Source organism: Stenotrophomonas sp. PS02297 (assembly GCF_029959705.1).
Classification (GTDB): domain Bacteria; phylum Pseudomonadota; class Gammaproteobacteria; order Xanthomonadales; family Xanthomonadaceae; genus Stenotrophomonas; species Stenotrophomonas nitritireducens.
On sequence record NZ_JASCOS010000001.1, the window covers coordinates 1 to 55,049 of the forward strand.

Consider the following 55,049-nt stretch of genomic DNA (forward strand, 5'->3'; position numbering starts at 1 on the left):
GGCTTCAGCCGCGATGGGGCCTTGCACGTTGGATTTCCGGGGCGAAGGGACGGATATGCGGGCAATGCGGGAAAGCCCCATCGCGGCTGAAGCCGCTCCTACGCGGGGTCGCGCTTCTGCTCGTGGCGCTGCAGCGCCCATGCCACGTGCTCGCGCACCAGTGCGGAGGGATGCCCGAGACGGCTTTCCAGCGCCTGCCGCGCGGCGGGCGAGGGCGCGGCGTTGCCGAGCGCCACGGCGATGTTGCGCAGCCAGCGTTCGTGGCCGCTGCGGCGGATGGGGCTTCCCTCCGTGCGGCGCAGGAATTCGTCTTCCTCCCACGCGAACAGCTGCGGCAGCGTGGCCGTGTCCAGGTCGTTGCGCGCGCGGAAATCCGGTTCGTCGGTGCGCCGCGCGAACTTGTTCCAGGGGCACACCAGCTGGCAGTCGTCGCAGCCGTAGATGCGGTTGCCCATCAATGGGCGCATCTCCAGCGGGATGGCGCCGTCGTGCTCGATGGTCAGGTAGGAAATGCAGCGGCGCGCATCGAGCCGGTGCGGGGCGATGATCGCCGCGGTCGGGCAGACGTCGATGCAGCGCGTGCAGGTGCCGCAGTGCGCGCTGGCCGGTGCGTCCACCGGCAACGGCAGGTCCACGTAGATCTCGCCGAGGAAGAACCACGAGCCGCCGTCCCTGTCGATCAGGCAGGTGTGCTTGCCGATCCAGCCCAGCCCGGCGTTGCGGGCCAGGGCGCGTTCGAGCACCGGCGCCGAATCGACGAACACGCGGTGCCCGAACGGACCGATCTCGGCGGCGACGCGTTCGGCCAGCTTCTGCAGGCGGTTGCGCATCAGCTTGTGGTAGTCGCGGCCCAGCGCGTAGCGCGCGACGTAGGCGCGTTCGGCGTCGTTCAAGGTGGCCCAGGCCGCGGCGTCGTCCTTGTGGCCATAGTCCAGCCCCACCGAGATCACCCGCACCGTGCCCGGCAGGAGCTCATGCGGCCGCGCGCGCATCGCGCCGTGCCGCGCCATCCATTCCATCGTCCCGTACAGGCCCTTGCCCAGCCAGTCGGCCAGGTGCGCCTCGTCCTCGCGCAGCTCGATGCCGCTGATGCCGCAGCGCTGGAAGCCGGCCTCGCGCGCGAGCTGGCGGATGCGCAGCGACAACTGCGCCATGTCGGCGGTGGGAGAGGTTCCGGGCATGGCGCAAGTATAGAATCGCGGGCATGAACCAGCCTGCCGGACTGTTCGATACCGCAGCTGCGCGCCGCATCGACGCGCAGGCCACCGCCGCGCTGGGAGGCGACGGCTACGTGCTGATGCAGCGCGCCGGGCAGGCCGCCTGGCAGTGCGTGCTGCAGTACTGGCCGCAGGCGCGCTGCATCGTCGTGGTCTGCGGGCCGGGCAACAACGGGGGCGATGGCTATGTGCTGGCGCGGCTGGCGCGCCAGTCCGGGCGCCGGGTGTGCGTACTGCACCTGCCCGGGCACGCGCCGCGCACGCCGCTGGCGCAGCGCGCCTGCACCGACTACCTGGCCATCGGCGGGCAGGTCGAGCTTTCGCGCGAGTGCCTGCGCGAGGCCGACCTGGTCGTCGATGCGCTGTTCGGCATCGGCCTGGACCGCGCGCCGGATGCCGCGGCGGCGGAGCTGATCGCAGCGGTCGCCGCCACCGATGTGCCGGTGCTGGCGCTGGACGTGCCCAGCGGCGTCGATGCCGCGAGCGGTGCGGTGCCGGGAGCGGCGATCCATGCCGCGCGCGTGCTGCAGTTCATCGTGCAGCACCGGGGCCTGCATACCGGCGATGCGCTCGAATGCGCGGGGCAGCGCCTGCTGGCCGGGCTGGATGTTCCGCGGGAAGCATTCGACGGCATCGAGCCGGCCGCATCCCGCTGGAGCGAGGCGCTGTTGCCGGCCCTGCTGCCGCCGCGGCGGATCAATACGCACAAGGGCGAATCCGGGCATGTGCTGTGCGTGGGCGGCAACCATGGCAGCGGCGGCGCGCTGATGCTGTGCGCCGAAGCGGCGTTGCGCAGCGGTGCGGGATTGGCCAGCGTGGCCACGCGCGCGGCGCATGTGGCGCCGCTGCTGGCGCGTTGTCCCGAAGCGATGGCGCACGCGGTCGAGGATGTCTCCGGGCTGGCGCCGCTGCTGGCGCGCGCCGGCGTCGTCGCGCTGGGGCCGGGGCTCGGCCAGGACGACTGGGCGCAGCGGCTGTGGGGGGCGGCGCTGGACGGTGGCAGGCCGCTGGTGGTCGATGCCGATGCGCTGAACCTGCTGGCGCGGCAGCCGCGTCCGCTCGCCCGGGCGGTACTCACGCCGCACCCGGGCGAAGCGGCGCGCCTGCTCGGCGTCGATGCCGCTTCCGTCCAGCGCGACCGGTTCGCCGCCGCGCAGGCCATGGCGGAACGTTTCTCCGCGGTGGTCGCGCTCAAGGGGGCGGGCACGGTAGTGGCCGCGCCGGGACAGCGGCCGCGGGTGATCGCGGCGGGCAATCCGGGCATGGCGGTGGGCGGCATGGGCGACCTGCTGACCGGGGTGATCGCCGCGCTGCTGGCGCAGGGGCTGGCGCCGTTCGACGCGGCCAGCACCGGCGCGCTGCTGCATGGCCTGGCGGGCGATGCCGCGGTCGCGGACGGACAGCGCGGGATGCTGCCGCGCGACCTGCTGCCGCACCTGCGCGCGCTGGCCAATCCATAATGGCGGCCATGATCGAACTGTTCCTTCCCGATGCCGCCGCCACCGACCAGCTGGGCGCGGCCCTGGCCGCGACGCGGCCGAAACCGGCGGTGGTCCACCTGCAGGGCGACCTTGGCGCCGGCAAGTCCACCCTGGCGCGGGCGCTGCTGCGCGCGCTCGGCGTGCAGGGTGCGATCCGCAGCCCTACCTACACCCTGGTCGAGCGCTATCCGCTGCCGGCCGGCGAGGCCTGGCATCTGGATCTGTACCGGATCGGCGATGCCGGGGAGCTGGATTTCCTCGGCCTGGACGAGGCGGAGGCCGATCTGTGGCTGGTCGAATGGCCCGAGCGCGGCAGCGGCGCCTTGCCGCCGCTGGACCTGCGCGTGGCGCTGGACATGCAGGGCCAGGGCCGGCGCGCCCGCCTGCAGGCCTGTTCGCCGGCCGGGCAGGCCTGGCTGGAACACCTGGACAAATCGGGTCACTTGCAGGGGCTTCCTGCTGCCTGATGGAAAGAAGGTGTGGCAGGTTGCGGATTATTAAGGGAAAAGATGTTGCAATTGCGCGATTCCAGTGATTGAATCCGCCCCATGCCCAAGGTAAGCCGCCTGATCGCCTTGTCTGCCTGCGTCGCCGGACTCTGTCTGGCCGGCGCTTCGGCGTGGGCCGGCGAAATCCGCAGCGTCGCCGTGCAGGCCGGAACCACCGGCACCCGCGCCGAGATCCAGCTGGCCGGCGGGGGCAGCTACAAGACCCTGTCGCTGGCCGGTCCCAACCGCCTGGTCGTGGATTTTCCGGATTCGACCGCCGTGCGTGGGCTCAGGTTGCCCGCTGCCGCCGGCGTCGTCACCGCGGTGCGCACCGGCATGCCGGCGCCCGGTACTTTCCGCGTGGTGTTCGATCTGGCCGAATCGGTGGTGGCGTTCAAGCCGCAGCTGCAGGGGCAGGGCGCCGAGTCGCGCCTGCTGATCGAATGGCCCGGCGAAGCACAGGTGGCCACCGCACAGCCCGCGCCGGCATCCGTGCCGGCGAGCCCGGCGCAGGCCAGCAGCGCCGAAGCGCGGCAGGAAGCCGCCCGCGCCACCGCGGCATTGACCGCGGCCGTGGTCCAGCAGGCCGCCGCTGCGCCTTCTTCCATTCCCGCTGCCGCCGCGCCGACAGCGTCGGCAGCTGCCGCCGGCAACACGCCTTCGCCGGCCGCGATCCTCAACGGGCAGGCGTCCGCGCCGGCCGTTTCCGGCAATGCGCCGGCAACAACCACGCCTGCGGCGGCTGTCGTTGCCTCTGCCGTTTCGCCTGCGCCGCAGGTAGCGGCCGCCGGACAGCCGGCGCCGCGTCCGGTCATGCCCAGCGATGCCTCGCGCATCCGCATGCAGCCGGGCATGCGCACCCTGGTGGTGGCGATCGACCCCGGCCATGGCGGCCAGGACCCGGGCGCCATCGGCCCGACCGGCAAGCGCGAGAAGGACGTCACCCTGGCGGTGGCGCGCGAACTGGCGCGGCAGGTCAACGCCACGCCGGGCCTGCGCGCCTACCTGACCCGCGATTCCGATGTGTTCATCCCGCTGCCGATGCGTGCCCAGCGCGCGCGCGCGGCCAAGGCCGACATCTTCGTCTCGATCCATGCCGACGCGGCCGAGAACCGTGCGGCCACCGGCTCGTCGGTATACGTGCTTTCGACCAAGGGCGCGTCCTCGCAGCGCGCGCGCTGGCTGGCGGACAAGGAAAACGCGGCCGACCTGATCGGTGGCGTCAGCCTGCAGCAGACCGAGGGCACCCTGGCCAACGTGCTGCTGGACCTGGCCCAGAGCGGCAACATGAAGGCCTCCGAAGACGCGGCCGGCCACGTGCTGGGCGGCTTGAAGCGGATCGGCAACAACCACAAGCCGAACCTGGAGCGGGCCAATTTCGCGGTGCTGCGCACCTCGGACATGCCGGCGATGCTGGTGGAAACCGCCTTCATCTCCAATCCAGACGAAGAGCGGCGCCTGACCGACCCCGCCTACCAGCGCCGCGTCGCCGGCGCCGTGCTCGACGGCGTGCATACCTATTTCAGCCGGCAGCCGCCGCCGGGCACGCTGTTCGCCGCCCGCGCGCAGGCCGAGATGGATGCCGCCGCGGGTACCGTGGCCGGCGGCAGCAAGTAAGCCACGGGCAATGCCGGCCGCTGGCCGGCGATTCCTTGCCGCTCCAGGTCCCTGTGGTTGCCGGCCAGCGGCGGGTACGACGGTGGCGTCGCGAGGGGGCCGCGGGTCGGGAAGCAGCCGCGAAGCGGTATCGGCAGCGTAAAACGCGGAGCGATGGCGCGGATGCGGTGACGCCGCCACGGCCGGCGGCCGGTACTAGCGGCTATCATCTGCCGATGCATGATTTCCCCCCGATTCCAGCGCTTCTCTCCCTTTGTCCCACGCGCGGTGCGGCATGAGCACCATCCGTCCGCTGCCCGAGATACTGATCAACCAGATCGCCGCCGGCGAGGTGGTCGAACGCCCGGCGTCGGTGGTCAAGGAGCTGGTCGAGAATGCGCTCGACGCCGGCGCCACCCGCGTCGACATCGATCTTGAAGAAGGCGGCGCGCGCCTGATCCGCATCCGCGACAACGGCGGCGGGATCGCCGCCGGGCAGTTGCCGCTGGCGGTGTCGCGGCATGCCACCAGCAAGATCGCCTCGCTCGACGACCTGGAATCGGTCGCCACGCTTGGCTTCCGTGGCGAGGCGCTGCCGTCCATCGCTTCGGTCAGCCGTTTCACCCTGGCCTCGCGCCAGCCGCAGGACGAACACGGCGCCGCGCTGCAGATCGACGGCGGCAAGATCGGCGAAGTGGCGCCGCGCGCGCATGCGCCGGGCACCACCGTGGAAGTGCGCGAGCTGTTCTACAACGTGCCGGCGCGGCGCAAGTTCCTGCGCGCCGAGCGCACCGAGCTGGGCCACATCGAGGAATGGCTGCGTTCGCTGGCGCTGGCGCGCCCGGACGTGGAGCTGCGCGTGTCGCACAACGGCAAGCCTTCGCGCCGCTACAAGCCCGGCGACCTGTATTCGGACGCCCGCCTGGGCGAGACGCTCGGCGAGGATTTCGCGCGGCAGTCGCTGCGCGTGGACCACAGCGCGGCCGGCCTGCGCCTGCATGGCTGGATCGCGCAGCCGCAGTACTCGCGCGCCAGCGCCGACCAGCAGTACCTGTACGTCAACGGCCGTTCGGTGCGCGACCGCAGCGTGGCGCATGCGGTGAAGATGGCCTATGGCGACGTGCTCTACCACGGCCGCCAGCCGGCCTACGTGTTGTTCCTGGAACTGGACCCGGCGCGGGTGGACGTCAACGTGCACCCGGCCAAGCACGAGGTGCGCTTCCGCGACGCGCGGCTGATACACGATTTCGTCTACCGCACGCTCAAGGACGCGCTGGCCGAGACCCGCGCCGGCATGGAGCCGACCGGCGGCTTGCCCGCCCAGGTCGCCGATGCGATGCCGCCGCTGTCCGGCGGCGGCCAGGCCGGCGCCTACCTGCTGTCGCGGTCGCCGGGCAGCGCCGGTGGCGGCTGGCAGCCGCGGCAGTCGCCGCTGGGCCTGCAGGTGGCCGAGGCGCCGTCGGCCTATGCCGCCCTGTACGCGACGCCCGCCGACGCCGCGATGCCCGCGCCGGTTGCCGGCAGCGGACTGCCGCCGACTGCCGCCGACAACGGCGTGCCGCCGCTGGGCTATGCCATCGCGCAGCTGCACGGCATCTACATCCTGGCCGAGAACGCCGACGGCCTGATCGTGGTGGACATGCATGCCGCGCACGAACGCATCGGCTACGAGCGCCTGAAGACCGCGCACGATGGGATCGGCCTGCATGCGCAGCCGTTGCTGGTGCCGATCACCCTGGCGGTGGGCGAGCGCGACGCCGACACCGCCGAGCGCGAAGCGGCGACGCTGGCCGAACTGGGCTTCGAGGTGACCCGCTCCGGCCCCGGCTCGCTGCATGTGCGCAGCATTCCCGCGCTGCTGGCCAACGCCGAGCCGGAAGGCCTGCTGCGCGAGGTGCTCACCGACCTGCGCGAGCACGGCCAGAGCCGGCGCGTGGCCAGCGCGCGCGATGAACTGCTCTCGACCATGGCCTGCCACGGCGCGGTGCGCGCCAACAGGCGCCTGACGGTTCCGGAAATGAACGGTCTGCTGCGCGACATGGAGGCCACCGAGCGCTCCGGGCAATGCAACCACGGCCGCCCGACCTGGGCGCGCTTTTCGCTGGCGGAAATCGACCGCTGGTTCCTGCGGGGACGTTGACGATGAAACGATGGGCGGGCGCGGCGGTGTTGCTGGCGGCGGTGGCGATGGCCGGTTGTGGCGGCGGGGATCGGCCGGCGGCGAACGCGGACGCGCCGCGTTTCGACCCCAGGTTCCTGATGGACAACGACATCTGGCGCGAACAGCGGCAGGCCGAACTGCTGGCGCCCGATGGCTGGACCAGCCTGGTCGGCCTGCACTGGCTGGAACTGAAGGCGCACTACATCGGCAGCGGCAGCACCAGCGGCATCCGCCTGGCGATGGGGCCGCCGCGGCTGGGCATGGTGGTGCGCGACGGCGGGCGTTACTGGTTCACGCCCGAACCGGGCGTGGCGGTACAGGTCGATGGGCAGGCGGTGAAGGGCCGCATCCCGTTCCATGCCGACGACGAAGCCGATCCGACCGTGATCGCCTTCGACGACGGCAAGGGCGCATTGAGCCTGATCCACCGCGGGCAGCGGCATGCCCTGCGGGTGAAGCATGCCGATGCGCCGGCGCGCATCCATTTCGGCCACCTGGACTACTGGCCCGCCGATCCGTCCTGGCGCATCACCGCGCGCTTCGTGCCGCACGATGCCGGCAAGACGATGCCGGTGGTGGACATCACCGGCCTGACCACCGAACAGGCCAATGCCGGTGCCATCGAGTTCGAGCGCGATGGCCGCACCTGGCGGCTGGAAGCGCTGGGCGAACCGGGCCGGTCGCTGTTCGTGATCTTCGCCGACCGCACCAGCGGCCGCGGCAGCTATGCCGCCGGCCGCTACATCGATCTGGACGCCCCGGACGGCAGGAGCCAGGTGGTGATCGACTTCAACCGCGCCTACAACCCGCCGTGCGCGTTCACGCCGTTCGCGACCTGTCCGTTGCCGCCGCCGGAGAACCGCCTGGACCTGCCGGTGGAAGCGGGCGAAAAAGCCTACGTGAAGCCCGAACAGGGAGATGCGGCATGAAATGGATGGCGCGGGCAGCAGCCCTGCTGCTGGGATCGGCGCTGCTGCTGGGCGCGCCGGCGCCGCTGCTGGCGCGACAGGCCGAGCCGGCCGTCAAGCCGGCCCTGGCGCCGCCAGTGCCGCTGCTGTGGAAGGCGACCGGCCCCAAGGGTGCGGAACTCTACCTGCTGGGTTCGTTCCACCTGCTCAGGGCCGACGACTATCCGTTGTCGGGGGACGTGGACAAGGCCTTCGATGCCTCGAACCGGCTGCTGTTCGAACTGGCGCCGGAGGAAATGAACTCGCCCGCGCTGGCCGCGCAGATGGCGCAGGCCGCGCTGCGCCGCGATGGCCGCCTGCTCAAGGACGAACTGGATGCGGACACCTGGCGGCGGCTGCAGGAATACGCGGCCGCCAACGGGCTGCCGATCGACCGCCTGGCCGGGCTCAAGCCCTGGTTCGTCGGGCTGACCATCAGCCTGGGACAGATGGCGCGGCAGGGGCTGGACGCGCAGGCCGGGCTGGACCGGCACATGATGGCGCGCGCGGCCACCGCCGGCAAGCCGACGCAGGGGCTGGAGAGCGCGGCCGCGCAGATCGCCATGCTCGACGGCATGAACGCCGACGAGCAGCGGCAACTGCTGCGCGAGGCGCTGGACCAGGTGGACAAGGGCGACGAGCAGGGCCGGCGCCTGCACGACGCCTGGCGTCGCGGCGACGACGTGACGCTCTGGCGCGACATGGCCGCGCAGATGAAACGCGACTACCCGGCGCTGTACAGGCGCATCAACACCGAGCGCAACGACGCGTGGCTGGCGCCGCTGCAGGAGCGCCTGCAGGCCGGGCCGGGTGCGACGCTGGTGGTGGTCGGCGCGCTGCACCTGCTCGGCAGCGACGGCGTGGTCGAGAAGCTGCGTGCGCGCGGTTACAAGATCGAGCGGATCTGCTCGGCGTGCGCGCCGGCGGCGAAGGGGCGCGGCGGAAAGCCATAGGCCTGCCCATGCGACCGGTCGCGGGGTCTCCCGCGGGAAACGATCACGGCGCTCGCATCCTCAAGGTCGATCACGCCGGCGAACATGGCGCGGTCAACCTGTACAGCGGCCAGATATCCATGGCGCGGTTCACTGCGCCCGGCATGGTGGACGAGCTGAAGGAATTCCGCGCGCATGAGCAACGGCACCGGGCCCTCTTCGGCGCGGAACTGGCCCGCCGGGGGCGAGCGCGTTGCCGGAGCTGTCGGCTGTGCGGCATCGGCGGCCGCGCTCTGGGGCTCGTTACCGGGCTGCTGGGCGCGGGCGCCATTTCAGCGACGACGGTCGCGGTCGAAAGCGTGGTTCTTCGGCACCTGGAAAACCAGCTCCCGGCATTGCAGGGCAACGATCCCGCCGCCGTTGCCGCTATCTCCGCCATCGTCGCGGAGGAGCGGCAGCACCACGATCGCTCGGCAAGGCATATCCAGGGCGATACGTTCTGGTCCCGGCTGCTGTCGCCGGTGGTGTCCGGCTTCACGGAGGCCGTCATCTGGCTGGGCATGCGGCTGTGAGCTGCCGGGAAGTGCGCCGCCCCTGCAAATGAAGAAGGCCGACGCATGCGTCGGCCTTCCTGCATTCCGGCGGCTGCGCTCAGCGGCTGCCGCGGCGCTTGTCGCCCGGCGACGACGGCGGCGGTTCCGGCGGCTTGGTGCCGCCCGGCTGCGGCCGGCCGAAACCGGCGCCCATGCTGCGCTGGAATTCCTGCCACAGCTCCAGGTTGCGCTCGGTGAGCTGGTTCATCATCGCCCACGGGGTCTGCCCGAGCAGGTTGCCCATCTGCTGGCGGAACTGCTGCTGCTGGTCGAGGAACACCTGCATGCTGCGCTCCAGGTAGTTGCCCATGAAGCCCTGCAGCGAATCGCCGTAGAAGCGGATCAACTGGCTCAACAACTGCGTGGACAGCATCGGTTCGCCGTCCTGCTCCTTGTCGGCGATGATCTGCAGCAGTACCGAGCGGGTCAGGTCGTCGCCGCTTTTGGCGTCGCGGACCTCGAAGTCCTCGCCGTCCAGGATCAGCTGGCGGACATCCTCGATGGTGATGTAGCTGGAGATCTCGGTGTCGTAGAGCCGCCGGTTGGGATACTTCTTGATGATGCGGGTCGCAGCCATTAAGCAGTCACTCTTCCTTCACGGTAGGCGCGCAGCATGGCGCAGTGCAGCAGGCCTTGCAACCGCCATAAGTACAGGGGGCGGGCCTCCGTGGCGGCTCCCGCGGCGCCGTGCAGCATGGAGACCATGGTGCGCAGCATGATCCCGTCGCGGCCGGCTGGCATGGGGCAGGAGGCGGCCGCGCCGGGCGCTCACCAGCCCATGTGGTGGCCGCCGTTGATGTCCAGGTTGGAGCCGGTGATCCACGACGCCTCCTCGGCGACCAGGAAGGCCACCGCGTAGGCGATTTCCTCCGGCTTGCCGAGCCTGCCGGTGGGGATGTCGGCGATGATCTTGGCGCGTACTTCCTCCGGTACCGCCATCACCATGTCGGTGGCCACGTAGCCCGGCGAGATGGTGTTGACGGTGATGCCGAAGCCGGCGTTCTCGCGCGCCAGGGAGATGGTGAAACCGTGCATGCCGGCCTTGGCCGCGGCGTAGTTGGCCTGGCCGTACTGGCCCTTCAGGCCGTTGATCGAACTGATCTGGATCACCCGGCCCCAGCCGCGCCGGCGCATGCCCTCGATGACCGGGCGGGTGACGTTGAACACCGAATTGAGATTGGTGTTGATCACCTCGTGCCACTGCTCCGGGCTCATGCGGTGGAAGGTGGTGTCGCGGGTGATGCCGGCGTTGTTGACCAGGATGTCGACCGGCCCCATCCCGGCCTCCACCGCCTGCACCAGTTCGCGTCCGCCGTCGGGCGTGGACACGTCGCCGGGAAACAGGGCGATGTCGCAGCCCTTGGCGCGCATCTGCTGCTGCCAGAGGGCGGCCTTGTCGGCGTTGCGGAAATTGGTGGCGACACGATGGCCCTGGTCGGCCAGACGCTGGCAGATCGCGGTGCCGATACCGCCGGTGCCGCCGGTGACCAGTGCAATACGGGATGTCGTCATGGGATGCGCTCCAGGCGCAGGCGCTGGGGAACGTCCGATTCTATGTGAATTGAGCGCGGTCACGGCAGCGGCTGGACGGCGGCGATCGAATCGCGGCGCAGGCGGTCGGGCTGGAAGGCGCTCGCCGCGCGTTCCAGCAGCGCCGGCAGCGTGCCGATGCCCTGCAACTCGGCTGCCTGCTGGCCGAGCGCGGCCCACAGCCAGCGCAGCGTCGGCAATGGGTCTGCGGGGTCTACCGGCTGTGCTGCCAGCGATTTGGACAGCTTGGCGCCGTGCGCGTCGAGCAGCAGCGGCAGGTGCAGGTAGCGGGGTGTAGGCAGGCCCAGCGCCTGCTGCAGCAGGATCTGCCGCGGCGTGGAATCGATCAGGTCGGCGCCGCGCACCACGTCGGTGATGCCCTGGTCGGCGTCGTCCACCACCACCGCCAGCTGATAGGCCCAGCAGCCATCGGCGCGCAGCAGCACGACGTCGCCGGCCTCGCGGTCCACTTCCTGTTCGAAGCGGCTCTGCAGGCCGTCGTCGAAGGCGATGTGGCTGCCGTCGGCCACGCGCAGGCGGATCGCCGGATGCGGCCGTTCGCGACCGGCGACGCAGTGGCGGTGGATGCCGTGCTGGCCGGCCAGGTCGGTGCGGCTGCAATGGCAGGGGAAGGCCTTGCCTTCGGCCAGCAATCGCCCGATGGCTGCGCGGTAGAGCGCATGGCGCCGGCTCTGGAACTGCACCGGCTCGTCCGGCTGCAGCCCGAACGCGGCCAGCGTCGCCAGTTGCGAGGCGGCAGCGCCGGCTACTTCGCGTGGCGGGTCCACGTCCTCGATGCGCACCAGCCAGCGACCGCCGGCATGCCGCGCCAGCAGCCAACTGCCGAAGGCGGCCAGCATCGAACCCAGGTGCAGGGGGCCGGTGGGCGAGGGGGCGAAGCGGCCGCGGTAGGGAATGGGAGACATCGAAGCTGAATCGTCGGTCAGAATCGTGCTTGAATTCAACCTGCGCGCACCGCAGATTTGCCACGTTCACTCAACTACCTAACTCGGACCTTTCCGCATGTTTACCCGTATCGGGCTGTTCCTGTTGACCAACCTTGCCGTGCTGATCCTGGCGGGCATCGTGATGTCCGTACTGGGCGTCAATCCGGCGCGGATGAGCGGCCTGCTGGTCATGGCCGCGATCTTCGGTTTCGGCGGCTCAATCATTTCGCTGCTGCTGTCCAAGTTCATGGCCAAGCGCGGCACCGGCGCGGTGGTGATCACCGAGCCGCGCAACCAGACCGAGCGCTGGCTGCTGGACACCGTGGCGCGCCAGGCCAAGGCCGCCGGCATCGGCATGCCGGAAGTGGCGGTGTACGACGGTCCGGAGATCAATGCCTTCGCTACCGGCGCCAACCGCAACAATGCCCTGGTGGCCGTCTCCACAGGCCTGCTGCACAACATGAGCGAAGACGAGGCCGAGGCGGTGCTGGGCCATGAGATATCGCACGTGGCCAACGGCGACATGATCACCATGGCGCTGCTGCAGGGCGTGCTGAACACCTTCGTGATCGTGCTGGCGCGCGTGGTCGGCGGCATCATCGACAATGCGCTGTCGGGCAACCGCGAAGGCGGCGGTCGCGGTTTTGCCTACTTCATCATCGTGACCGTGCTGCAGATTGTATTCGGCACGTTCGCGACCATGATCGCGATGTGGTTCTCGCGCCACCGCGAGTTCCGCGCCGACGCCGGTGGCGCGAACCTTGCCGGCCGCCAGAAGATGATCGCCGCGCTGGAGCGGCTGAAGCTCAACCACGGCCAGAGCACGCTGCCGACCCAGATCGCCGCGTTCGGCATCGCCGGCGCGACGGCGAAGAAGCTGTACCTGAGCCATCCGCCGCTGGAGGAGCGCATCGCCGCGCTGCGCTCTTCTACGGTGGCGTGATTGGTTGGACAACCCGCAGTAGTCCAAGGACGCCCGGCAAATGCCGGGCGTTTTTCATTGGAGCAGCGCTTTCGTTGTCGCCTTTTTCCCAGCTTTTTCTTTGGCTTTGGCTTCTCTGCTTTTGACTTCAGATCCCCTTCCGCCGGCTGCGTCGCTGCGGAAGGGGACCCGGAAGGTCAAAGGCAACGGCCACAACCACAACCACAACCACAACAAAGCCAAAGCCGGTGACATTGCATGTAGGCGCAGCAGCCGGAGCCGCCGGAGCGCGGCTGCGGCGGCTCGTGTCACGCCGGAAACAGAAACGGCGCCCTCGCAGGCGCCGTCCGGGATCGCGGGAAAGTTCCGGGTCAGAACTTCGGATCAAATTCCGCAGCGTGGCCGGTGTTGACGATCACCTTCTGCAGCGCCTCGCACACCTTCAGGTTGCCGGCCACCACCTGTTGGGTCTCCGGGCCCTTGTCGTCCATGCGCGCCAGCGTGGCGCCGCGGTAATTGCAGACCTTGCCGCCGGCCTCGCGCACCAGCAGCACGCCGGCGGCGATGTCCCATGCCTTCACGCCCGCCTCGAAGTAGGCATCGGCGCGGCCGCAGGCCACGTAGGCCAGGTCCAGCGCGGCCGAGCCGGTGCGGCGGATGTCCTCGGCCTGCACCAGCAGGGTGTCCACGGTCTTGAGCTGGCTGCCGGCACGGGCGCGCTCGCGCGGGGCGAAGCCGGTGTGGATCATCGTACCTTCCAGGTCCTTGCGCTCGGCCACGCGGATGCGGCGGTCGTTGAGCACGGCGCCGGCGCCCTTGGAGGCGGTGAACAGTTCGTTGCGCAGCGGGTCGAAGATCACCGCGTCGGTGGGTTCGCCATTCTCGACCAGGGCGATGGACACGCAGTAGTGCGGGAAGCCGCGCAGGTAGTTGCTGGTGCCGTCCAGCGGGTCGATCACCCACATCTGGCGGCCGTTGCCCTGCAGGCCGCCTTCCTCGCCATAGATGCCGTAGTCCGGGTAGGCGCGCTTGAGCTCCTTGACGATGACCTTCTCGGCATCGCCGTCGACTTCGCTGGCGTAGTCCATCCGGCCCTTCTGCACCACGTTCAGCGCTTCGAGCTTGTTGATGTTGCGCAACAGGACGTTGCCGGCGAGGCGTGCGGCCTTGACCATGACGGTGACGGCGGGTTTCTGCATGGTGAAGGGCTCCCGTGAAGGCGAATGGGTCGGATTGGCGGAGGAAAAGAGCGTTTCCGGCGCACGGGCCGGCCGCGCAGTTTACCATCTGCGGCTGTCCCGCTCCTGACTTTTTTCGCCATGTCCGCTTCCGCCCGCATCCGTTTCGTCCTGGTCGGCACCCAGCATCCCGGCAACATCGGCGCGGCGGCGCGGGCGATGAAGACCATGGGATTGTCGAAGCTGGTGCTGGTGGCGCCCGAGCAGCCGCTGGACGATGTCGCCTACCGGCGCTCGGCCGGCGCCGAGGACGTGCTCGGCGACGCCCCGGTGTTCGCCACTCTGGCCGAGGCGGTGGCCGATTGCCGGCTGGTGCTGGGCTGCACGGCGCGTTCGCGCCGGGTGCAGCTGGAGGAACTGCTGCCTGAGGTCGCCGGCCAGCGCGCCGTGGCCAGGGCCGCCGAGCCGGCGGAGGTCGCCTTCGTGTTCGGCCGCGAGCGCACCGGCCTGACCAACGACGAGCTGCAGCTGTGCCATCTCGCCGTGCATATCCCCTCCGATCCGGAATTCAGCTCCTTGAATCTGGCCGCGGCGATCCAGGTGCTGGCCTACGAGGTGCGCATGGCGCAGCTGGAAGGCCAGGCCGCGCCGGCGGTCGAGCAGGGGTATGGCGAGGCGCCGGCCAGCCACGCGCAGCTGGAAGGCCTGTTCGGGCAGTTCGGCGACACCCTGGACCAGATCGACTTCCACAAGGGCCGCGCCCCGGAATCGGCGATGCGCAAGCTGCGCCGGCTGTTCATGAAGGCCGACCTGTCCGAGCAGGAAGTCCGCCTGCTGCGCGGGATCCTGTCTGATGCGCAGCGCATGGCGCGGCTGGCGAACGAACGGCAAAACTGAGACATCCGTCATCCGGGGTTTTTTCGGATAGTCTGTGCGGACACTCTGTGGGGGAGCGCCGGTTTGCGTGTTTCAAAATGGCTTTGGGGAGCCGTGCTGGTGTTGTCCGTGGCGCTGCCCGCCGTGGGGGCGGCAGCCGAGCGTTCGGTCCTGGTGCTGGGGCGCCTCAGCGACGATCCGAAGTCGCATTACGAACAGCTCAAGCCGCTGCTGGATTACGTGGTTCCGAGGATGCGCGACGTGGGGATCGTCGAGGGCCGCATCCTCATGGCCAAGGACATGCAGCAGATGGCCAGCTACCTGCGGCGGGGACGCGTGGACTGGGTGACGGAGACCTCCGGCACCGCCATGGCGCTGCGCCAGCGCAGCGGCGCCGAGCCCCTGCTGCTGACCGAAAGAGGCGGGGTGGCGGCCTACCATAGTGTGTTCTTCGTCCGCCGTGACAGCCCGATCAACACGCTGGAGGAGCTGAAGGGACGCACCCTGGCGATGCAGAGCACCTGGTCCACCAGTTCCTATCTGGTTCCGGTGATGGAGCTTCTTGCCCATGGGGTCCGCCCGGAAATCCTGTTGACGCCGCAGGACACGCCTACCGCCGACACGGTGGGCTATGTGTTCGCGCGTTCGGAACTGAACATCTCCACCTTCGTGCACAAGCGGGTGGTCGACGCCGGAGTGGTCAGCAATGTCGACTGGCTCGACGAGCGGCGCGTGCCGGCGGTGTTCCGGCGCGACATGCGGGTGCTGTACGAAAGCGAGGACGTGCCGCGGGCGGTGGAAATGGTGCGGCCGGACCTGGATCCGGCGGTCCGGGCGCGCCTGCAGGAAGTGCTGCTGGAAGCCAGCAGCGACCCGCAGGCGGGGCCGGCGCTGCGCAAATTCTTCGGCACCACCGCGTTCCATCGCCTGGATCCGTCCAGCCAGCGGGCGCTCGACCGGCTGCGTACCGGGCTGGGCCGGGTCCGCATGGAGGTGGAATGAAGCGGCCGCGGTTCGGGTTGCAGGCCCGTTTCCTGTGCGTGGCCGGCGGTGCGGTGCTGGTGGTGATCGCGATCGTCGCGGTGCTGCTGGCGCGGCAGGCGGCCGCCCAGCGCGAGCTGCTGCAGGCCAGCGGCGGCGTGGTCAGCCAGGTGTTCGACCACAGCGTGCGCGAGCAGGGCACGTCATTGGCCACCTCGCTGGCCGAGGCACTGGTCAATCCGCTCTATTTTTCGGACCTGGACGCGATCGGCGCGCTGGTACGCAGCACCGCCAGCCAGAAATCGGTCAGTTATGTGCTGGTGCACGACGCCGAAGGCCGGTTGATCCACGACGGCTCCATCGAGGTCGCCGGCTATGGCCGGCAGATGCAGGACCCGCTGGCGCAGGGCGCGATCGGCGCCGAGAAGCTGCGGATGCAGGAATCGCCGATGGTGCTGGAGGTGGATCTGCCGCTGCGTATCGGTGAGCAGCGCATCGGCGGGCTGCGGCTGGGCATGGACCTGGCGCCGGTCCGTGCGCAGGAAGCCGAGGCGAGGGCGGTGCTGGAACAGCGCATGGGCCAGGCCAACCGCCGGCAGCTGGCCTGGGGCGGACTGATGATGGTGGCCCTGGTCGGCTTCGCCTGCCTGATGGCGCTGTACGTGCAGCGCACGCTGGTACGGCCGATCCGCTGGCTGGGCGCCGCCGCGCGCCGCATCGAGGCCGGCGATTACCAGGTCGAGCAGCAGGATACGCGCCGCGGCGACGAGATCGGCGAGCTGCTGCGCACCTTCGGGCGCATGGGCCAGAGCATCGCCCGGCATGACCGCGAAGTGCGGCAGATGGCCTATACCGACTCGCTGACCGGGCTGACCAACCGCCTGGCCTTCCGCGAGGCGCTGGATCACCGGCTGCTCGGCGCGCGCGCGTCGGGCCAGGGGCTGGCGCTGCTGTTCATCGACATCGACGAGTTCAAGCGGGTCAACGACACGCTCGGCCACGAGGCGGGGGACGACGCGCTGCTGCAGTTCGCCCAGCGCATCGCCGCGGCGGTGGAGCAGGATGGCGGCGACGAGGCGCTGCTGGCCCGTTTCGGCGGCGACGAGTTCGTGATCCTGATCGGCAGCGAGGCCGGCCGGGTGGAGGAGATGGCCACCGCCCTGGCCAAACGGCTGGTGGCCGACCTGGGACACCCGCTGCAGGTACAGGGGCGGGAGATCTTCCTCGGCAGCTCGATCGGCATCACCCTGTTCCCGGAGGATGCGGCCGACGCCACCGGCCTGCTGAAGAACGGCGACATTGCCATGTACCAGGCCAAGCTGGCCGGCAAGAGCTGCTTCCGCTACTACAGCCGGGCGCTGGACCATGCCGTCGAGCGGCGCCTGCACCTGGAGCAGGAGCTGCGTGGCGCCTGGGAGCGCGGCGAGCTGCATCTGGTCTATCAGCCGATCTTCCGCAGCATGGACCGCATGCTGGTCGGCGTGGAGGCGCTGCTGCGCTGGCAGCATCCGGTGCTGGGGGCGATCCCGCCATCGATGTTCATCGACATCGCCGAGCAGAGCGGCCTGATCCAGACGCTGGGGCCGAAGGTGCTGCGCATCGCCTGCCAGCAGGCCCGGGAATGGCCCTGCAACGCGGCGGGCGAGGAGCTGTTCGTGTCGGTCAACGTGTCGCCGCGGCAGTTGCGCAGCGGCGATCTCGTCGCCGCCGTGGAGCAGTGCCTGCACGCCTCCGGGCTGGCCGCCTCGCGCCTGCACCTGGAGCTGACCGAGACCGCGGTGATCGGCGACGAGATGCTGGCCGCCTCGCTGCTGGAGAAACTGCACCGCACCGGGGTGAAGGTGTGGCTGGACGACTTCGGCACCGGCTTTTCCGGGCTGAGCCACCTGCGGCAGGTGCCGGTGGACGGGGTCAAGATCGACAAGAGCTTCGTCGCCGACCTGCAGCGCGACCCGGACGATCTGGCCCTGACCACGGCGATCATCGCGATGGCCCATGCGCTGGGCATCACCGTGGTCGCCGAAGGCGTCGAGCAGCAGGCCCAGTTCGAACTGCTCAGCCAGCGCGGCTGCGATCTGGTGCAGGGCTACTGGTTCGCCCGGCCGCTGGATTCGGAAGATCTGGTGCGGCTGGTGGATGCCGCGCCGAGTCCGTCCTGACGCCGCGTCCCGGAGCAAATGGCCGGGGTAGAGCGCGCGGGGCCGCGCCCGACGGGGCGTTCCCGGGGAGCGTCAGCGGGGCGTTGCCCCGCTCTACACAATCGGGGTGCGGCGTTTTGTAGCGCCGGGCCGAGCCCGGCGAGGCGTTCCCGGTAAAGCTCCAGCAGGGTTTGGCCCTGCTCTACGGCTCAGGCCAGCGGCCGCTTGCCGGTATCGCCGGCGATCTCGCGCACCAGCTTCGGCACCAGGTAGCCGGACAGGCGCGCGCCCAGCGCCGTGTGCAGCTCCAGCGCGCGCGCATCGTCGACCTCGAAATGGGCCACGCCCTGCACCCGGTCCAGCTGGTGCAGGTAATAGGGCAGCACGCCGGCGGCGAAGCTGCGCTCGCTCAGGGCGGCCAGGGCGTCGATGTCGTCGTTGACCCCGCGCAGCAGCACGGCCTGGTTGAGCAGCTGCGCACCGGCGCCGCGCAGGCGGGCGAGGGCGGCATCGACGCCGGCATCGAACTCGTTGGCGTGGTTGGCGTGGATCACGAAGGCCAACGGCCACGGCAGGCCGGCCAGCCAGCGCGCCAGTTCCTTGTCCACGCGTTCGGGCAGCACCACCGGCAGGCGGCTGTGGATACGCAGGCGCTTGAGGTGGGGAATGGCGGCCAGCGCCTCGGTCAGCTCGGCCAGCTTGGCGGTGGCCAGCGACAGCGGGTCGCCGCCGGACAGGATCACCTCGTCGATCGACGGGTCCGCGGCGATGGCCGCCACCGCTTCCTCCCACCCGCCGCGGGCGGCGTTCTCGCCGGCATAGTCGAAATGGCGGCGGAAGCAGTAGCGGCAGTTGATCGCGCAGCTGCCGGTGGCCACCAGCAGGGCGCGGCCGCGGTATTTCTGGATCACGCCGGTGGCCTTCTTCGCCGCGCCGTCGCCGACCGCGTCGAAACTGAACCCCGGCACCACCCGCATCTCGGCGTCGACCGGCAGCACCTGCCGCAGCAGCGGGTCGGCCGGGTCGCCCGGGCGCATGCGCGCGGCGAACCCGCGCGGCACCCGCAGCGGGAACTGCGCCAGCGCCTGCGCCGACACGCCGAGGTCGGCGGGCTCCAGCCCCAGCCCGGCCAGCAGCTCGGCCGGGTCGCGGATCGCCTGCCGCCAGTGCGCCTGCCAGCGGTCGGCGGGCAAGAGGGAGGGGGCTTCCTGTAGAGCGGGGGCGAGGGCTGCGGTTATCATGGGCGACCAGAAAAACAGATGCCCGCCTTCGATGGCGGGCGTTCCATTCTAATCCGGCCGCCCTGCGCGCGCCGGTTTTGCCACTTATCAGGAGTTCCAGCATGGCCAGCTACGGCATGAACGACGTAAAGAACGGGATGAAGATCCTGGTCAACAACCAACCGGCGGTCATCATCGACACCGAGTACGTCAAGCCGGGCAAGGGCCAGGCGTTCACCCGCGTGAAGTACCGCCTGATCAAGGACGGCCGCACCCAGGAAGTGACCATGAAGTCGACCGACTCGGTCGATGCCGCCGACGTCGTCGATACCGACATGAACTACATGTACAGCGACGGCGAGTACTGGCACTTCATGGACCCGGAAACCTTCGAGCAGGTGCAGGCCGACAAGGCCGGCATGAACGGCGCCGAGAAGTGGCTCAAGGGCGAGGAGTCCTGCGTGGTCACCCTGTGGAATGGCGCGCCGATCGACGTCACCCCGCCGAACTTCGTCGAGCTGAAGATCACCGAGACCGACCCGGGCGTGCGCGGCGACACTTCCGGCGGCGGCGGCAAGCCGGCCACCCTGGAAACCGGCGCGGTGGTACGCGTGCCGCTGTTCGTCAACCAGGACGAAGTGATCCGCGTCGATACCCGCTCCGGCGAATACTCCGCGCGCGTCAAGTAAGTCCATGCACGAACCCGCCCGCGTCGAGCAGGCTGTCGAGGAACCGGTCCGCGAGGACCGGTTTCCGCATGAGCGGGTGGTGAATTTCTGCGACGCGGTGTTCGCCATCGTCATCACCCTGCTGGCGATCGAACTGCGCCTGCCGGGCGGCGAGCTGATCGAGCGGGTGGGCGCGGACCAGGCCTGGGGCCAGACCCTGGGCCTGCTGGTGTCCTACCTCATCAGCTTCTTCGTGACCGGGCTGTTCTGGGTGGGCCACATGCTCACCTGGAAGCATGTGCGGCGAGTCAACGGCAAGGTGGTGTGGCTGGCCCTGCTGCAGCTGTTCTTCGTCGTGCTGATGCCGTTCGCCACGCGCCAGGTATCGGAGCATTTCCTCGTCTATGCGCTGGTGCTCACCGGCATCTCGCTGTTTTCCTGGCTGGTCCGGCGCACGGTGGTGCAGCAGGAAGACCTGCGCGCCCGGCTCGGCCCGGCGCAGGCGCGGCTGCTGCTGACGCGCGGGCTGATCCCGCTGCTGGTCTTTTCCTCCGCCGTTCCGCTGGGCCTGTTCGTCCCGGGGAAGTGGGCGGTATTGGTATTCGTGCTGATTTTCCCGCTGTCCACCCTCGCCAGGCGGCGCATCCTCGCCGGCGGCGATTGAGCGCGCGACGGAAGGCCGGCCCCGGAAGGAAGCTTTGCAATGACAATCCATGAAACGGCAGCGCTCGGCTGCGACCTCCTGATCGAAGCCGGCTACGTGGTCCCGGTCGAGCCGCACGCGGTGGTGCTGGAAGACCACGCGGTGGCGATCCGCGGCGGCGAGATCGTGGCGGTGCTGCCGCGCGCCGAGGCGCGCGCGCGCTTCCAGGCCCGGGAAGTGGTGTCCCGCCCGGAATCGGCGCTGATCCCCGGCCTGGTCAATGCCCACACCCACAACCCGATGACCCTGCTGCGCGGCATCGCCGACGACCTGCCGCTGATGACCTGGCTGCGCGAGCATATCTGGCCGGTGGAAGCGGCGGTGATCGGCCCGGAGTTCGTCGCCGACGGCACCACCCTGGCGATCGCCGAGATGCTGCGCGGCGGCACCACCTGCGCCAACGAGAACTACTTCTTCGCCGACGTGCAGGCCGCCGTATACAAGAAGCACGGTTTCCGCGCGCTGGTGGGTTCGGTGATCATCGATTTCCCCAGCGCCTGGGCGAAAACCGACGACGAATACTTCGCGCGCGCGACCGACCTGCACGACCAGTGGCGCGGCGATGCGCTGATCGGCACCGCGTTCGCGCCGCATGCGCCGTATACGGTCAACGACGCCAATTTCGAGCGGGTGCGGATGCTGTCCGACCAGCTCGACATCCCGGTGCATCTGCACACCCACGAGACCGCGCAGGAAGTCAGCGACTCGATCAGGCTGCACGGCCAGCGCCCGCTGGCGCGGCTGGACCGCCTGGGCCTGGTCAACGACCGCCTGATCGCGGTGCACATGACCCAGCTCACCGACGCCGAGATCCACCTGTGCGCCGAACGCGGCGTGCACGTGGTGCATTGCCCGGAGTCGAACCTGAAGCTGGCCTCGGGCTTCTGCCCGGCCTGCGCGCTGGTGCGCGCGGGCGTCAACCTGGCCATCGGCACCGACGGCTGCGCCAGCAACAACGACCTGGACATGTTCAGCGAGAACCGCACCACGGCGATCCTGGCCAAGGCCGTGGCCAACGACGCCACCGCGCTGGACGCGGCGACCACGCTGCGCGCGTCTACGCTGGGCGGCGCGCGTGCGCTGGGCTTCGGCGACAGGATCGGTTCGATCGAGGTCGGCAAGCAGGCCGACCTGGCCTGCGTGGACCTGTCGGCGCTGGAGACCCAGCCGCTGCACCATGTGCTATCGCAGCTGGTCTATGCCGCCGGCCGCCACCAGGTCAGCGACGTGTGGATCGCCGGCCAGCCCAAGCTGGTGCAGCGCGAACTGGTCGGCATGGACGTGGCGGCGATCACCGCCAATGCCCGCCAGTGGCGCGACCGCATCCGTTCCATCCGCGCCTGAGCGCGCGGCGGCTTCACGAGGATTACGCAATGACCGCAGCACCGACCTCCAACAACTTCGATCAGGCCGAACTGGACAAGTTCGCCGCGCTGGCCAACCGCTGGTGGGATGCCGACGGCCCGCAGAAGCCGCTGCACGCGCTCAATCCGGTGCGCCTGCAATACGTGGCCGGGCGCGCCGCGCTGCGCGGGGCCAAGGTGCTCGACATCGGCTGCGGCGGCGGCCTGCTGAGCGAGGCGCTGGCGAAGGAGGGCGCGCAGGTCACCGCGATCGACCTTGCGCCGGAACTGGTCAAGGTCGCGCGCCTGCACGGGCTGGAATCCGGCGTGCAGGTCGACTACCGGGTGCAGGCCGCCGAGGACCTGGCCGCCGAGCAGCCGGGCGCGTTCGACGTGGTGACCTGCATGGAGATGCTGGAGCACGTGCCGGACCCGGGCGCGATCATCGCCGCCTGCCAGCGCCTGCTGCGCCCCGGCGGCAAGCTGTTCCTGTCCACGATCAACCGCACCCCGGCCGCGTTCGCGGTGGCGGTGGTCGGTGCCGAATACATCGCCCGGCTGCTGCCCAGGGGCACGCACCATTACCAGGAATTCATCCGGCCGGCCGAGCTGGGCGCCTGGCTGCGCCAGTCCGGCTTGCAGCTGCAGGACGTCAGCGGCATGGCCTACGAACCGTGGCGCAACCGCGCGCGGCTCAGCCGCCGCACCGACATCAACTACCTGGCCTTCGCGGTCAAGCCGGAACAGGCCTGACCGTGGCCGCGTTCCCGCCGGTGGTGCTGTTCGACCTGGACGGCACCCTGCTCGATACCGCGCCGGATTTCGTCGTCACCGCCAACGCCATGCGCCAGGCGCGCGGCATGGACGCCCTGACCGCCGAGCGGCTGCGCCCGGTGGTGTCCAAGGGGTCGCGGGCGATGCTGGCGGTGGCTTTCCCGCAGATGGCCGAAAGCGAGCGCCATGCGCTGGTGCCCGAGTTCCTCGATGTCTACCAGTCGCTGATCGGCCGCCATGCGCGGCTGTTCGACGGTATTCCCGGCATGCTGCAGGCGCTGGAACAGGCGGGCAGCCGCTGGGGCATCGTCACCAACAAGCCCGAATACCTGGCGCGGCTGATCGTGCCGCAGCTGGGCTGGGAGCAGCGCTGCGCGGTGCTGATCGGCGGCGATACCCTGGCCGAACGCAAGCCGCATCCGCTGCCGTTGCAGGTGGCCGCGCAGCGGATCGGCGCGACGCCGGAACAATGCGTCTATGTCGGCGACGACGAGCGCGACATCCAGGCCGCGCGCGCGGCCGCCATGCCATCGGTCGCGGCGCTGTGGGGCTACCGCCCGGATGGCGACGATCCGGCGCTGTGGCAGGCCGACGTGATGGCGGCCACGCCGGCCTCGCTGCTGGAGCCGGCCGCCTGGCCGTGGCCGCGCGGCCTGCGCTGAAATCGCAGGGCCGCGGGCCCGCCGGTCAACCGCCGCAGCGGTGGTAGGCGAACGGGATTTCCAGCGTCTTCCCGTCCTCTCCGGGCCCCGAGATGGATGCCCGCAACCCTGCGCCGTCGCGCCGGTACTCGATGCGGTCGGGGAAGTCGTGCGCCGGGTTCGCGAAGACCACCCAGCCCTCGCCGCGGTCGGCGATGGCGAACACGGTGGGTGCCACGCCATTGGGCTGGACGTGGAAGCCGGCGTCCTGGCCCGCGGGCACCAGGCGCATGAACTCGAACGACTCGGTACCGCCGCCGCGGACCGTGCGCGACATGCCCAGCAGCGCGCCGCCGGCTTCCGGCAGCCAGACCTCCTCGATCTTCCGCTCCCCGCCGCCGCCGCACCATTGGCCCGCCAGCCAGTCGAACTCGCCCGCGGCGGCCGTCCCGGTCGCCACCGCCATGCCGGTACCCAGCACGATTCCTGCCTTCAACATGTTCCGTCTCCCCTGTGGATGGCCGCAGGCTAGCCGTGCCCCCGCCGCGGCGCTTGTAAAAATGCGCAGCGCGGGGTTCGATGGCGCATGGATTACATCGAGCATCCGCCGCCGCCCGACCTGCAGCGCCATGTGCAGTGCCTGTGGGTGCTGCGCGACGAGACGCCCGGCGACGAGGTGCAGGTCATCTACCCGGACGGCTGCTGCGAACTGCTGGCCGAGCTGGGCGTGCCGCTGCGCTTCCACGGTGCGGATGGGCAGGTCCGCTCCGACCAGCCGTTCTGCTTCGCCGCCCAGCAGCTTGGCCCGATCCGTCTGCAGGCGGCGGGGCCGGTGTTGTGCATCGGCGTACGGCTGATGCCGGCGAGCAGCGCACTGGTGGCCGGCGCGCGGTTGCCCGGGCTGCGCGACCACGCGCCCGACCTGTTCACGCTGGATCCGCCATTCGCCGCCCGCTTCCGCGATGCCATGCAGGCCCATGTCGCCACGCAATCGCCGGAACCGCTATGGCGATTGCTGCGGGAGCGTTGCGCCGGTTTCGCGGCGGACACGCTGATCGAGCGGGCCGTGGCGATGCTCGACGCGGTGGACGGCGACCTGCGCATCGCCGAACTGGCACGGCGGCTCGGCGTCGGCCTGCGCACTTTGCAGCCGCGCTTTCTCGCGGCGGTAGGCATGACGCCGAAGGAATACGCGCGCGTGCGCCGGCTGCGGGCCTTGCTGCATACGCTGGATGCCGAAGCGGCGGATATCGCCGATGCCGCCGCGCGCCACGGTTACAGCGACCAGGCGCATGCCACGCACGATCTGCTCAGTTGGACCGGCATCACGCCGGCCCGGTTGGTGCGCGCCCTGCGCGGCGACAGGGGCGGCGACGACGCACTGCGGCTGGCCGCTGCTTTCGTGCGTGGCGCCAGCAACCGGCCTGGCACGCCGAGGCCGCGCCGGGCGGATTGACGCGCCGGCGGTCCCGCGGATCGCCGGATGCGCGCGGGCGCTTCGCCATCAGCGTCTGCCGCGCGGCAACTCGATCCGCGGCGGCCTGCAGCATCCGCGCTCGCGCGGCGCGCGCCCTGGAGGCGTCGATCAGGCTGTGGAAGCGGGGACTGAATGCGCGGCCGACCTGGCCGGTGAGCTACGCGGTGATTCTTCAGTGTTGGCGCGGGAAATCGCCTGCGCGCCCAAGCAGTTGCTGCCGGCAGCGGCGACCCGTGCGCAGCGTGGCGCGTCGCTGCAGGCAGCCGGCCCGAGGCGGTAGGACAGTTGGTTGCGCAGGAGCATTCCCTGCATGGCCTGGGTGGTTTCCAGCGCCTGCTGGCGGACTTCGACCAGATCCGGCAGGCCCTGCAACGTCAGCGCGATGTTCGGCAGTGCCTGCGGGTTTTCGAGCATGGGGCGGAAATCCATCTTCGTCGTGCCCGTGCTCAGCACCGGGTTGTTGCTGAGCGAAGCGGCGGAGAATTGCCGCACCGGCCCGGGCACGCGCATCAGATCGGCATGGCTGCTGCGCTGCGGCAGGTTGGTTGCCATGGCCGGCGGCGCGAGGGTCAGGCTGCTTGCCGGCCCGCCGATGCGGGAGGGAGGCGCCGGCAGGCCGGGCGTGATCGCGGCAAGCAGGCCTGCGGGCCAGGATGAGGGGCTGCGGATCATGCGCATGCTGCGTCCATGCGCCGGCACGGGCGCCAGCCATTGGTGGAGTGGCGGGAGGTGGCGCTCATCGGTCGTCCGCGGAGAGGACGAGGTTTTCCTGTTGCTGGTCGCTGCGCTGCGCGTAGAAGTCGCCGCCGGACGGTGAAGGCTCCATCCGCAACAGCGGCTTGCGGGTGACGTCGATCAGCACCAGCCAGCCATCGGCATTGATGAACCAGGCGAATATGTCATCGGGAATGGCGAGTTCGCGGAGGCAGGCGTCGTCGGCGGTCACCGCATAGCCGCCGATGGTGCGCTGGTCGGTGAGGGTGATTCTGCAGACACGGCCGCCTTCGAAATCCTCCCAGAGCACGTAGCGGCCCTGCAGCCGGCTTGTCCACGGATCGGGCGCGGCGGAAAGGCCGTCGTCCACGGTAACCGGCGGAGTCGCGGCGGGAGCTGGCGGCGCCGTGGGGCCCGATGGGGAAGCGGCGGGACCGCTCGCGGTTTCGCTCCAGCAACCTGCCAGCGGGGCGGCCAGGGCAAGGCAGGCCCAAAGCGCGGCGCGTGCATGGAGGCGCCGGGGGAGAAGGGGGCATCGATATGGATTCATGAGGGGCGGCCTGCGTCTGCTGTGGGGAGGTTCAACGGGCGGTGACGGTTGCGGTGTAGCGGGCGGCGGGTGGCCCGTCGTGCAGATATGGGGCGCCCGCGGGGCCAACCCGTGTCTTGCCCGCCGGCACCAGCTCGAATTCCAGCGTGGCGGTGCCGGGGCCATCGGCTTCATAGACGAAGATGGCCAGGTCCGTTCCTTGCGGGCCGGCATGCGGTTCCACGTCGAGGCTGCGGAAGAAGAAAGGGGCGGTATCTGCCGTGCGTTGCGCCGCTACCCACAGCTTTCCGTCGGCGCTGCGGTAGGGCAGGCGCAGCGTCAGGGTCCGGCCGGCTACTTCATGGCTGCCGGCAGGAAGCGCCGGTGGCGGTGTCGCGGAAGCGGGCACGTCCGCAGCGGGAGGCGTGCACGCGCTTGGCAGGAGGATGATCAGCCCGGCACACAGCAAGCCGCGTGCGAGCGCCATGACAACGGCGGTTGCCGGCCTGCCTGCATCGGCGTGACTGCGAGCGCGGGCCTGCACGGATGAATCGGACGAGACGGATGGCGGAGCCGTTCGCGGGCGGGAGCCCCGGGCGTGACGGCGGGAGCGCAGGGACATGGTGCCTTCCAGTGGGCGGCGGCCGGATTGCCGTCACTGGCAATGAACACGGAAACCGGCCGGCGACTGACATGCCTGCTGGAACCGGCGTTCCGGCCGGTCGCCGGGAGACGGCGCGCGCCCAGATTCTTACAATATGCCCATGACTGGATCTGATTCGCTGGAAGGCTTCCTGGACAAATGGCGCGAGCGCTGGCCCGAGTGGTCGCTGGTGGACCGTTTCGTCGCGCCGGAGCTGCATCGCCGCACCGTGGCGTGGTTCGCGCTGCTGCAGGAGTTCGACGACATGCTCAACACCGCCGGCGACCCCTTGCCGGCCAATGCCAAGCTCGGTTGGTGGAGCGAGGAACTGCGCAGCTGGGCCGGGCAGCGTTCGCGGCATCCGCTGGGCCGGGTGCTGGAACCGGTGCGGGCGCCCTGGGGGCAACTGGCGGAGGCGCTGCCGGACCTGATCGAAGCCCGCGACGCCATCGCCGACCCGGAACAGGCGCGCCGTTCGCTGCAGCGCCTGGCAGCCGCGGTGGCGGCGGTGGAAGCGGCGCTGTTCGATGCGCCTCTGTCGCCGGAGGCCGGCGACGCGGTGCTGACCCAGATGCTGGCGCAGCGGATGCAGGACCTGGGGGGCGCGGCAGTGCCGGCGGGTAGTGGTGGCGAACGCGAATGGCAGCAGGCCCTGCTCGCACGCTGGCCGGCGCGGGTGGCCGGGCCGCGTCCGCGCAGGCTCTATGCGGTGCTGGCGCGTGGTCGTTTGCAGGCACGCCTGCGCGGCGGTGATTACCAGCCGAGCCCGGCCGGGCTGCTGTGGCGCGGTTGGTGGGCCGCGCGCGGCTGATTTGCCGGCAGGACATTGGCACGTAGTCCGCAACAGCGCGGTTCGGTGCGCGATGGCGCATTCCTGCAGGAACAGTCCGCAAGGAACGCCAAGGCGCGAAGGAAAACCAGGTCGGTGTTTATGTTGCCGCCTTGCAGGCGGCAACCCTTCAGGCCATCGACAGGCGAGGTAAAGAACCGCTCCAGGCGGTTTTTTGCACCCTTGGCGTTACTTTGCGGAGAATCTCTGTTGCCGGTTTCACCGGTACAGCTTCGGTGCGCACCGCAGTGCGCGCCTGCGACTACTTTCCGCGCTCCAGCACCAACAGCGGATCAATCCGCACATCGAACCAGTTCATCCCCCAATGCAGATGCGGCCCGGTCGCGCGCCCGGTGGCACCGACCGCGGCGATCACCTGGCCCTGCTCGATGCGGTCGCCGACCTTCACGTCGATGCGCGACAGGTGCAGGAAGTTGGAACTGATGCCGAAGCCATGGTCGAGCACCAGGGTGCCGCCGGTCAGGTAGAGGTCCGGGTTGGCGAAGGTGACGATGCCGGCGGCGGGCGCCTTCACCGGCGTGCCGGCCGGCGCGGCGATGTCCATGCCCGAATGGCCGGCGCCGGGCTGGCCGTTGTAGACGCGGGCATTGCCGAAGCGGCCGCTGATGCGGCCCTGTACCGGCCAGATGAAGGTCTGGGTGAAGTCGGTGCGGTTGTCGTCGCGTTTGCGCGATTCGGTCACCTGCGCCTGCTCACGGGCGATGCGCTCGGCGATGGCCGGTGGCGGATTCACCGTCTTTGGCGGCACGCCGTTGACCCGTTCCACCGGCCAGTCACGCGCAGTCACTGCAATCGAAACGTTCTCGCTGCCGCCATCGGGGCGCTGCACCTGTACCTGCAGCGGGCCTTTCTCGTCACGGCCGATGCCGAATACCACACTGCCGTAGCTGCTGACCCGCAGCTGCCGGCCCGCATAGCGGACCGTGCTGCCAGCCGGCACCTTGCCGATCACCATCGCGCCCTGCGATGCACTGGCAGGGAATACGACGCGGTTGTCGAGCAGGTTGCCGATGCCATCCTGGGCCTGCGCGGGCAGGGCGGCGAGCAGGGGCGCTGCCAGCAGCAGCGCACCCATCATCAGGACCGAACGCATCAACGGTCGTAGGTCATGCGCTGGCCGGCCGGTGCGCCCACCAGCTTGCTGCCGTCCCATACCTGCTGGCCGTTGACCCAGGTGGAGGCAATGCGCGAGCGGAAGGTGGTGCCCTCGAACGGCGACCAGCCGCACTTGGACAGCACGTCCTCGCGCTTGACCGTGAACGGCACGTCCTCGACCAGCACCAGGTCGGCGAAGTAGCCCTCGCGCAGGAAGCCGCGCTCCTCCACGTCGAACAACTGTGCCGGGGCATGGGCGAATTTCTGCACCACCTGTTCGCGGGTCAGCTTGCCTTCGTGCACGCGCTCCAGCGCGGCAACCAGCGCGTACTGCACCAGCGGCAGGCCGGACGGTGCCTGGGCGTAGGGCTTCTGCTTCTCTTCCCAGGTATGCGGGGCGTGGTCGGTGGCCAGCACGTCGAGCACGTCATCGGCCAGCGCGGCGGTGATCGCCTCGCGGTCGGCCACGTCCTTGATCGCCGGGTTGCACTTGATCAGGTTGCCCTTGGTCGCATAGTCCGGGCGCGCGAAATGCAGGAAGTGCACGCAGGTCTCGGCGGTGATCTGCTTGCGGCTGCCGTCGGCGCGGATCAACGGGCCCTTCTCGAACAGCGCCAGCTCGTCGGCGGTGGAGATGTGCAGCACGTGCAGGCGGGTGCCGTGCTTTTTCGCCAGCGACATCGCCAGCCGGGTGGACTTGATGCAGGCCTCGCGCGAGCGGATGTCCGGGTGCATGTCCGGGGTCAGCGCGTCGCCGTACTTTTCCTGGAACGCCTTCAGGTTGGCGTCGATCATCGGCGTGTCTTCGCAGTGCGTGATGATCGGCGTCGGGCAGTCGCGGAAGATCGCGTCCAGCGTTTCCGGGTTGTCCACCAGCATGTTGCCGGTCGAGGCGCCCATGAACACCTTCACCCCCGGCGCCTTCTTCGGGTCGAGCACGCGGATGGCTTCCAGGTTGTCGTTGCTGGCGCCGTGGTAGAAGCCGTAGTTGGCCCAGGCGCGGCCCTTGGCCAGTTCGTACTTGGCTTCGAGGATGGTCGAATCCAGCGTCGGCGGGTTGGTGTTGGGCATGTCCATGAAGCTGGTCAGGCCGCCGGCCACCGCGGCAGCTGATTCACTGGCGATGTCGCCCTTGTGGGTCAGGCCGGGTTCGCGGAAGTGCACCTGGTCGTCGATCATGCCCGGCAGCAGCCAGCGGCCGGCGGCATCGACCACTTCCTCGCCGGCGCGCGGCGCCAGCCCGCTGCCGATCTGCGCGATGCGGCCGTTCTCGATGCGCAGGTCGCCGTCGAAGGTACGGCCCTCGTTGACCATGCGGGCATTGGTGATGAGCGTGGAGGACATGTCAGTGTTTTCCTGTGCAGCGGCAAGAGGGGGCGTCGGCCTTTCCCGGAACCGGATCGAAGCCGCCGGGGTGCAACGGATGGCAGCGGCCCAGCCGGCGCAGCGTAAGCCAGCAGCCCCGCAACGGACCGTGTATGCGGATCGCGTCCATCGAATACTCGGAGCAACTGGGGACAAAGCGGCAGCGCGGCCCCAGCAGGGGGCTGATGAAGCGCTTGTAGAAGCGCAGCAGGGCGATGAGGAGTCGGCCGATCACCCTTGGATGATAAGCCAGCTGGCATTGCCCAAGGATTTGTCGCACGATGCCGGACGGGCGGCGGGTGGACTCCAGATGCCTTCCGCCCACCGGGTACGCCGGTCGTGCCTGGTCACGTTCCGAACTGCGCGGGACGATCCGGCGGTGCCGCCGGGCCGCTCACGGGCCGATCGGGCATCCGTTCATGTCGGGGCGGTCGGCGCGGTTGCCGCTGCTGGTCGGGTAGGCTATAAAGGCCCGCTTTCCCGGGCCCCGGGGGAAACAAGGAAGAGCGTTTCGTGGCTGCTAAAAAACCTGCAAAAAAGGCCGTCAAGGTCGCCAAGAAAATCGCCAAACCTGCAGTCAAGAAGGCGGCGCCGAAGCCGGTGGTCAAGAAACCGGTAGCCAAGGCCGCCAAGCCGGCTGCGAAGAAGGCGCCTGCCAAGAAGGTGGTGGCCAAGAAGGCACCGGCCAAGCAGGCAACGCCCGCCAAGAAGGCCGCGGTCAAGAAGGCTCCCGTCAAGAAGGTGGCCGCCAGCAAGGCCCCGGCGAAGAAGGTGGCCGCTCCGGTGGCCAAGGTGGTCAAGGCCGCCAAGCCTGTCAAGCCGGTGGTCAAGAAGGCTGCCGAAAAGACTGCAGTCAAGGCTTCCAAGTCCCCGGTCAGCAAACCCGTCGTCAAGTCCGTACCGAAACCGGCCGCCAAGCCGGTTCCGGCCAAGCCTGTCCCGGCCGTAGTCGCCAAGACGGTTCCAGCCCCGGCCTCCGCGCCGGCGGCCAAGGCACCGGCTCCGGCGCCCAAGGCCCCGCAATCCAAGAATCCCGTGCCTGTTTCGAAAACCCCCGCAAAGACCGTCGTCAAGTCCGCTGCCCCCGCTGCCGTCCGCCCGGTCGGCAAGGTCGCCGTCGCCGTAACCGCACGCTCGGCCGCCCCGGCCCCGCGCAGCAAGCACAAGGTGGTCGAGTACAAGACCGACGAGGCGACCGGCCGCCCGATTCTGCCGGCCGGCTACAAACCCTCGTCGGACGAGGAGTACATGAGCCCGCTGCAGCAGGAGTACTTCCGCCAGCGCCTGCAGAACTGGCGCGCCGACCTGGTCGAGGAATCCAAGCAGACCATCGAGAACCTGCGCGAGGAAGTGCGCGACATCGGCGACGAAGCCGAGCGTGCCACCCGCGAGACCGAGAACTCGCTGGAACTGCGTACCCGTGACCGCTACCGCAAGCTGATCGGCAAGATCGACAGCACGCTCAAGCGCCTGGAAGCCGGTGATTACGGTTACTGCGTGGATACGGGCGAGGAGATCGGCCTGGATCGACTGGAGGCGCGCCTCACCGCCGAGCGCACCATCGATGCGCAGGAGCGCTGGGAGCACCTGCAGAAGCAGCAGGGCGATTGAGGTCCGGTACTTCGTGATCCCGGAAAGCCCCGCCATGCGCGGGGCTTTTCGTTTCCGCGGCCCATGGCCGTCATTCCCGGCCCGATGCATGGGCTGGGGACCTGTTTTCGATCCGTCCGCTCCACCTTGAGGAACATGCCGCCCCCGTTGCCCTATCGCCTCGGTTGCCCGTCCGGGAACACGCCGGCCTGGCGCGGCGGTGGCCCGCGGCCGGGCGGAAGTCTTGGCGGCTACGTGCGCACCTTCAACGCGGTGGAGGGCAACACCACCTTCCATGCCCGGCCGGCGGCCGCGACGGTGTTGCGCTGGGCGGAGACGATGCCGGCGGAGTTCCGCTTCTGCGCCAAGCTGCCGCGCGACATCAGCCACGAAGGCGACCTGCGCGGACGCCTGCAGGCCACCACGGATTTCCTGGAACTGCTCGCACCGCTCGGCCCCCGCGTCGCGCCGTTGTGGCTGCAGTTGCCCGCCCGTTTCGGCCCGGAGCGGCTGGATGAACTGGGCACATGGCTGGAGCACGTCGCCGGGCGCGATGTGGCCGTGGAGGTGCGTCACCCGGCGTTCTTCGCACGGGGCGGGGAAGAGCGCGCGCTCAACCGCCTGCTGCACGCGCTCGGCGTGGAGCGTATCTGCCTGGATTCGCGCGCGCTGTTCGCCTGCGCCGCCGACGATCCGGCCGTGCGGCACGCGCAGTCGAAGAAGCCGCGCCTGCCTGTCCGCGCGGCGGCCTTCAGCAACAGCCCGCAGGTCCGTTTCATCGGTGGGCCGGACCTGGAGGCCAACCAGCCTTGGCTGCTGCCATGGGTCGAGCGCGTTGCCGGCTGGATCGAACGGGGACTTGCGCCGTACGTGTTCCTGCATACTCCGGACAACCATCTCGCCGCCGAACAGGCACTGCGCTTCCACGCATTGTTGCGTGGGCGCCTGCCGGGCTTGCCGGAACTGCACGCGCCGCAGCCGGCGCTGTTCTGGACTACTGCAGGTCGCGCAGGTTCAACCGCCGCAGGGTCGGATTCTTCCACGCGGTGACGCCAGCCACGCCCAGCACCGCGCAGCCGCCGATCACCACCGCGGGCACCAGGCCCAGCAGCCGCGCCATGCTGCCGGCGTAGAAGGCGCCCAGCTCGTTGGACGAACTGATGAAGATGCCGTTGATGGACGACACCCGGCCGCGCATCTCGTCGGGCGTGGCCAGCTGCAGGATGGTCGAGCGCACCACCACCGATACGCCGTCGAAAGCGCCGTAGAACAGCAGGATCGCCGCCGACAGCCAGAAGCTGCGCGACAGGCCGAAACCGATCACGCACAGGCCGAAGCCGGCCACCGCATACAACAGCACGCGGCCGGCGTTGCGGTGCAGCGGGTGGCGGGCCAGCCACAGGCCCACGCAGACCGATCCCAGCGCCGGCGCCGCGCGCAGGATGCCCAGTCCTTCCGGGCCGTAGTGCAGGATTTCCTGGATGAAGGCCGGCAGCATCGCCACCACGCCGCCGAGCAGTACCGAGAACATGTCCAGCGCCATGGCGCCGAGCATCACCGGCGTGGACAGCACGAAGCGCGCGCCCTCGGCGATGCTGGCGAAGATCGGCGCGCGGGTCTGCGGCGGCGGCGCTTCCTGCACCCGCAGCATGGCCAGCGCGATCACGGCCAGCAGCGCCATCGCTGCGGCCACGGCATAGGCCAGCCCCTTGCCGCCCCAGCCGACCAGCAGGCCGCCCAGCGCCGGTCCGATCACCATGCCGGCCTGGAACACCACGCTGCCGAAGCCGGCGCCGCGCGCGTACTGCCCGCGCGCCAGCACGCGCGCGAACAGCGCGTTGTAGATCGGCGACAGGAAGGCGCGGACCATGCCGGTCAACGCGACGGCCAGGTAGATCGGCCACACGCCCCGGAACGGCAACCCGCCCAGCGCGACTGCGCAGAGGATGGCGGCGGTGGCGACCAGCCCGAGGCCGGCGACCATGCCCAGCCGGCGGCGCGGCAGGTGGTCCACCAGATAGCCGGCGAACGGCGCCACGCAGAAGTAGGGCAGCACTTCGGCCAGGCCGACCAGGCCCAGCGAGAATGGATTGCGGGTGATCTCGTAGATGTGCCAGCCCACCGTGACCGCGACGATCTGGTAGGACAGCATCGCGGTGATGCGATAGGCCAGCAGTTGCACGAAGCCGGCCTGGCGCAGCAGCGCGCCCGTGCCGGCATCGGCGGCGCCGGTGGTCACTGCGGCTGCGACCGCGCGGTGTCGCGGATGAAGGACAGCATCGCCGCCAGCCCGTTGCTGCGGGTCGGCGACAGATGCCGGGCCAGGCCGATGGCGGCGACGTAGTCAGGTTCGGTGGCCAGGATCTCGGCCGCCGGGCGGCCGGAATAGACGCGCAGTGCCAGGTAGATCAGGCCGGAGACGATGGCCGAGTCGCTGATGGCGTGGAACACCAGCCGGTCGGCATTGCCTTCCGGCACGATCCAGACCATCGACTGGCAGCCAAGCAGGCGATGTTCTTCGGTCTTCCACTCATCGGGGAAGGCCGGCAGCTTGCGGCCGAGATCGATCAGGTACTGGTAGCGCTCGGACCAGTCGCCGAAGAAGGCGAACTCGTCGGCGATCGCGGCCTGCGCTTCGGCGGCGGTGGCTTCGAGGGGGAAGGGGGAGTCGGTCATCGTGGTTCTTGTGTTGTTGCTGCAAGTCCCTCTCCCTCGGGGAGAGGGGTTGGGGCGGGAATAGGGGGCGAAGCCCGCATGTCATTTTGTTGCACGAAGCTTCACCCGGGCCCTGATCCGTCCCTTGCGTGCCGCTCCTGCAGCACGCCCTTCGGGCCGGTTTCGCCGTCCGCTTCGGCATCCTGCCTCGCGAGCGGGGCGCCTGTATTCGGCAGCATCCATTGCCTCATCCTTCGGGCGGCGTCGCCGTCTCCCGGAAGGAGATGGAGGGCATCAGCCACGCTTCCAGCGCACGCCCTGCGGCGTGTCTTCCAGCACGATGTCCTCGGCGGCGAGCTGGTCGCGGATGGCGTCGGCGCGGGCGAAGTCGCGGGCTTGCTTGGCGGCGATGCGCTCGTCGATCAACGCCTGGATGCGGGCATCGTCGCCGGCGTCCGCACCGCGGCCGAACCAGGCTGCCGGCGCCTGCTGCAGCAGGCCCAGCGCCAGGCCCGCGCCCAGCAGTTCGCTTTTCAGGCGCGCCTTGTCGTCCGCGCTTTCGGCCTTGCGCGCTTCACCGGCGATGCGGGCCACTTCGGCCAGCGCCAGCGGCGTGTTGAGGTCATCCTCCAGCGCCGCTTCCACCGCGGCCGGGATGGCAGCTTCGGCCGGGATGTCGCCCAGGTCGCGCAAGGTGCCGTAGAGCCGGTCCAGGGTGCGCACGGACTGCTCGATCAGCGCATCGGACCAGTCCAGCGGCTGCCGGTAGTGGGCCGACATCAGCGCGTAGCGCAGCGCTTCGGGCGGGTGCTGGCGCACCAGGTCGTGCACGCGTTCGATGTTGCCCAGCGACTTGCTCATCTTGGCGCCGCCGAAGTTGAGCATGCCGTTGTGCAGCCAGAAACGGGCGAACGTGCGGCCGTCATGGGCGCATTCGCTCTGCGCGATCTCGTTCTCGTGGTGCGGGAACTGCAGGTCCACGCCGCCGGCATGGATGTCGATGGTCTCGCCCAGGTGGGCGGCGGCCATCGCCGAGCATTCGATGTGCCAGCCCGGGCGGCCGCGGCCCCAGGGCGACTCCCAGCCGGGCAGATCGTCGCTGGACGGCTTCCACAGCACGAAATCGCCGGCATCGCGCTTGTACGGAGCGACCTCGACGCGGGCGCCGGCCAGCATTTCGTCCGGGTCGCGGCGCGAGAGCCTGCCATAGCCATCGAAGGTGTTGACCGCGAACAGCACGTGGCCGTCGGCGGCATAGGCGTGGCCGGCCTCGATCAGCCGCCCGATCATGGCGACGATCTGCGGGATGTGGGCGGTGGCTTCGGGCTCGATGTCCGGCGGGGCCACGCCCAGCGCGGCCATGTCCTCCCGGTAGGCGGCGGCGAAACGGTCGGTGATGGCCGAGATCTGCACGCCCTGTTCGCGCGCCGCGGCGTTGATCTTGTCGTCGACGTCGGTGATGTTGCGGGCGTAGCGCAGGGCGCCGTAACGCCGCCGCAGCAGGCCGGCGAGCACGCCGAACACCACCGGGCCGCGGGCATTGCCGATGTGCACGTAGTTGTAGACGGTCGGGCCGCACACGTACATGGTCGGGGCGGCGGCATCCAGCGGGGCGAACGGCTCCAGCTGCCGGGTCAGGGTGTTGTACAGGTGCAGGGCCATGGGGCGTGCCGTGGGTGGGGTAAGCAGAACCGGTAATTCTAGCGGGCCGGGGCAGGGCGGGCACGCCCGGGCTGGGCAGCGGGACGGCGGACGGGTAATGTTCAGCCTCCGTCCTTCGCGCTGCCTACACTATATCGGTGGTCATCCATCATCCGTCCCCGTTGAAGTGTCGATGAAGCGCGCTCCCGTGTCGCTGTCCATCGCGTGCCTGCTGGCCGTCTCCGCCGTGCCGGCCGGGGCGCAGAGCCCCGATCTGCGCAACCGCGTGGCCGTCGTCGAGAACGTGCGTTACGACTATGCGCAGGTGCTCAACGTCGAGCCGGTGTTCCAGACCCTGCGCGCCACCCGTACCGAGGAACACTGCGAGCCGGTCTCCACGCTCACGCTGGCGCCGGTCGAGGTCAAGGGCGAGGAGGAGAAGGGCGGCTTCCGCCGCTTCTGGGATTCGGTGAAGGGCATTTTCAGCCACCAGGGCGGGGAGGACGAGGCCGACGAGGCGCGCCGCGCGAATGCCGCTGGCAACGGCGCGCTGCTTACCCCGGAGTGCCGCATCATCGAGGTCGGCCGCGAGTTCCGCCGGCCCATCGCCTATGACGTGGATTACGTCTACAAGGGCGTCAAGTACCGCTCGCGCCTGCCCGAAGACCCCGGCAACCGCCTGAAGCTGCGGGTGTCGATCACCCCCGAGCTGGGCGAGGGCCCGGAGCAGGGGCCGGCGAATCCATGATGTTGCGTCGCGGCACTTGCGTGCCACCGGGACGCGTGCGACCATCTCCGGCGATGAAAGCGAACAGCTTCCAGCACGAAACCAGCACCGCCCGGATGGCTTCCGGCATGACGTCGCGTGCCCGCCGACCGGAATCCCACATATTCGCTGGGTAAGCCGGAGCTTCGTGCTGTCTGTTCGGAAAACCCAGCCCAGGCTGGGTTTTTTCGTTTCTGTTCCGCGAAAGTTTCAACTGCAATGAGCCGCGCGTCCGCGCATACCGCCACCGGCAACGGTGGCTCCCGCAGCAGCAAAGGATGGATCGATGTCTGTGAAGCACTTCTTGAACACCCAGGACTGGAGCCGCGCCGAACTCGATGCGCTGCTGACCCAGGCCGCGTTGTTCAAGCGCAACAAGCTGGGCGATGACCTCAAGGGCAAATCCATCGCCCTGGTGTTCTTCAATCCCTCCATGCGCACCCGTACCAGCTTCGAGCTGGGTGCGTTCCAGCTGGGCGGCCATGCCATCGTGCTGCAGCCGGGCAAGGACGCGTGGCCGATCGAGTTCGACCTGGGCACGGTGATGGATGGCGACACCGAGGAGCACATCGCCGAAGTGGCCAGGGTGCTGGGCCGTTACGTGGACATGATCGGCGTGCGCGCGTTCCCGAAATTCGTGGACTGGCAGTACGACCGCCAGGATGTCGTGCTCAAGGCGTTCGCGAAGTACTCGCCGGTGCCGGTCATCAACATGGAGACCATCACCCATCCCTGCCAGGAACTGGCGCATGCGCTGGCGCTGCAGGAGCACTTCGGTACCAGCGACCTGCGCGGCAAGAAGTACGTGCTGACCTGGACCTACCACCCCAAGCCGCTGAACACCGCCGTGGCCAACTCGGCGCTGACCATCGCCACCCGCCTGGGCATGGACGTGACCCTGCTGTGCCCGGACGAGCAGTACATCCTCGACGAGCGCTACATGGGCTGGGCGCAGCAGAACGTGGCCGAGAGCGGCGGTTCGCTGGCCGTCAGCCACGATATCGCCAGTGCCTACCGCGGCGCCGACGTGGTCTACGCCAAGAGCTGGGGCGCGCTGCCGTACTTCGGCAACTGGGCGCCGGAAAAGCCCATCCGCGACCAGTACAAGCACTTCATCGTCGACGAGGCCAAGATGGCGCTGACCAACAACGGCGTGTTCTCGCACTGCCTGCCGCTGCGCCGCAACGTCAAGGCCACCGACGGGGTGATGGATTCGCCGCAGTGCATCGCCATCGACGAGGCCGAGAACCGCCTGCACGTGCAGAAGGCGATCATGGCCGCGCTGGTCCGCTGATTCCCCCGTCGTTTCCCTTTCCCCCGTATCCATAACGGCGGCTTCCGCGCCGTCCAACGAGACCCCGTACATGACCACCCCCAACGACTCCCGCGACATCGTCCTGGCCTTCTCCGGCGGCCTGGACACCAGCTTCTGCGTGCCCTACCTGCAGGAGCGCGGCTGGAACGTGCACACCGTGTTCGCCGACACCGGCGGCGTGGACGCCGAGGAGCGCGAGACCATCGAGAAGCGCGCCGCCGAACTGGGCGTGGCCAGCCACGTCACCGTCGATGGCGGCCCGGCGATCTGGGACGGTTTCGTCAAGCCGTTCGTGTGGGCCGGCGAGGGCTACCAGGGCCAGTACCCGCTGCTGGTGTCCGACCGCTACCTGATCGTCGATGCCGCGATCAGGCGCGCCGCCGAGCTGGGCACCAACGCCATCGCCCACGGCTGCACCGGCATGGGCAACGACCAGGTGCGCTTCGACCTGGCGGTGAAGGCGCAGGGCGACTACCGCATCCTCGCGCCGATCCGCGAGATCCAGAAGGAGCACACCCAGACCCGCGCCTACGAGCAGGCCTACCTGGAAGAGCGCGGCTTCGGCGTGCGCGCCAAGCAGAAGGCCTACACCATCAACGAAAACCTGCTGGGCGTGACCATGTCCGGCGGTGAGATCGACAAGTGGGAAGCCCCGGGCGAGGGCGCGCGGGGCTGGTGCGCGCCGCGCAGCGCGTGGCCGATCGAGCCGCTGACCGTGACCCTGAAGTTCGTCGAAGGCGAGGCGGTGGAGCTGGACGGCAAGGCGCTGCCGGGCGAGCAGATCCTGGGCAAGCTCAACAAGCTGTTCGCCCCCTATGGCGTCGGCCGCGGCGTGTACACCGGCGACACCGTGATCGGCCTGAAGGGCCGCATTGTGTTCGAAGCGCCGGGCCTGACCGCGCTGCTGGCCGCGCACCGCGCGCTGGAAGAAGCGGTGCTGACCAAGCAGCAGAACCGCTTCAAGCCGGAGGCGGCGCGCAAGTGGGTGGAGCTGGTCTACGAAGGCTTCTACCACGACCCGCTGAAGACCGACCTGGAAGCCTTCCTGAAGTCTTCGCAGGGCAAGGTCAACGGCGAGGTGGTGCTGGAGACCCGCGGCGCCCGCGTCGATGCGGTGGCGGTGAAGTCCCCGCACATCCTCAATGCCAAGGGCGCGACCTACGCGCAGTCGGCGGACTGGGGCGTGGAAGAGGCCGAAGGCTTCATCAAGCTGTTCGGCATGAGCTCCACGCTGTACGCGCAGGTCAACAACAGCTGAGGACGACGGCATGGGCGGGCTGCGCGTCAGTACGGACAAGGAGGAGCTGGACGTTCCCCTGGTCCACCGCTTCCTCTCGACCGGGGCCTACTGGAGCCCCGGCGTGTCGAGGGAGACGGTGGAGCGTGCGATCGCCGGCTCGCTGTGCTTCGGCGGATACCTGGAAGGCACGGGGCAGGTGGCGTTCGCGCGGGTCTTCACCGACGCGGCCACGTTCGCCTACCTGGCCGACGTGTTCGTCCTGCCGGAGCATCGTGGCCGCGGCCATTCCCGGCAGCTGATGGACGCGGTCATGGCCCATCCGCAGTTGCAGGGGCTGCGCCGTTTCATGCTGGCGACCCTGGATGCGCATGGCCTGTACGCGCAGTACGGCTTCGTGTCCGTCGCCCGGCCCGAGCGGCTGATGGAAATCACCCGTCCGATTCCCTGACCGGCGCGGATACCGCCGGCTCCTACCATCTCCTGCATACCGATGACCGACCTGCTCGACAACACCCTGACGCACCTGGAAAAGCTGGTGTCCTTCGACACCCGCAATCCGCCGCGCGCGATCACCACCGGCGGCATCTTCGACTACCTGCGCGCCAACCTGCCCGGGTTCGAGGTCGAGGTGATCGACCACGGCGCCGGTGCGGTCAGCCTTTACGCGGTGCGCGGCACGCCGAAGTACCTGTTCAACGTACACCTGGACACGGTGCCGGATTCGCCGCACTGGAGCGCCGATCCGCATGCGATGCGGCGCCTGGACGACCGCGTGGTCGGCCTGGGCGTGTGCGACATCAAGGGCGCTGCCGCCGCGCTGGTAGCCGCGGCCAACCTGACCGATGGCGATGCGGCCTTCCTGTTCTCCTCGGACGAGGAGGCCAACGACCCGCGCTGCATCGCCGCGTTCCTGGCGCGCGGCATTGCCTATGAGGCGGTGCTGGTGGCCGAGCCGACCATGAGCGAGGCGGTGCTGGCGCACCGCGGCATCAGCTCGGTGCTGATGAAGTTCAGCGGCCGTGCCGGACATGCCTCGGGCAGGCAGGATGCGGCGGCCAGCGCCCTGCACCAGGCGATGCGCTGGGGCGGCCGCGCGCTGGACCATGTCCAGTCGCTGGCGCATGCGCGTTTCGGCGGCCTGACCGGGCTGCGTTTCAACATCGGCCGGGTCGAAGGCGGCATCAAGGCCAACATGATCGCGCCCGAGGCGGAGCTGCGTTTTGGTTTCCGGCCGCTGCCGTCGATGGACATCGACCGGCTGCTGGCGACCTTCGCCGGTTTCGCCGAGCCGGCCGCCGCGCACTTCGAGGAAACCTTCCGTGGCCCGAGCCTGCCGTCGGGCGACATCGCACGCGCCGAAGAGCGGCGCCTTGCCGCGCGCGACATCGCCGACGAACTGGGCCTGCCGATCGGCAACGCGGTCGATTTCTGGACCGAAGCCTCGCTGTTCTCCGCCGCCGGCTACACCACGATGGTCTATGGCCCCGGCGACATCGCCCAGGCCCATACCGCCGACGAGTTCGTGACGCTGGAGCAGTTGCAGCGTTACGCCGGCTCGGTCCTGCAGATCCTGCAGCGCGGCGCCTGAGCGGCCGCGTTCCTCCACCCCACGACAGACGAATCCAATGCAACCCCACCGCCAGACCCGCCAGACCATCGTGCGCCTGCTTTCGAGCATGGCCAGCGCGAAGGAGATCAGCCAGTACCTCAAGCGCTTCTCGCAGCTGGACGCCAAGCGCTTCGCCGTGGTCAAGGTCGGCGGCGCGGTGCTGCGCGACGACCTGGAAGCGCTGACCTCCTCGCTGTCGTTCCTGCAGGAGGTCGGGCTGACTCCGATCGTGCTGCATGGCGCCGGCCCGCAGCTGGACGCCGAACTGTCGGCGGCCGGCATCGAGAAGCACACCGTCAACGGCCTGCGCGTGACCACGCCCGAGGCGCTGGCGATCGTGCGCAAGGTGTTCCAGCAGTCCAACCTGCAGCTGGTCGAGGCGCTGCAGCAGAACGGCGCGCGCGCCACCTCGATCACCGGCGGCGTGTTCGAGGCCGAGTACCTGGACCGCGATACCTACGGGCTGGTCGGCGAGGTGAAGCGGGTCAACCTGGCACCGATCGAGGCCAGCCTGCGCGCCGGTTCGATCCCGGTCATCACCTCGCTGGGCGAAACCCCGAGCGGGCAGATCCTCAACGTCAACGCCGACTTCGCCGCCAACGAACTGGTGCAGGAACTGCAGCCGTACAAGATCATCTTCCTCACCGGCACCGGCGGCCTGCTCGATGCCGAGGGCAGGCTGATCGATTCGATCAACCTGTCCACCGAGTACGAGCACCTGATCCAGCAGCCGTGGCTGCACGGCGGCATGAAGGTCAAGATCGAGCAGATCAAGGACCTGCTGGACAGGCTGCCGGAGGAATCCTCGGTATCGATCACGCGCCCGGCCGACCTGGCCAAGGAACTGTTCACCCACAAGGGCTCGGGCACGCTGGTGCGCCGTGGCGAGAAGGTGCTCAAGGCGACGTCGTGGGAACAGCTGGACACCGCGCGGCTGAAGAAGCTGATCGAGTCCAGTTTCGGCCGCACCCTGGTGCCGGACTACTTCGAGAAGACGAAGCTGCTGCGCGCCTATGTCAGCGAGAACTACCGCACGGCGGTGATCCTCACCGACGAAGCCGAGGGCGTGTATCTGGACAAGTTCGCCGTGCTTGACGACGCGCAGGGCGAAGGCCTGGGGCGCGCGGTGTGGAACGTGATGCTGGAGGAAACCCCGCAGCTGTTCTGGCGCTCGCGCAACGGCAATCCGGTCAACCATTTCTATTACGCCGAGTCCGATGGCTGCTACAAGCTCGACCACTGGAAGGTGTTCTGGTACGGCGCCAGCGACTTCGAGCGCATCCGCGGCTTCGTCGAGCACTGCGGCAGGCGCACCGCCAGCCTGCAGGGATGAGGCCATGAACCAGCCCTCGGCCAACACCTGCTGGAACACGGTGCCGGAACTGCGCGGCGCGCACGTCGCGCTGGAACCGCTGCGCCTGGAGCATGTGCCGGCGCTGCGGCAGGCGCTGGGCGAGGGCGAGCTGTCGCGCCTGTGGTACGCCAACGTGCCGGCGCCGGACGCGGTGGAGCGCTATGTCGCCGCGGCGCTGGACGCGCAGGCGCGGGGCGATGCGCTGCCATTCGCGGTCAGGGACGCCGCTGGCGACGTGGTCGGCAGTACCCGTTTCTATGCGCTGGACGCGGGCGTTCCGCGCCTGAACATCGGCTACACCTGGTACCACCGGCGCGTGCAGCGCACCGGCCTGAACACCGAGGCCAAGAGGCTGTTGCTGCGCCATGCCTTCGAGGCGATGGGCTGTATTGCCGTTGGCTTCGAGACCAGCTGGTTCAACCACGCCTCGCGCGCCGCCATCGCCCGGCTCGGGGCGAAACAGGACGGCGTGCTGCGCAACCACAAGCGCCACGCCGACGGCACGCCGCGCGACACCGTGGTGTTCTCCCTCCTCGACAACGAATGGCCGGCGGTACGCAGCCATCTGCAGTCCCTACTGGATTCGCATTCATGACCGACAGGAAATTCTCGCTGGGCATCGTCGGTGCCCGCGGCCACACCGGCGCCGAGCTGATCCGGCTGATCGCCGCGCACCCGCGGATCGAACTGGCCTTCGTGTCCTCGCGCGAGCTGGACGGCCAGCGCGTGTCCGACCACAACGACGGCTACAGCGGCGAGCTGCGCTATGAAAGCCTCGACCCGCAGGCGGTGGCCGCCAAGGGCGCCGACGCGGTGATCCTGGCCCTGCCCAACGGCAAGGCAGAAGCCTTCGTCGCCGCGCTGGATGCGGCCAGGCCCGACACGGTGATCGTGGATCTCTCGGCCGACTACCGTTTCGATACCACCTGGTATTACGGCCTGCCGGAACTGACCCGCGGCGATTACGCCGGGCAGAAACGCATCAGCAACCCGGGCTGCTACGCCACCGCCATGCAGCTGGCGATCACGCCGCTGCTGTCGCAGCTGGCCGGCCCGCCGGCCTGTTTCGGCGTGTCCGGCTATTCCGGCGCGGGCACCACCCCGTCGGACAAGAACAACACCGACCTGCTGCGCGACAACCTGATGCCGTACGCATTGACCGGCCACGTGCACGAGCGCGAGGTATCCACGCGGCTCGGCGTGCCGGTGGAGTTCATGCCGCATGTCGCGCCGCATTTCCGCGGCATCACCCTCACCGCGAACCTGTGGCTGCAGCAGCCGCTCAAGCGCGAGGAGGTGATGGCGCTGTACCAGCAGCGCTATGCCGGCGAACCGCTGGTGGACGTGGTGGATGAAGCGCCATGGGTCAGCCGCATCGCCGGCCGCCACGACGTGCAGATCGGGGGCTTCACCCTGGCCCCGGGCGGCAAGCGCGTGGTGGTGGTGGCGACCATCGACAACCTGCTCAAGGGCGCGGCGACGCAGGCGCTGCAGAACCTCAACCTCGCGCTGGGATTGCCCGAACTGGCCGCGATTCCGCATTGACCTGATTCCCGTAGGAGCGGCTTCAGCCGCGATGGGGACTTACTGGTAAAGCTCCATCACGGCTGAAGCCGCTCCTGCCTGAAAACTACTCGAGAGACTCCGATGACCAACCTGTTGTGGCAGAAGCCCGGCGTCGCGGTGGACGCCAAGATCCAGGCCTTCCTCGCCGGCGACGACGTGATCCTGGACCGCGAATTCTTCCTGCACGACATCCAGGCCAGCACCGCGCATGCCGAGGGCCTGCAGCACATCGGCATCCTGTCGGCCGACGAGCTGGCCGCGCTCAAGCGTGAGCTGGCGCTGCTGGCCGATGATTTCCGCAACGGCGCCTTCGTGCTGGACGAGCGCTACGAGGATTGCCATTCGGCCATCGAGGCGCGCCTGACCGAGCGCCTGGGCGACGCCGGGCGCAAGATCCACACCGGTCGCAGCCGCAACGACCAGATCCTCGTCGCCACGCGCCTGTGGCTGAAGGAAAAGCTGGCGCGCGTGGCGCAGATCAGCCGCGAGGTGGCGAAGGTGGCGCTGGACCGCGCCGCCGCCGAGCAACAGCAGCCGCTGCCCGGCTATACCCACATCCAGCGTGCCGTGGTGTCTTCGGCGGGCATGTGGTGGGCGGGCTGGGCCGAGGCCTTCATCGACAACGCGGTGCGCGCGGCCGACACGCGCCGGCTGATCGACTGCAACCCGCTGGGCACCGCCGCCGGCTATGGCGTCAACCTGCCGCTGGACCGCGAGCACACCACGCGCGCGCTCGGGTTCGCGCGCATGCAGGTCAGCCCGATCTACGCGCAGCTCTCGCGCGGCAAGTTCGAACTGGCCGCGCTCGAAGCGCTCGGCGGCGCGACCCTGGACCTGCGCCGCATCGCCTGGGACCTGTCGCTGTTCACCACCGGCGAGTTCGCCTTCGTGGCGCTGCCGGCGCAGTACACCACCGGCAGCTCGATCATGCCGAACAAGCGCAACCCGGACGTGATCGAACTGATGCGCGCCACCCACGCCAGCGTGGCCGCCGCGCGCACCGAGATCGAGCAGCTGCTGTCGCTGCCGTCCGGCTACCACCGCGACCTGCAGGCGTCCAAGGGCGCGATCTTCCACGGCTTCGGCCGCGGCCTGGCGGCGCTGGAACTGCTGCCGGCGCTGCTCTCCAACCTGGACTGGCGCGACGACCACATCCGCGCCGCGATCGATTCGGGCATGTACGCCACCGACGTGGCGGTGGATGCCGCCGTGGCCGGCGTACCGTTCCGCGAGGCCTACAAGGCGGCAGCGGCTGCTGCGGATACGGCGGGGCAGGGACGCACGCCGGAGGGCAGCCTGGCAGCACGCGTGTCGCCGGGTGCGGCGGCCGACCTGCGGCTGGACGAACTGCAGGCGCGCTGGGCGGCTTTGTGATGAATGTAGAGCGGGGCAACGCCCCGCTGAGGCTTCACCGGCAAGCCCCCGCCGGGCATTGCCCGGCGCAACAGAGGTGCGGCGATCCATAGCCCTGTAGAGCGGGGCAACGCCCTGCTGGGCTTTACCGCGATGCCCGTCGCTGCAGACGGTTGGAAACGAAAGCATCCCCCACATCCGCCTCGCGGCGGTGCACCATCAACAACCGCATTCGATGCCGTGGAGAACAACGTGAAGCTGTACCTGGTGATGGCCATGCGCAAACCGACGTTCGACGCGAGCGTGATCGGGCCGCACAAGGCTTTCCTCGATGCGCTGCGTGCGCAGGGGCGGTTGCACCTGACCGGCGGCTTCAGCGACGGCAGTGGTGGCGCCTACGTGCTGCGCGATGTCGATGACCTGGAGCAGGCGCGCGCCATCGTCGCCACCGATCCGCTGGCCCTGCAGGACTGCTCGGAACTGAGCGTCCACGAATGGAACACCCGCTGAGCCCATGAACGACGCCGCGCCTTCGCCTTTCGCCGAACAGGCCCTGCCGCCGTGGCGGCGCGCGGTGCTCAAGGTCGGCAGCAGCCTGCTGGCGGCCGATGGCGGCGGCCTGACCCCGCGTTTCGCGCTGGGGCTGGCGCAGTTCGTCTCGGCCAACCTGCTGGCCGGCAGGGAAATGGTGATCGTATCGTCCGGCGCGGTCGCGGCCGGTCGCGCCATCGTGCCCAGGGCGGCCGAGGCCGGCGCGGCCATCGCCGCGCGGCAGGCGCTGGCCGCGCTGGGGCAGGCGCAGCTGATCGCCCTGTGGCAGCGCTTCTTCGAGCGGCCGGTGGCGCAGGTGCTGCTCACCCACGACGACCTGCGCAACCGCCGGCGCTACCTCAATGCACGCGCCACGCTGGCCGAACTGCTGGCGCTCGGCGCATTGCCGGTGATCAACGAGAACGACACCGTCTCGGTCGACGAACTCAAGCTCGGCGACAACGACAATCTGGCGGCCATCGTCGCCGCGCTGGTCGATGCCGACGCACTGTTCATCGCCACCGACATCGACGGGCTGTACACCGCCGACCCGCGCCGCGATCCGCAGGCGCGGCCGATCGACGAAGTGGTCGAGCTGACCGCGCAGGTACTGGCGATGGCTGGCGGCAGCGGCAGCGCGGCCGGCACCGGCGGCATGCATACCAAGCTGCAGGCCGCGGCCAAGGCCGGTGCCGCCGGCATCGACACCTTCCTGTTCAACGGCCGCAGCGGCGAGGTGGTGCGCGGGCTGGCGCAGGGCCGGCTGCGCGGCACGCGCCTGCATGCCGGGCGCTCGCGCATCGCCGCGCGCAAATACTGGCTGCGGCACGCGCCGGTCGAGCCGGGTGCCATCGTGATCGACGCCGGCGCCGCGCGTGCCCTGCGCGAAAAGGGCGCTTCGCTGCTGCCTGGCGGCGTGACCGGCGCGGAGGGCGAGTTCCGCCGCGGCGACATGATCGAGGTGCGGGTGGACGGCGAGGGCGGCATGCAATGCGTGGCGCGCGGCATCAGCCAGTACTCGGCGCTGGACGTGCGCCGCATCGGCGGCCGCCACACCCGCCAGATCGAGGCGATCCTCGGCTACACCTATGGCGACAACGTGATCCACCGCGACGACCTCGTGCTGCTGCCATGAGCGCATGCCGGCAGGAACGGCTGGAGCCGCTCCTGCCGGAAGACTGGGGCAGGCACGACGAATTGCGCATCATCCGGGAGCTGCACGCATGACCGACATCAAGACCCTCGCCCTGCAGTGCCGCGATGCCTCGCAGGTGCTGGCACGGCTCTCGAGCGCGGCACGGCGCGACCTGCTCGTGTCGATGGCGGCCGCGCTCGATGCCGATGCCGACGCGATCCTCGCCGCCAATGCGCGCGACCTGCTGGCCGCGCGCGACAAGGGCGTGGGCGCAGCGATGCTGGATCGCCTCGCGCTGGACCCGCAGCGCCTGGCCGGCGTGGCCGACGCCCTGCGCGAGGTCGCCGCGCTGCCCGACCCGGTCGGCGAGGTCACCCGCGACTACGCGCGTCCCAACGGCATCCGCGTGCAGAAGGTGCGCGTGCCGCTGGGCGTGATCGCGATGATCTACGAGGCGCGCCCGAACGTGACCGCCGACGCCGCGGCGCTGTGCATCAAGGCCGGCAACGGCGTGATCCTGCGCGGCGGCTCGGAGGCGATCCACTCCAACACCGCGATCGCCGCCGCGCTCAGGCGCGCCCTGCGCGAGGCCGGGATTCCCGCTGCCGCGCTGACCCTGGTCGAGGACCTGCGCCGCGAGACCATGCTGGAGCTGCTGCAGCTCAACGATGTCATCGACCTGGCGATCCCGCGCGGCGGCGAGGGCCTGATCCGTTTCGTCGCCGAGCATGCGCGCGTGCCGGTGATCAAGCACTACAAGGGCGTATGCCACCTGTACGTGGACGACAGCGCCGACCAGCAGCTGGCGCTGGACCTGCTGGTCGATGGCAAGGTCTCGCGCCCGGCCGCCTGCAATTCGCTGGAAACCCTGCTGGTGCACGCGGACATCGCGCCGCGCTTCCTGCCGATGGCTGCCGACGCGCTGCGCGCGCGCGGGGTCGAGCTGCGCGGCGACGCGGCCACGCAGGCGCTGGTGGCCGGCGTGGTGCCCGCGGACGAAGCCGACTATGCCGCCGAATACCTGGACCTGATCCTGGCGGTGCGGGTGGTCGATTCGCTGGAGACGGCGATCGCGCACATCCAGCGCCATACCTCCGACCACACCGAGGTCATCGCCACCGGCGATCCGGCCCATGCCGAGGCCTTCGTGCATGCGCTGCGCTCGGCGGTGGTGATGGTCAACGCCTCGTCGCGTTTCTCCGACGGCGGCGAACTGGGGCTGGGCGCGGAGATCGGCATCTCCACCACGCGCCTGCATTCCTACGGCCCGATGGGGCTGGAAGCGCTGACTGTGGAGCGCTTCGTGGTACGCGGCGAGGGGCAGGTGCGGGGGTAATGGCCTCGCAGGAGCGCACCTTGGTGCGCGATAGGCGTTCCCGGTAATGCCTCATCGCGCACAAGGATGCGCGCTGGTTCCTAGCTCCAATGGTCTTCGAGCTGCTGTGGCTTGCAGGCGAACCAGGCGGCGACGAGCAGGACCAGCGAGCACAGCATCAGGAAGGCGAACGACCACGCCCAGCCGCCGCTGAAGCCGTGCAGCCAGCCGAACAGCAGCGGGCCGAGGCTGGCCAGGCTGTAGCCCACGCCCTGCATGAAGCCGGACAGCGCGGCCGAACCGGCCGGCGTGCGGGTACGCAGGTTGATCAGGGTCAGGCCCAGCGGGAAGGTCGACGGGCCCAGGCCGGCGATCACCGCCCATAGCCACGGCGCCTGCATCGGCGCCCACAGCAGGCCGGCGAAGGCGACGGCGTTGAGGCCGAACACCAGCATCGCGATCGGGAACGGATTGCGCATGCGCACCGCCAGTGCCGGTACCAGCAGCGAGGGCAGCAGGCCGATGGCCGAATACACCGCGACCATGACGCCGCCGAAGGATTCGCTGGCGCCGGCTTCGACCATCACCTTCGGCAGCCAGGTGAACAGCGAATAGGTGCCCAGCGAGGTCATGCCGAACATCAGCGCCATGCCCCAGCCCAGCGAGGTCTTCCACACGCGCCCGGGGGCGTGGGCCACGGTTGTGGCTGCCGCCCCCTGCGGCCGCGGCGTGCGCCGGGCCAGCATGATCCACGGCAGCAGCGCGGCCAGCGACAGCAGCGACCACATGCCCAGCGAGATGCGCCAGTCGTAACGGTCGGCCACCGGCACCGCGAGCAGCGCCGGAACCATCGTGCCGGCCTGCAGCACGGTGATGTAGAGCGTGCTCAAGGTGCCGACGCGGTCGGCGAAGTAGCGTTTGACCAGCGGCGGCACCACCACGTTGCCGATGCCCATGCCGGCCAGCGCGACCGCCGAACCCACCAGCAGCGTGCCGACGCTGTCGGCGCTGGCGCGCAGCAGCAGGCCGGCGGTAGCCAGCAGCATGGTCAGCGCGGCGGTGCGTTCCAGCCCGAGCCAGCGGATCAGGCGCGGCGTGCTCAGGCCGAGCAGGGCGAACGCGGCGGTCGGCATCATGCCGAGCACCCCGGTCATGGTGCTGCCGAAATCGAACAGGTGGCCGAGGCGGTCCAGCAGCGGCGTCAGCGAAGTGACCGCGCTGCGCAGGTTGGCCGAGACCAGGATGATGGCGGCGAAAGCCAGCAGGCGGCCCTTGAACAGGGAGGCCGGTGGTGCCGTGGATGCGGGGTTGGACATTGCATGACTCCGGCGCGGACAGGGCGGGGAGGGATGCGTCGTCCGCGGAAACGAGAGGAACCGCCGGGAGCGGTTCCTGGCATCGCCTGCCGATGGCCGGACGTTATCCGGTGCGGATGGCGAAAAAACAAAAGCCGGCGCAAGGCCGGCTTCTGTCGAACTGGTCGGGGAGACAGGATTCGAACCTGCGACCTCTACGTCCCGAACGTAGCGCTCTACCAGACTGAGCTACACCCCGAAGGAGCCGCCTATGATAGCGGTGAGGGCGGGGCCGCGCAACTGTTTTCCGCATGCGGCCGGATCGCCGCGGGCCGCCCCGGGATCCTGCCGGGAATGACTGGCATTGCCGGCGTGCGGCGGACGCGGAACACGAAAAAGCCCGGCGGACGTTGCCGTCTGCCGGGCTTGGATGTTTCGACCTTGGTCGGGGAGACAGGATTCGAACCTGCGACCTCTACGTCCCGAACGTAGCGCTCTACCAGACTGAGCTACACCCCGCGAAGGAGGCGGAAAGATACTCTCCGGCACGCATTCTTGCAATACCGGAAACGCGATTCCTATCGTCCGGCTTCGGCCCTGCGCTGTTCGCGCGCCTCGAACCACATGCCGTTGAGGATGGCGACGGTGGAGGCCAGGCCGACACCGAGAATCCAGGCGAAATACCACATGGGAAGACTCCTTGAAGGGCGTGATGGGAATGCGTCGTCGTCAGTAGGCGTTGGGGTTGCCGCCCATCTCTTCCAGCGTGGTCTTGCCCTTGAGCACGCGGTACACCCAGGCGGTGTAGGCGATGACGATGGGCAGCAGCAGCGCGGTGGCCAGCAGCATCACCCACAGCGTGAGATGGCTGGAGGACGCGTCCCAGGCGGTCAGGCTGGAACCGGGCTGGCTGGAGGAGGGCAGCAGGAACGGGAACAGCGCGAAACCGACGGTAAGGATGATGCCGGCGATCGACGCACCCGATGCGAGGAAGGCCAGTCCGCCGCGGCGCATGCGCAGCAGCAGCGCGGCGCCCAGCGCGCCGAGCAGGCCTGCCGCCGGCGCCAGGATCGTCGCCGGCATGGTCGTGTAGTTGTGCATCCAGCCGCCGGCGGCGGTGATCTGCACCGTCTTCAGCAGCGGATTGCTGGGGCCGTCGGTCACCACCTGCGAGGTGATCGCGTAGCCGGGCAGGCCGAGCGCGACCCACGCACCACCGATGGCGAACAGCGCGAAGCTGGCCAGCGCGGCGATGCTGCCCATGCGCGATGCGCGCTCGGCCACCGGGCCGTCGGTCTTGAGCACCAGCATGGCCGCGCCGTGGGCGACCAGCATCGCCACGCTGAGCAGGCCGGCCAGCAATGCGAACGGCGTCAGCAGGCCGAAGAAACCGCCGGTATAGAACACGCGCTGGCTGTCGTCGAAGTGGAACGGCACGCCGAGCAGCACGTTGCCCACGGCCACGCCCATGATCAGCGCCGGCACGAAGCCGCCGACGAACAGCGCGCGGTCCCAGTTGTCGCGCCAGCGCTGGCTGGGCAGCTTGCCGCGGTACTTGAAGCCGACCGGGCGCAGGATCAGCGCGAACAGGATCAGGAACATCGCCAGGTAGAAGCCGGAGAAGCTCACCGCGTACAGTGGCGGCCATGCGGCGAAGATCGCGCCGCCGCCGAGGATCAGCCACACCTGGTTGCCTTCCCACACCGGGCCGACGGTGTTGATCACCAGCCGGCGTTCCTCGTCGGTCCGCGCCACGAACGGCAGCAGCGTGCCCACGCCCAGGTCGAAACCGTCCATCACCGCGAAGCCGACCAGCAGCACGCCCAGCAACAGCCACCAGATCACGCGCAGCGTGGTGTAGTCCAGAAGAATGAAGTCCATGGAAGTCTCCTTGCCTCAGGCCTGGCCGGCGGTCGGTGCGGCGGCATGCGGGGATGCCGGCGGCTGCAGCGAGGGCAGGATCTCGTCCGGCCCCTTGGCGATGGCCTTCAGCATCAGCTTGACCTCGATGATCATCAGCACGGTGTACAGGGCGACGAAGCCGGTCAGGGTCAGCACGATCTGGTGCAGCGCCAGGCCCGATGCCGCGTAGAAGGTGGGCAGCACGCCGTCCACCGCCCACGGCTGGCGGCCGTATTCGGCGACGAACCAGCCGCATTCGATCGCGATCCACGGCGCCGGCAGCGTCCACAGCGCGATCTTCAGGAAGGTGCGCTTGCTCTCGAAGTTGTTGCGGCAGGAGTAGTAGAACGCCACCGCGAAGAAGGCGATCAGGTAGAAGCCCAGCCCGGCCATGACGCGGAAAGTCCAGAACAGCGGCAGCACGGTCGGCACGGTATCCATCGCCGCGCGCGAGATTTCCTCCGGCGTCGCGTTGAGGATGTCGTCGCGGTAGCGCTTGAGCAGCAGGCCGTGGCCCAGGTCCTGCCAGTGCCGGTCGAACATCTCCCGGGCCTGCCGGTCGTTGCGGTCGGCGCGGATGTGTTCCAGCGCTGCATAGGCCAGCTGGCCGCCGCGGATGCGGTGTTCGGCGTGGTCGACCAGTTCCAGGATGCCGGGAATGGGCTGGTCCAGCGAGCGGGTGGCGATCAGGCCCATCAGGTAAGGGATCTTGATCGCGTAGTCGTTGCGGTGGGTCTGCTGGTTGGGAATGCCGAAGGCGGTGAAGTCGGCCGGGGCCGGTTCGGTTTCCCACATCGCCTCGATGGCGGCCAGCTTCATCTTCTGGTGCTCGCTGGCGGCATAGCCGCTCTCGTCGCCCAGCACCGCCACCGACAGCGAGGACAGCAGGCCGAACGCCGCGGCCACCGCGAACGAACGGCGCGCCACGTCGTGGTGCCGGTTGCGCAGCAGGAAGAACGCGCTGATGGACATCACGAACACCGCGCCGGTCACGTAGCCGGCCGAGACCGTATGCACGAACTTGGCCTGCGCCACCGGGTTGAACAGCACGGCCATGAAGTCCACGACTTCCATGCGCATGGTTTCAGGGTTGAACACCGCGCCGACCGGATGCTGCATCCAGCCGTTGGCGATCAGGATCCACAGCGCCGACAGGTTGGTGCCCAGCGCCATCAGCCAGGTGACGGTCAGGTGCTGCACCTTGCTCAGGCGGGTCCAGCCGAAGAAGAACAGGCCGATGAAGGTGGCTTCGAGGAAGAACGCCATCAGCCCTTCGATGGCCAGCGGCGCGCCGAAGATGTCGCCGACATAATGGCTGTAGTACGACCAGTTCATGCCGAACTGGAATTCCATGACGATGCCGGTGCCCACGCCCATGGCGAAGTTGATGCCGAACAGTACGCCCCAGAACAGCGTCATCCGCCGCCAGACGTCCTTGCCGGTCATCACGTAGATGCTCTCCATGATCGCGATCATGAAGGACAGTCCCAGGGTCAAGGGAACGAACAGGAAGTGGTACATCACTGTCAGCGCGAACTGCAGGCGCGACAGATCTACGACTGTCGTGTCGATCATGGCCTGGTCACCTTTCGGGTTTTATGCATCATGCGGGCGGTACGGGGGGAAGGTCTGTGAATTTTCGGTATCCAATGGTGATCCTGCCCTTGACCTGGATCAATGCGACATCGCGTCGCAGCGGTGAACGTGCGGCGCGCGCGGATGCGATCATGCGTGCGCCGATGAATCGATCCTTCCCTGCAGGTTGCCCGTCTTGAGTGAGGTTTCCCATCCGGCCGACGCTGCGCGCCAGCTGCGCCGCCGGCACCAGCAATGGCTGTCCGCGCTCGCCGGCGCCGCACGCGGACAGCAGCGGAGCGCGGCATTGGCGGTATGCCTGTCCGGCGCGCTGCTGGTGGTGCAGGCCGGCGCGATCGCCTGGCTGATCCAGGGCGTACTCGTCGAGCACCGCCCGGTGGCGCAGCTGGGCCCGGTGTTCGGCGCGCTGGCCCTGGTCCTGCTGCTGCGCAGCGCGCTGGGCGGGCTGTCGCAGAAGGCGGCCGGCGAGGTGGCCGATGCCGCGCGGCTGGCGCTGCGCGAACAGGTCTACCGGCGCCTGCTCGGCAAGGGGCCGCTGTGGCTGCGCCGCCAGCGCAGCGGCGAACTGGGCGAACTGCTGCTCGCCCATGGCGACGCCATCGAGGGCTATTACGCCGGTTTCCAGCCGGTCCGCGTCGAGGTGATGGTGGTGCCGCTGCTGATCGTCGCGGCGGTGGCCTGGGTCGACTGGACCGTGGCCCTGATCCTGCTGGGTACCGGCCCGCTGGTGCCCGTGTTCATGATGCTGGTGGGATGGGGCGCGGAAGCTGCCGGCCGCGAGCAGTTGCGGGAACTGGTGCGCATGGGCGGGCATTTCGCCGACCGCATCAAGGGCCTGGGACTGCTGCGCCTGTATGGCCGCGGCGAGGACGAACTGGCCGGTATCGCGGCCGCCGCCGAAGGCGTGCGCATGCGCACGATGAAGGTGCTGCGCATCGCCTTCCTGTCTTCCACGGTGCTCGAGTTCTTCGCCTCGGTGAGCGTGGCGATGGTGGCGCTGTACCTGGGCTTGAGCTACCTCGGGATGCTGTCGTTGCACGCCATGGTTCCAACGCTGGGCACCGGCGTGTTCTGCCTGCTGCTGGCGCCGGAGTTCTATGCGCCGCTGCGGCGGCTGGCCGCGCACTACCACGACCGCGCCAACGCGCTGGCCGCAGCCAGCGAGGTCGAGCGCCTGCTGGAGGGCGGCCAAGCGGAGGAGGCGGCAGCCCCGGCGGTTCCGCTGTGCGCGCCGGAACCGGCGCAGGCGCATGCGCCGCTGCTGGTCGCCACCTCGCTGGTGTTGCGCCCGATGGGCGCCAGCCACGACGTGTTGACGGATTTTTCGCTGGACATCGAGGCCGGGCAGCGCGTGGCCCTGGTCGGCTCCAGCGGCAGCGGCAAGAGCACCCTGCTGGAAGCGCTGGCCGGCTGGTTGCCGCCGCGCGGTGGGCGCATCGTGTCGCGCGAGGGCATGCGCGTCGGCTACGCCGGGCAGCGTCCGTATCTCTTCCATGGCTCCATCGCCGACAACCTGCGCCTGGCCGATCCCGGCGCCAGCGACGCGCGGTTGCGGGCGGTGGCCGAGGCCGCGCAGGTGATGCGTTTCGCCGGACAGTTGCCGCAGGGGCTGGAAACGGTGATCGGCGAGCGTGGTTTCGGCCTGTCCGGCGGCGAGGCGCGTCGCATCGGTCTGGCACGGCTGCTGCTGCGCGATCCGGACCTGTTGCTGCTGGACGAACCCACCGCCTTCCTCGATCCGCAGACCGAAGCAGACCTGCTGCGGTCGCTGGCCTGTTTCACCCGTGGCCGCGCGGTGCTGATGGCCACGCACAGCGCGGCGGCGATGCAATGGGCCGATCGCGTGGTGCGACTGCAGGACGGGGGACGCGCATGAGCGGCGACGATTCCCTGCGCGCGGTGTTCGCACGGCACCGCTGGCGTCTGCTGCTGGCAGTGGTGCTGCTGCTGGTGACGATGCTGGCGGGTATCGGCCTGCTGGGCCTGTCCGGCGGCTTCCTGACCGCCGCCGCGCTGGCCGGCGCGCTGGGTGCGGGGGCCACGTTCAATTTCTTCTCGCCCTCGGCCGGAATCCGTGCACTCACTCTGGTGCGCATCGCTTCGCGCTACTTCGAGAAGCTGGTCGGCCACGACGCGACCCTGCGCATCGCCCGCGACCTGCGGGTCTGGTTCTTCCG

Annotated in this window: 54 protein-coding genes and 2 tRNA genes (1 of these 56 running past the window's edge); 34 read left to right on the forward strand and 22 right to left on the reverse strand. The window is 69.4% G+C overall.

What is annotated here, in order from left to right:
• Window positions 1-98 precede the first annotated feature (98 nt).
• Window positions 99-1,181 carry a tRNA epoxyqueuosine(34) reductase QueG gene (queG, locus tag QMX80_RS00005; RefSeq protein ID WP_055769575.1) on the reverse strand — a complete coding sequence of 361 codons (1,083 nt, stop codon included), beginning with the start codon at window positions 1,179-1,181 and terminating at the stop codon, window positions 99-101.
• A gap of 23 nt (window positions 1,182-1,204) precedes the next feature.
• Here queG and QMX80_RS00010 point away from each other — a divergent pair, with 23 nt between their 5' ends.
• The 7 genes from QMX80_RS00010 (at window position 1,205) to QMX80_RS00040 (ending at window position 9,394) form a co-directional block, all read left to right on the forward strand.
• Window positions 1,205-2,677, forward strand: a complete 1,473-nt coding sequence (locus QMX80_RS00010) for an NAD(P)H-hydrate dehydratase (protein ID WP_282274436.1) — start codon at window positions 1,205-1,207, stop codon at window positions 2,675-2,677.
• A gap of 8 nt (window positions 2,678-2,685) precedes the next feature.
• Window positions 2,686-3,165, forward strand: coding sequence for a tRNA (adenosine(37)-N6)-threonylcarbamoyltransferase complex ATPase subunit type 1 TsaE (gene tsaE, locus QMX80_RS00015; protein ID WP_273084059.1), 480 nt, complete (start codon window positions 2,686-2,688; stop codon window positions 3,163-3,165).
• A gap of 81 nt (window positions 3,166-3,246) precedes the next feature.
• Window positions 3,247-4,803 (forward strand): N-acetylmuramoyl-L-alanine amidase, encoded by a 1,557-nt coding sequence (locus QMX80_RS00020; protein ID WP_282274438.1) that lies wholly within the window; start codon window positions 3,247-3,249, stop codon window positions 4,801-4,803.
• A 274-nt stretch (window positions 4,804-5,077) separates the two neighbouring features.
• Window positions 5,078-6,922 (forward strand): DNA mismatch repair endonuclease MutL, encoded by a 1,845-nt coding sequence (mutL, locus tag QMX80_RS00025; protein WP_282274439.1) that lies wholly within the window; start codon window positions 5,078-5,080, stop codon window positions 6,920-6,922.
• Between the two features lie 2 nt (window positions 6,923-6,924).
• Window positions 6,925-7,872 carry a DUF1684 domain-containing protein gene (locus QMX80_RS00030; protein WP_282274441.1) on the forward strand — a complete coding sequence of 316 codons (948 nt, stop codon included), beginning with the start codon at window positions 6,925-6,927 and terminating at the stop codon, window positions 7,870-7,872.
• Between the two features lie 5 nt (window positions 7,873-7,877).
• The gene (locus QMX80_RS00035; protein WP_282274567.1) at window positions 7,878-8,843 is read left to right on the forward strand and encodes a TraB/GumN family protein; all 966 of its coding nucleotides are present in this window, start codon (window positions 7,878-7,880) and stop codon (window positions 8,841-8,843) included.
• Window positions 8,844-8,851: 8 nt separating this feature from the next.
• On the forward strand, window positions 8,852-9,394 hold the full coding sequence (locus QMX80_RS00040) for a demethoxyubiquinone hydroxylase family protein (RefSeq protein WP_282274442.1): 543 nt from the start codon (window positions 8,852-8,854) through the stop codon (window positions 9,392-9,394).
• Between the two features lie 79 nt (window positions 9,395-9,473).
• On the opposite strand, the gene phaR is transcribed toward QMX80_RS00040, so the two are convergent.
• From phaR to gluQRS, 3 genes are all read right to left on the reverse strand, one after another.
• Window positions 9,474-9,992, reverse strand: coding sequence for a polyhydroxyalkanoate synthesis repressor PhaR (gene phaR / locus QMX80_RS00045; RefSeq protein ID WP_055769564.1), 519 nt, complete (start codon window positions 9,990-9,992; stop codon window positions 9,474-9,476).
• 191 nt (window positions 9,993-10,183) lie between these two features.
• Window positions 10,184-10,927 (reverse strand): beta-ketoacyl-ACP reductase, encoded by a 744-nt coding sequence (locus QMX80_RS00050; protein ID WP_273084049.1) that lies wholly within the window; start codon window positions 10,925-10,927, stop codon window positions 10,184-10,186.
• Between the two features lie 59 nt (window positions 10,928-10,986).
• A complete protein-coding gene (gene gluQRS / locus QMX80_RS00055; RefSeq protein WP_282274443.1) occupies window positions 10,987-11,871 on the reverse strand; it encodes a tRNA glutamyl-Q(34) synthetase GluQRS in 885 nt (294 codons plus the stop codon).
• A 97-nt stretch (window positions 11,872-11,968) separates the two neighbouring features.
• Between gluQRS and htpX the strand changes: the two genes are divergently transcribed.
• Complete coding sequence (gene htpX, locus QMX80_RS00060; protein ID WP_282274444.1) at window positions 11,969-12,835, forward strand: protease HtpX; 867 nt, start codon at window positions 11,969-11,971, stop codon at window positions 12,833-12,835.
• Between the two features lie 350 nt (window positions 12,836-13,185).
• On the opposite strand, the gene QMX80_RS00065 is transcribed toward htpX, so the two are convergent.
• Window positions 13,186-14,013, reverse strand: a complete 828-nt coding sequence (locus tag QMX80_RS00065) for an inositol monophosphatase family protein (protein ID WP_054665011.1) — start codon at window positions 14,011-14,013, stop codon at window positions 13,186-13,188.
• A gap of 120 nt (window positions 14,014-14,133) precedes the next feature.
• Between QMX80_RS00065 and QMX80_RS00070 the strand changes: the two genes are divergently transcribed.
• The 3 genes from QMX80_RS00070 to QMX80_RS00080 all read left to right on the forward strand — a co-directional run bounded on the left by QMX80_RS00070 (window position 14,134) and on the right by QMX80_RS00080 (window position 18,008).
• Window positions 14,134-14,889, forward strand: a complete 756-nt coding sequence (locus tag QMX80_RS00070) for an RNA methyltransferase (protein ID WP_055769555.1) — start codon at window positions 14,134-14,136, stop codon at window positions 14,887-14,889.
• A gap of 93 nt (window positions 14,890-14,982) precedes the next feature.
• Window positions 14,983-15,870, forward strand: coding sequence for a phosphate/phosphite/phosphonate ABC transporter substrate-binding protein (locus QMX80_RS00075; protein WP_235504301.1), 888 nt, complete (start codon window positions 14,983-14,985; stop codon window positions 15,868-15,870).
• On the forward strand, window positions 15,867-18,008 hold the full coding sequence (locus QMX80_RS00080) for an EAL domain-containing protein (protein WP_055769552.1): 2,142 nt from the start codon (window positions 15,867-15,869) through the stop codon (window positions 18,006-18,008). The genes QMX80_RS00075 and QMX80_RS00080 overlap by 4 nt, the downstream gene beginning before the upstream one ends.
• Before the next feature lie 188 nt (window positions 18,009-18,196).
• Here QMX80_RS00080 and epmB read toward each other — a convergent pair whose 3' ends face one another.
• Window positions 18,197-19,228 carry an EF-P beta-lysylation protein EpmB gene (gene epmB / locus QMX80_RS00085; RefSeq protein ID WP_282274455.1) on the reverse strand — a complete coding sequence of 344 codons (1,032 nt, stop codon included), beginning with the start codon at window positions 19,226-19,228 and terminating at the stop codon, window positions 18,197-18,199.
• A gap of 101 nt (window positions 19,229-19,329) precedes the next feature.
• Between epmB and efp the strand changes: the two genes are divergently transcribed.
• Genes efp through QMX80_RS00110 form a run of 5 tightly spaced genes read left to right on the forward strand, consistent with a single transcriptional unit; the run spans window position 19,330 to window position 23,357 of the window.
• Window positions 19,330-19,896 (forward strand): elongation factor P, encoded by a 567-nt coding sequence (gene efp, locus QMX80_RS00090; protein ID WP_055769548.1) that lies wholly within the window; start codon window positions 19,330-19,332, stop codon window positions 19,894-19,896.
• Between the two features lie 4 nt (window positions 19,897-19,900).
• Entirely contained in the window at window positions 19,901-20,539 is a 639-nt protein-coding gene (locus tag QMX80_RS00095; protein ID WP_282274459.1) for a TMEM175 family protein, read from the forward strand.
• Window positions 20,540-20,578: 39 nt separating this feature from the next.
• Window positions 20,579-21,922 carry a TRZ/ATZ family hydrolase gene (locus QMX80_RS00100; protein WP_282274461.1) on the forward strand — a complete coding sequence of 448 codons (1,344 nt, stop codon included), beginning with the start codon at window positions 20,579-20,581 and terminating at the stop codon, window positions 21,920-21,922.
• A gap of 29 nt (window positions 21,923-21,951) precedes the next feature.
• Window positions 21,952-22,674 carry a bifunctional 2-polyprenyl-6-hydroxyphenol methylase/3-demethylubiquinol 3-O-methyltransferase UbiG gene (gene ubiG / locus QMX80_RS00105; protein WP_282274463.1) on the forward strand — a complete coding sequence of 241 codons (723 nt, stop codon included), beginning with the start codon at window positions 21,952-21,954 and terminating at the stop codon, window positions 22,672-22,674.
• Window positions 22,671-23,357 (forward strand): phosphoglycolate phosphatase, encoded by a 687-nt coding sequence (locus QMX80_RS00110; protein WP_055770338.1) that lies wholly within the window; start codon window positions 22,671-22,673, stop codon window positions 23,355-23,357. The genes ubiG and QMX80_RS00110 overlap by 4 nt, the downstream gene beginning before the upstream one ends.
• Window positions 23,358-23,382: 25 nt before the next feature.
• Here the strand turns inward: QMX80_RS00110 and QMX80_RS00115 are convergent, their stop codons facing one another.
• Window positions 23,383-23,835, reverse strand: a complete 453-nt coding sequence (locus QMX80_RS00115; RefSeq protein WP_282274465.1) for a DUF6265 family protein — start codon at window positions 23,833-23,835, stop codon at window positions 23,383-23,385.
• 87 nt (window positions 23,836-23,922) lie between these two features.
• On the opposite strand from QMX80_RS00115, the gene QMX80_RS00120 reads away from it, so the two are divergent.
• Window positions 23,923-24,792 carry an AraC family transcriptional regulator gene (locus QMX80_RS00120; RefSeq protein ID WP_282274467.1) on the forward strand — a complete coding sequence of 290 codons (870 nt, stop codon included), beginning with the start codon at window positions 23,923-23,925 and terminating at the stop codon, window positions 24,790-24,792.
• Between the two features lie 129 nt (window positions 24,793-24,921).
• Here the strand turns inward: QMX80_RS00120 and QMX80_RS00125 are convergent, their stop codons facing one another.
• The 3 genes from QMX80_RS00125 to QMX80_RS00135 form a co-directional block, all read right to left on the reverse strand.
• Window positions 24,922-25,485, reverse strand: a complete 564-nt coding sequence (locus QMX80_RS00125; protein WP_282274469.1) for a hypothetical protein — start codon at window positions 25,483-25,485, stop codon at window positions 24,922-24,924.
• Between the two features lie 64 nt (window positions 25,486-25,549).
• A complete protein-coding gene (locus QMX80_RS00130; RefSeq protein ID WP_282274471.1) occupies window positions 25,550-25,897 on the reverse strand; it encodes an AprI/Inh family metalloprotease inhibitor in 348 nt (115 codons plus the stop codon).
• 211 nt (window positions 25,898-26,108) lie between these two features.
• A complete protein-coding gene (locus QMX80_RS00135; RefSeq protein ID WP_282274474.1) occupies window positions 26,109-26,543 on the reverse strand; it encodes a hypothetical protein in 435 nt (144 codons plus the stop codon).
• A gap of 277 nt (window positions 26,544-26,820) precedes the next feature.
• Here QMX80_RS00135 and QMX80_RS00140 point away from each other — a divergent pair, with 277 nt between their 5' ends.
• Complete coding sequence (locus QMX80_RS00140; RefSeq protein ID WP_282274476.1) at window positions 26,821-27,510, forward strand: squalene/phytoene synthase family protein; 690 nt, start codon at window positions 26,821-26,823, stop codon at window positions 27,508-27,510.
• Between the two features lie 280 nt (window positions 27,511-27,790).
• Here QMX80_RS00140 and QMX80_RS00145 read toward each other — a convergent pair whose 3' ends face one another.
• The 3 genes from QMX80_RS00145 to yidD are packed head-to-tail and all read right to left on the reverse strand — an operon-like array spanning window position 27,791 to window position 30,262.
• Entirely contained in the window at window positions 27,791-28,642 is an 852-nt protein-coding gene (locus QMX80_RS00145; RefSeq protein WP_282274480.1) for a peptidoglycan DD-metalloendopeptidase family protein, read from the reverse strand.
• Complete coding sequence (locus tag QMX80_RS00150; RefSeq protein ID WP_282274483.1) at window positions 28,642-29,988, reverse strand: dihydroorotase; 1,347 nt, start codon at window positions 29,986-29,988, stop codon at window positions 28,642-28,644. The genes QMX80_RS00145 and QMX80_RS00150 overlap by 1 nt, the downstream gene beginning before the upstream one ends.
• Before the next feature lies 1 nt (window position 29,989).
• Window positions 29,990-30,262, reverse strand: coding sequence for a membrane protein insertion efficiency factor YidD (yidD, locus tag QMX80_RS00155; RefSeq protein WP_152984273.1), 273 nt, complete (start codon window positions 30,260-30,262; stop codon window positions 29,990-29,992).
• Window positions 30,263-30,522: 260 nt separating this feature from the next.
• Here yidD and dksA point away from each other — a divergent pair, with 260 nt between their 5' ends.
• The gene (gene dksA / locus QMX80_RS00160) at window positions 30,523-31,620 is read left to right on the forward strand and encodes an RNA polymerase-binding protein DksA (RefSeq protein ID WP_282274485.1); all 1,098 of its coding nucleotides are present in this window, start codon (window positions 30,523-30,525) and stop codon (window positions 31,618-31,620) included.
• A gap of 135 nt (window positions 31,621-31,755) precedes the next feature.
• On the forward strand, window positions 31,756-32,649 hold the full coding sequence (locus tag QMX80_RS00165; RefSeq protein ID WP_282274486.1) for a DUF72 domain-containing protein: 894 nt from the start codon (window positions 31,756-31,758) through the stop codon (window positions 32,647-32,649).
• Here the strand turns inward: QMX80_RS00165 and QMX80_RS00170 are convergent.
• The 3 genes from QMX80_RS00170 to cysS all read right to left on the reverse strand — a co-directional run bounded on the left by QMX80_RS00170 (window position 32,594) and on the right by cysS (window position 35,916).
• Window positions 32,594-33,802, reverse strand: coding sequence for an MFS transporter (locus QMX80_RS00170; protein WP_282274575.1), 1,209 nt, complete (start codon window positions 33,800-33,802; stop codon window positions 32,594-32,596). The two genes, QMX80_RS00165 and QMX80_RS00170, sit on opposite strands and share 56 nt — an antisense overlap.
• Window positions 33,803-33,834: 32 nt before the next feature.
• A complete protein-coding gene (locus QMX80_RS00175) occupies window positions 33,835-34,275 on the reverse strand; it encodes a SufE family protein (protein WP_055769514.1) in 441 nt (146 codons plus the stop codon).
• Between the two features lie 273 nt (window positions 34,276-34,548).
• On the reverse strand, window positions 34,549-35,916 hold the full coding sequence (cysS, locus tag QMX80_RS00180) for a cysteine--tRNA ligase (protein ID WP_282274487.1): 1,368 nt from the start codon (window positions 35,914-35,916) through the stop codon (window positions 34,549-34,551).
• Window positions 35,917-36,088: 172 nt separating this feature from the next.
• Here cysS and QMX80_RS00185 point away from each other — a divergent pair, with 172 nt between their 5' ends.
• From QMX80_RS00185 to QMX80_RS00240, 12 genes are all read left to right on the forward strand, one after another.
• Window positions 36,089-36,643: a hypothetical protein gene (locus QMX80_RS00185; RefSeq protein WP_055769510.1), complete on the forward strand. Its 555-nt coding sequence runs from the start codon at window positions 36,089-36,091 to the stop codon at window positions 36,641-36,643.
• A 304-nt stretch (window positions 36,644-36,947) separates the two neighbouring features.
• Window positions 36,948-37,955: an N-acetylornithine carbamoyltransferase gene (locus tag QMX80_RS00190; RefSeq protein ID WP_055769508.1), complete on the forward strand. Its 1,008-nt coding sequence runs from the start codon at window positions 36,948-36,950 to the stop codon at window positions 37,953-37,955.
• Between the two features lie 70 nt (window positions 37,956-38,025).
• Entirely contained in the window at window positions 38,026-39,234 is a 1,209-nt protein-coding gene (locus tag QMX80_RS00195; RefSeq protein WP_273083972.1) for an argininosuccinate synthase, read from the forward strand.
• 10 nt (window positions 39,235-39,244) lie between these two features.
• Window positions 39,245-39,664, forward strand: coding sequence for a GNAT family N-acetyltransferase (locus tag QMX80_RS00200; protein ID WP_282274494.1), 420 nt, complete (start codon window positions 39,245-39,247; stop codon window positions 39,662-39,664).
• 42 nt (window positions 39,665-39,706) lie between these two features.
• Window positions 39,707-40,804 (forward strand): acetylornithine deacetylase, encoded by a 1,098-nt coding sequence (locus QMX80_RS00205; RefSeq protein WP_282274495.1) that lies wholly within the window; start codon window positions 39,707-39,709, stop codon window positions 40,802-40,804.
• Window positions 40,805-40,841: 37 nt separating this feature from the next.
• Complete coding sequence (locus QMX80_RS00210; RefSeq protein ID WP_055769501.1) at window positions 40,842-42,158, forward strand: acetylglutamate kinase; 1,317 nt, start codon at window positions 40,842-40,844, stop codon at window positions 42,156-42,158.
• A 4-nt stretch (window positions 42,159-42,162) separates the two neighbouring features.
• Window positions 42,163-42,774 carry a GNAT family N-acetyltransferase gene (locus tag QMX80_RS00215; protein WP_282274497.1) on the forward strand — a complete coding sequence of 204 codons (612 nt, stop codon included), beginning with the start codon at window positions 42,163-42,165 and terminating at the stop codon, window positions 42,772-42,774.
• The gene (argC, locus tag QMX80_RS00220) at window positions 42,771-43,724 is read left to right on the forward strand and encodes an N-acetyl-gamma-glutamyl-phosphate reductase (RefSeq protein ID WP_282274499.1); all 954 of its coding nucleotides are present in this window, start codon (window positions 42,771-42,773) and stop codon (window positions 43,722-43,724) included. The genes QMX80_RS00215 and argC overlap by 4 nt, the downstream gene beginning before the upstream one ends.
• 102 nt (window positions 43,725-43,826) lie before the next feature.
• A complete protein-coding gene (gene argH, locus QMX80_RS00225) occupies window positions 43,827-45,119 on the forward strand; it encodes an argininosuccinate lyase (protein ID WP_282274501.1) in 1,293 nt (430 codons plus the stop codon).
• A gap of 249 nt (window positions 45,120-45,368) precedes the next feature.
• Window positions 45,369-45,608: a YciI family protein gene (locus QMX80_RS00230; RefSeq protein ID WP_055770336.1), complete on the forward strand. Its 240-nt coding sequence runs from the start codon at window positions 45,369-45,371 to the stop codon at window positions 45,606-45,608.
• Window positions 45,609-45,612: 4 nt separating this feature from the next.
• The gene (gene proB, locus QMX80_RS00235; RefSeq protein ID WP_282274504.1) at window positions 45,613-46,764 is read left to right on the forward strand and encodes a glutamate 5-kinase; all 1,152 of its coding nucleotides are present in this window, start codon (window positions 45,613-45,615) and stop codon (window positions 46,762-46,764) included.
• An 88-nt stretch (window positions 46,765-46,852) separates the two neighbouring features.
• Window positions 46,853-48,100, forward strand: a complete 1,248-nt coding sequence (locus tag QMX80_RS00240; RefSeq protein WP_282274505.1) for a glutamate-5-semialdehyde dehydrogenase — start codon at window positions 46,853-46,855, stop codon at window positions 48,098-48,100.
• An 80-nt stretch (window positions 48,101-48,180) separates the two neighbouring features.
• Here the strand turns inward: QMX80_RS00240 and QMX80_RS00245 are convergent, their stop codons facing one another.
• From QMX80_RS00245 to QMX80_RS00270, 6 genes are all read right to left on the reverse strand, one after another.
• The gene (locus tag QMX80_RS00245) at window positions 48,181-49,395 is read right to left on the reverse strand and encodes an MFS transporter (protein WP_282274506.1); all 1,215 of its coding nucleotides are present in this window, start codon (window positions 49,393-49,395) and stop codon (window positions 48,181-48,183) included.
• 161 nt (window positions 49,396-49,556) lie between these two features.
• Window positions 49,557-49,633: transfer RNA gene (locus QMX80_RS00250), tRNA-Pro, on the reverse strand.
• 183 nt (window positions 49,634-49,816) lie between these two features.
• Window positions 49,817-49,893: transfer RNA gene (locus QMX80_RS00255), tRNA-Pro, on the reverse strand.
• Between the two features lie 59 nt (window positions 49,894-49,952).
• Window positions 49,953-50,063: a cytochrome bd-I oxidase subunit CydX gene (cydX, locus tag QMX80_RS00260; protein WP_055769487.1), complete on the reverse strand. Its 111-nt coding sequence runs from the start codon at window positions 50,061-50,063 to the stop codon at window positions 49,953-49,955.
• 40 nt (window positions 50,064-50,103) lie between these two features.
• Window positions 50,104-51,255: a cytochrome d ubiquinol oxidase subunit II gene (gene cydB, locus QMX80_RS00265; RefSeq protein ID WP_055769485.1), complete on the reverse strand. Its 1,152-nt coding sequence runs from the start codon at window positions 51,253-51,255 to the stop codon at window positions 50,104-50,106.
• Between the two features lie 15 nt (window positions 51,256-51,270).
• Entirely contained in the window at window positions 51,271-52,851 is a 1,581-nt protein-coding gene (locus tag QMX80_RS00270) for a cytochrome ubiquinol oxidase subunit I (RefSeq protein ID WP_282274507.1), read from the reverse strand.
• Between the two features lie 187 nt (window positions 52,852-53,038).
• On the opposite strand from QMX80_RS00270, the gene cydD reads away from it, so the two are divergent.
• Both cydD and cydC read left to right on the forward strand, forming a co-directional pair.
• Window positions 53,039-54,748, forward strand: a complete 1,710-nt coding sequence (cydD, locus tag QMX80_RS00275; protein WP_282274509.1) for a thiol reductant ABC exporter subunit CydD — start codon at window positions 53,039-53,041, stop codon at window positions 54,746-54,748.
• Window positions 54,745-55,049, forward strand: partial view of a thiol reductant ABC exporter subunit CydC gene (gene cydC / locus QMX80_RS00280; protein ID WP_282274511.1) — the 5' portion only. 1,402 nt of this gene lie beyond the right edge of the window; only the first 305 of its 1,707 coding nucleotides appear in the window; it begins with the start codon at window positions 54,745-54,747; the stop codon falls past the right edge of the window. The genes cydD and cydC overlap by 4 nt, the downstream gene beginning before the upstream one ends.

Excerpts from the sequence above, each read along its gene's own strand:
- queG (WP_055769575.1), bottom strand. The coding sequence starts at position 1,181 with ATGCCCGGAACCTCTCCCACCGCCGACATGGCGCAGTTGTCGCTGCGC.
- QMX80_RS00010 (WP_282274436.1), top strand. The coding sequence starts at position 1,205 with ATGAACCAGCCTGCCGGACTGTTCGATACCGCAGCTGCGCGCCGCATC.
- tsaE (WP_273084059.1), top strand. The coding sequence starts at position 2,686 with ATGATCGAACTGTTCCTTCCCGATGCCGCCGCCACCGACCAGCTGGGC.
- QMX80_RS00020 (WP_282274438.1), top strand. The coding sequence starts at position 3,247 with ATGCCCAAGGTAAGCCGCCTGATCGCCTTGTCTGCCTGCGTCGCCGGA.
- mutL (WP_282274439.1), top strand. The coding sequence starts at position 5,078 with ATGAGCACCATCCGTCCGCTGCCCGAGATACTGATCAACCAGATCGCC.
- QMX80_RS00030 (WP_282274441.1), top strand. The coding sequence starts at position 6,925 with ATGAAACGATGGGCGGGCGCGGCGGTGTTGCTGGCGGCGGTGGCGATG.
- QMX80_RS00035 (WP_282274567.1), top strand. The coding sequence starts at position 7,878 with ATGGCGCGGGCAGCAGCCCTGCTGCTGGGATCGGCGCTGCTGCTGGGC.
- QMX80_RS00040 (WP_282274442.1), top strand. The coding sequence starts at position 8,852 with ATGCGACCGGTCGCGGGGTCTCCCGCGGGAAACGATCACGGCGCTCGC.
- phaR (WP_055769564.1), bottom strand. The coding sequence starts at position 9,992 with ATGGCTGCGACCCGCATCATCAAGAAGTATCCCAACCGGCGGCTCTAC.
- QMX80_RS00050 (WP_273084049.1), bottom strand. The coding sequence starts at position 10,927 with ATGACGACATCCCGTATTGCACTGGTCACCGGCGGCACCGGCGGTATC.
- gluQRS (WP_282274443.1), bottom strand. The coding sequence starts at position 11,871 with ATGTCTCCCATTCCCTACCGCGGCCGCTTCGCCCCCTCGCCCACCGGC.
- htpX (WP_282274444.1), top strand. The coding sequence starts at position 11,969 with ATGTTTACCCGTATCGGGCTGTTCCTGTTGACCAACCTTGCCGTGCTG.
- QMX80_RS00065 (WP_054665011.1), bottom strand. The coding sequence starts at position 14,013 with ATGCAGAAACCCGCCGTCACCGTCATGGTCAAGGCCGCACGCCTCGCC.
- QMX80_RS00070 (WP_055769555.1), top strand. The coding sequence starts at position 14,134 with ATGTCCGCTTCCGCCCGCATCCGTTTCGTCCTGGTCGGCACCCAGCAT.
- QMX80_RS00080 (WP_055769552.1), top strand. The coding sequence starts at position 15,867 with ATGAAGCGGCCGCGGTTCGGGTTGCAGGCCCGTTTCCTGTGCGTGGCC.
- epmB (WP_282274455.1), bottom strand. The coding sequence starts at position 19,228 with ATGATAACCGCAGCCCTCGCCCCCGCTCTACAGGAAGCCCCCTCCCTC.
- efp (WP_055769548.1), top strand. The coding sequence starts at position 19,330 with ATGGCCAGCTACGGCATGAACGACGTAAAGAACGGGATGAAGATCCTG.
- QMX80_RS00095 (WP_282274459.1), top strand. The coding sequence starts at position 19,901 with ATGCACGAACCCGCCCGCGTCGAGCAGGCTGTCGAGGAACCGGTCCGC.
- QMX80_RS00100 (WP_282274461.1), top strand. The coding sequence starts at position 20,579 with ATGACAATCCATGAAACGGCAGCGCTCGGCTGCGACCTCCTGATCGAA.
- ubiG (WP_282274463.1), top strand. The coding sequence starts at position 21,952 with ATGACCGCAGCACCGACCTCCAACAACTTCGATCAGGCCGAACTGGAC.
- QMX80_RS00115 (WP_282274465.1), bottom strand. The coding sequence starts at position 23,835 with ATGTTGAAGGCAGGAATCGTGCTGGGTACCGGCATGGCGGTGGCGACC.
- QMX80_RS00120 (WP_282274467.1), top strand. The coding sequence starts at position 23,923 with ATGGATTACATCGAGCATCCGCCGCCGCCCGACCTGCAGCGCCATGTG.
- QMX80_RS00125 (WP_282274469.1), bottom strand. The coding sequence starts at position 25,485 with ATGATCCGCAGCCCCTCATCCTGGCCCGCAGGCCTGCTTGCCGCGATC.
- QMX80_RS00135 (WP_282274474.1), bottom strand. The coding sequence starts at position 26,543 with ATGGCGCTCGCACGCGGCTTGCTGTGTGCCGGGCTGATCATCCTCCTG.
- QMX80_RS00140 (WP_282274476.1), top strand. The coding sequence starts at position 26,821 with ATGACTGGATCTGATTCGCTGGAAGGCTTCCTGGACAAATGGCGCGAG.
- QMX80_RS00145 (WP_282274480.1), bottom strand. The coding sequence starts at position 28,642 with ATGCGTTCGGTCCTGATGATGGGTGCGCTGCTGCTGGCAGCGCCCCTG.
- QMX80_RS00150 (WP_282274483.1), bottom strand. The coding sequence starts at position 29,988 with ATGTCCTCCACGCTCATCACCAATGCCCGCATGGTCAACGAGGGCCGT.
- QMX80_RS00165 (WP_282274486.1), top strand. The coding sequence starts at position 31,756 with ATGCCGCCCCCGTTGCCCTATCGCCTCGGTTGCCCGTCCGGGAACACG.
- QMX80_RS00175 (WP_055769514.1), bottom strand. The coding sequence starts at position 34,275 with ATGACCGACTCCCCCTTCCCCCTCGAAGCCACCGCCGCCGAAGCGCAG.
- cysS (WP_282274487.1), bottom strand. The coding sequence starts at position 35,916 with ATGGCCCTGCACCTGTACAACACCCTGACCCGGCAGCTGGAGCCGTTC.
- QMX80_RS00185 (WP_055769510.1), top strand. The coding sequence starts at position 36,089 with ATGAAGCGCGCTCCCGTGTCGCTGTCCATCGCGTGCCTGCTGGCCGTC.
- QMX80_RS00190 (WP_055769508.1), top strand. The coding sequence starts at position 36,948 with ATGTCTGTGAAGCACTTCTTGAACACCCAGGACTGGAGCCGCGCCGAA.
- QMX80_RS00195 (WP_273083972.1), top strand. The coding sequence starts at position 38,026 with ATGACCACCCCCAACGACTCCCGCGACATCGTCCTGGCCTTCTCCGGC.
- QMX80_RS00200 (WP_282274494.1), top strand. The coding sequence starts at position 39,245 with ATGGGCGGGCTGCGCGTCAGTACGGACAAGGAGGAGCTGGACGTTCCC.
- QMX80_RS00205 (WP_282274495.1), top strand. The coding sequence starts at position 39,707 with ATGACCGACCTGCTCGACAACACCCTGACGCACCTGGAAAAGCTGGTG.
- QMX80_RS00210 (WP_055769501.1), top strand. The coding sequence starts at position 40,842 with ATGCAACCCCACCGCCAGACCCGCCAGACCATCGTGCGCCTGCTTTCG.
- QMX80_RS00215 (WP_282274497.1), top strand. The coding sequence starts at position 42,163 with ATGAACCAGCCCTCGGCCAACACCTGCTGGAACACGGTGCCGGAACTG.
- argC (WP_282274499.1), top strand. The coding sequence starts at position 42,771 with ATGACCGACAGGAAATTCTCGCTGGGCATCGTCGGTGCCCGCGGCCAC.
- argH (WP_282274501.1), top strand. The coding sequence starts at position 43,827 with ATGACCAACCTGTTGTGGCAGAAGCCCGGCGTCGCGGTGGACGCCAAG.
- QMX80_RS00230 (WP_055770336.1), top strand. The coding sequence starts at position 45,369 with ATGGCCATGCGCAAACCGACGTTCGACGCGAGCGTGATCGGGCCGCAC.
- proB (WP_282274504.1), top strand. The coding sequence starts at position 45,613 with ATGAACGACGCCGCGCCTTCGCCTTTCGCCGAACAGGCCCTGCCGCCG.
- QMX80_RS00240 (WP_282274505.1), top strand. The coding sequence starts at position 46,853 with ATGACCGACATCAAGACCCTCGCCCTGCAGTGCCGCGATGCCTCGCAG.
- QMX80_RS00245 (WP_282274506.1), bottom strand. The coding sequence starts at position 49,395 with ATGTCCAACCCCGCATCCACGGCACCACCGGCCTCCCTGTTCAAGGGC.
- cydX (WP_055769487.1), bottom strand. The coding sequence starts at position 50,063 with ATGTGGTATTTCGCCTGGATTCTCGGTGTCGGCCTGGCCTCCACCGTC.
- cydB (WP_055769485.1), bottom strand. The coding sequence starts at position 51,255 with ATGGACTTCATTCTTCTGGACTACACCACGCTGCGCGTGATCTGGTGG.
- QMX80_RS00270 (WP_282274507.1), bottom strand. The coding sequence starts at position 52,851 with ATGATCGACACGACAGTCGTAGATCTGTCGCGCCTGCAGTTCGCGCTG.